This is a genomic window from Streptomyces sp. NPDC048496, assembly GCF_043200055.1.
Lineage (GTDB): Bacteria > Actinomycetota > Actinomycetes > Streptomycetales > Streptomycetaceae > Streptomyces.
In genome coordinates this window covers 1-56,397 of record NZ_JBICXB010000031.1, presented here as the reverse complement: position 1 = coordinate 56,397, position 56,397 = coordinate 1, and the positions used below count along the sequence as shown (strand labels likewise).

Genomic DNA, 56,397 nt, shown 5'->3' with positions numbered 1-56,397 from the left:
TCGTCCCGGCGTCCGACGAGGCCTCCAGGAAGAGGGAGTCGGAGCCCGGCTCGGTGTCCCACCACACCGCGCAGCTCAGCGCGGCACGCGAGGACGCCGGACGCAGAGCGGGCAGCGTGAGCGTGGCGGAGGCGGCGCTCGCCATGCCCGAGAACCAGGCGGTACGGCCCTGGGCGGGGCGCACCGCCACCGCCCGCGCCATCTGGTTCGCGGTGGCGACCCGAGGCGCGCTTCCGGAGCGCCATGTGCGCACCGGATGAACGGAGTTGCCGAGCACGATCAAAAACGAGTCGGTCGTCGGATCGAGGACCAGGCTCGTCCCGGTGAAGCCGGTATGGCCCGCTGTGCTCGGGGTGGCCATCGCCCCCATGTACCAGTGCTGGTAGAGCTCGAAGCCGAGCCCGTGGGCATCTCCGGGGAACGCGGTGTTGAAGTCGGTGAACAGGAGGTCGACCGACTCCTCGGAGAGGATCCTCGCGCGTCCGTAGACGCCGCCGTTGAGCAGCGTACGGGCGAGGACCGCGAGGTCCCAGGCGCAGGAGAACACTCCGGCGTGGCCCGCCACCCCGTCCAGGCTGTACGCGTTCTCGTCGTGCACCTCGCCCCAGACCAGCCCGCGGTCCAGGCCGGACCAGGGCAGCCGGGCGTCCTCGGTGGCCGCGATCTTCGGCTTCCAGGCGGCGGGCGGGTTGTAACGAGTGCGGTGCATCCCGAGCGGCGCGGTGATCTCCTCGCGGAGCAGCACATCCTGGGTGCGTCCGGTGATTTTCTCCAGGACCAGCTGCAGCGAGATGAGATTGAGGTCGGAGTAGAGATACACCGTGCCAGGCGGATTGGCCGGTACCTCGTTCCACAGCAGCCGCAGCTTCCCCTCCCGGGTCGGCTCCTTGTAGAGCGGGATCCAGGCACGGAATCCCGAGGTGTGCGTGAGCAGCTGACGGATCGTGACGTCCTGCTTGCCGCCTCCCGCGAAGTCGGGCAGATACGAGGCGACCTTCGCCTCCAGTTCCAGTGCCCCGCGCTCGATCTGCTGCACGGCCAGGATCGAAGTGAACAGCTTCGACACCGACGCCAGGTCGAAGACCGTGTCCTCGGCCATCGCGATCTGCTGGTCCGCCGGGAACTCCACCCCGGTGTCGGTCTTCTCGTCGTAGGCCGCGTACCGCACGGCCTTGCCGATCGGCCGGTGCAGCGCCACCGTGCCACCGCGCCCGGCGAGCAGCACCGCGCCCGCGTACCACGGGTGTTTGGGGGATGCGGAGAGGAACCGTTCCGCCTCTGCGACCAGTTGGTCCAGCGGTCCCTGCAACAGTCCGGCGCGGGCGGCGGAACCGCGCCGCAGCGTCGGCCGCCCGTCGGCAGTCGCATCCGAAGCGTCCACGGCGCCTGCCCCCGACGTCCCCGACGTTCCCGCCCCCGATTCCATGGCCGATGCCGTCTCCGCGAAGGGAATCGGTGCCAGGGCGAGTGCTCCGCCCAGTGCGAGCATCCCACCGCTCAGCCTGCGTCGGCTGATCCCTCTGCCGGTCGCGTCCTCGGTCATCCGGAACCCCTTCCTACCGGTTGAAAGTAACTTTCGTCATTCATTCCTACGATGAAACTTCCTGCCGCCGCAGAGATTACTGTCACCCCTGCCGTCCCGGAGGCCCCCTGCGCCACAAAGAATCTGACACTGCATCAGAAAATCTCTTCCTTCGAGTGTCCGACTGCGGCATCCTGCCGCCCATGGAGACGGAGCTGAGCAAGAAACTGGGAGTGGAACACGCCATCTTCGGCTTCACGCCCTTCCCGGCGGTGGCCGCGGCGATCACCCGGGCCGGCGGATTCGGCGTACTCGGCGCGGTCCGCTACACGGCCCCCGACGACCTGGCACGTGACCTCGACTGGATGCAGGAGCACACCGACGGCAAGCCGTACGGCCTCGACGTCGTCATGCCCGCGAAGAAGGTGGAAGGGGTGACGGAGGCCGATGTGGAGGCGATGATCCCGGCCGGACACCGCCAGTTCGTCCAGGACACCCTCGCCACGTACGGCGTCCCCGAACTCGCCGAGGGCGAGGCATCCGGCTGGCGCATCACCGGTTGGATGGAGGAGGTCGCCCGCAACCAGCTCGACGTCGCCTTCGACTACCCCATCAGGCTCCTCGCCAACGCCCTCGGCTCGCCCCCGGCGGACGTCGTGCAACGTGCCCACGACCGGAACGTCCTCGTGGCCGCCCTCGCCGGAAGCGCCAAACACGCCCGGCACCATGCCGACGCGGGCATCGACATCGTCGTCGCCCAGGGATACGAAGCGGGCGGTCACACCGGAGAGATCGCCTTCATGGTCCTTGTCCCCGACGTCGTCGACGCCGTGGGACCTCTCCCCGTCCTCGCCGCCGGAGGCATCAGCAGCGGACAGCAGATCGCCGCCGGACTCGCCCTCGGCGCCCAGGGCGTCTGGCTCGGCTCGCTCTGGCTGACCACCGAGGAGGCCGACCTCCACTCCCGCGCACTGACCCGCAAGCTCCTCGCCGCGGGCTCCGGCGACACCGTCCGCTCGCGCGCCCTCACCGGCAAACCCGCACGCCAGCTCCGTACCGAATGGACCGACGCCTGGGACGACCCGTCCGGCCCCGGCCCCCTGCCCATGCCGCTCCAGGGACTGCTGGTCGCCGAGGCCGTCTCCCGTATCCAGAAGTACGAGACCGGCGCACTGCTGGGCACCCCCGTCGGCCAGATCGTCGGAAGGATGAACACCGAACGCAGCGTGCAGGCCGTCGTCGACGACCTGATCCGCGGCTTCGAACGCGCCGTGGACCGGATCAACCGCATCGCCGGACGGAGCGCCGCATGAACCAGCCGCCCAACGGCTTCTGGGCCCAGGCCACCGCCGACCCCGACCGTAGGATCCTCGTCGCCCCCGACGGCGAGGCCTGGACCGCGGGACGGCTGCACGCCGCGGCCAACCGCCTGGTCCACGGGCTGCGCGCGGCCGGTCTCCGGCAGGGCGACGCGTTCGCCGTGGTCCTCCCCAACGGCGTCGAATTCTTCACCGCGTACCTCGCCGCCTCCCAGGCCGGGTTCTATCTCGTCCCCGTCAACCACCACCTCGTCGGCCCCGAGATCGCCTGGATCGTCTCCGACTCCGGCGCCAAGGTGCTGATCACGCACGAGCGGTTCACCGACGCGGCGACCTCCGCCGCCGACGAGGCGGAACTGCCCGTGAGCCACCGCTACGCCGTCGGCGCGGTCGACGGCTTCCGCCCGTACGCGGAACTGCTCGCGGAGCAGTCCGACGCACCGCCCGAGGACCGCAGCCTCGGCTGGGTCATGAACTACACCTCGGGCACCACAGGACGACCGCGCGGCCTTCGCCGCCCGCTCTCCGGCAAGCTCCCCGAGGAAAGCCATCTCGGCGGGTTCCTCGGCATCTTCGGCATCAAGCCGTTCGACGACAACGTTCATCTGGTCTGCTCGCCGCTCTACCACACCGCCGTGCTCCAGTTCGCGGTCGCCGCCCTCCACATCGGGCACCGCCTCGTCCTGATGGACAAGTGGGTGCCGCAGGAGATGCTGCGGGTCATCGACGCGCACCGCTGCACCCACACGCACATGGTCCCCACCCAGTTCCACCGCCTCCTCGCCCTGCCCGACGAGGTGAAGGAGCGGTACGACGTCACCTCGATGCGGCATGCCATCCATGGCGCGGCTCCCTGCCCCGACCACGTCAAACGCGCCATGATCGACTGGTGGGGCCGGTGCGTCGAGGAGTACTACGCGGCCAGCGAGGGCGGCGGCGCGTTCGCCACCGCCGAGGACTGGCTGAAGAAGCCCGGCACGGTCGGGAAGGCCTGGCCGATCAGTGAACTCGCCGTCTTCGACGACGACGGCAACCGCCTCCCGCCAGGTGAGCTCGGCACCGTCTACATGAAGATGAGTACCGGCGGCTTCAGCTACCACAAGGACCGGACCAAGACGGAGAAGAACCGCATCGGGGACTTCTTCACCGTCGGCGACCTGGGCGTCCTCGACGAGGACGGCTATCTCTTCCTGCGCGACCGCAAGATCGACATGATCATCTCGGGAGGGGTGAACATCTACCCCGCCGAGATCGAGGCCGCGCTCCTCAGCCACCCCGCGGTCACCGATGCCGCCGTCTTCGGCGTCCCGCACGCCGACTGGGGCGAGGAGGTCAAGGCGGTCGTCGAACCGGCCGAAGGACACCCCCCGGGCGACGGGTTTGCCGCCGAGATCCTCACCCACTGCGCCGAGCGGCTGGCCGGGTACAAACGCCCCAAGAGCGTCGACTTCATCGACACGATGCCGCGCGACCCCAACGGCAAGCTGTACAAGCGGCGACTGCGCGACCCGTACTGGGAGGGGCACCACAGGGCCCTCTGAACGTCGGGGGCCCCGCACCGTCCGCCGAGCGCGCCCCGGCCACTTCTGGCAGCGTGTGGCTCATGAACACGAGCGCGACGGTCCGGTCCCTGGCTACCCAGTGGACCGTGGTCGTGCCGATCGTCGCGGCGGTGGCGCTGGTGTTCAGCTGGGGGCGGGTGCTGCCGGCCTTCGCCGTCGGCGTCGTCGCGCTCTGTCTCGCGGGCGCCGTGCTCGCCGCCGTCCACCACGCCGAGGTGATCGCCCACCGGGTCGGCGAACCGTTCGGCTCGCTCGTCCTGGCCGTCGCCGTGACCGTCATCGAGGTGGCCCTGATCGTCACCCTGATGGTGGACGGCGGCCCCAAGACGTCCGCGCTCGCCCGCGACACCGTCTTCGCCGCCGTGATGATCACCTGCAACGGAATCGTCGGACTGTCTCTGCTGGTGGGCGCGGTCCGTTCCCGCGTCGCCGTCTTCAACGCTGAAGGTTCCGGCGCCGCCCTCGCCACCGTCGCGACCCTCGCCACCCTCAGTCTGGTGCTGCCGACCTTCACCATCGGCAGACCGGGCCCCGAGTTCTCCACCGCACAGCTCACCTTCGCCGCCGTCGCGTCCCTCTCCCTCTACGGGCTGTTCGTCGCCGTACAGACCGTCCGGCACCGCGAGTACTTCCTGCCGCTCGCCCCGGACGGCCGGCTCAAGGACGAAGAGCAGCACGCGGCGCTGCCCGGCCGGGGCGCCACCGCGCTCAGCGTCGCCATGCTGCTGATCGCGCTGGTCGCCGTCGTCGGCGACGCCAAGTCCGTCTCGCCCACGATCGAGTCCGGCGTGAAGGCCGCCGGGCTGCCGCAGGCGGTCGTCGGTGTCGTCATCGCCCTGCTGGTGCTGCTGCCCGAGACCCTCGCCGCGGTCCGGGCCGCCCACCGCGAACGCGTGCAGACCAGCCTCAACCTCGCCCTCGGGTCGGCCATGGCCAGCATCGGGCTGACCATCCCGGCCATCGCCCTGGCCTCCATCTGGCTGCCCGGACCGCTCCTGCTCGGCCTCGGCGCCACCCATATGGTGCTGCTCGCGCTGACCGTGGTGGTCGGCACGCTGACCGTCGTACCAGGGCGGGCCACGTTGCTCCAGGGCGGCGTCCACCTGGCGATCTTCGCAGCGTTCGTCGTCCTCGCGATCAACCCCTGACCGCACGCGATGGCCGGCCCCTGACCGCCCGGAAACGGTCAGGGGCCGGATTTGACTCCGGAGCGTGCTACCGGTGCTCGCGCACCCGCACCACCCGCAGCGCCGGCGAGCGCGCGATGTCCTTCTCGCAGAACCGGGATGTCACCCAGCGCTCACCCGAGAAGAGCTCGGTCTGGTCGCTGTAGTGCGGTGAGTTCGGGTTCGAGGACTGGGAGTACGTGAGCAGGGTGCGGGCCACCGGGCACGAGGAGCCGTCCCAGCCGACCGCCTGTATGTAGCTGGAGCCGGCCGAGACCTCCGTGTACCCGCCGCCCGCGGCGCCCCACACCGGTTCGGTCTTGTTCCAGACGCCCAGGGACTCCGTACCACCGCCGACCGGGATGCGCTTCCCGTTCCGCACGACCGCCTGGTTCGCGCCCAGCGGCGCGTCCGGAGCGATCCCGGCCGCCCGCAGTTCGGCCACCGCGTCGGCGAGCGCCGCGGTGACGCGCGGCGCCGCGGTGTTCAGCGTGTGCGGGGTGCCGACCGGGTCGGTGGGGGAGAAGGGCACCTTCCACAGCTCGGCCGCCGGCACGGCGGTGGCCCTGCGCCAGAACCGGTCGAAGAGCAGTGCACCCCGGCTGCCGGTGTCGACCTTCCGGTCCCAGCGTGCAAGCACGTCGCACGCCGCCGACACATCGACCGCCCTGCCGTCGCTGCCGGCCGCGGCTGCGTCGGGCAGCGACGCGCAGGCGCGCGCCAGGTCGGCCGCCGCCCGGTCACCGGCAGGGGCGCGGTTCGCGTACTGCTGTTCCTGCAGGTCGCCGACTGTCAGCCGGCCCTTCGCCGCCATCGCCGACACATCCTCGATCGCGCCGCGCGTCCGCATCGAGCGAGGTGTGCCGATGGTGCCGAAGACCCGTTCGTAGCCGGTCAGCGGTGCCTCGGCGTTGGTCAGCCAGGCGCTGTCGTTGGAGTTCTCGACGTACGGAGCGTCCTTGACGGTCGGCATCCGGCCCGGCCCGAAGATACCCGGCTGCACCGCGTCCGGGTCCGAACCGAGCGCGCAGTCGCTCCTCGAACCGTCCAGCACCGCGAGCCCCGACGACGGATAGGTCGCTCTGCCCAGCGGGGTGGAGCACCGCTGCGCGAGATCGTCCGTGATCCGCGGCAGCACCTGCGACTGCGAGAAGAACGAATGGCCCGCGGAGTCGGCGGCGACGGTGTTCACCCACGGCAGCCCCTGGGTACGACGCAACGCGGCCTGGATGTCCGCGGTGCTGCGTGCCTTGCTGAACCCGAGACCCGTGTCCGAGGACCGCAGGTTCGTGGCGTTCGGGTCGTTCAGCGCATACGCGGTCGTCGCCGTCCAGGGCAGCGGCAGCCCGGCACCGAGGGAGGTGACGACCGGACCGTACCGGGTCCACCACTGGGTCCGGGTCACCGCGGCGCCGCCCTTCACCGCGACCGAGACCGTGCGTTTCACCATTCGCTCCGGCCTGCCGTCCACCAGATACCCGGTCGGATCGGCCGGATCGAGGGTCAGTTGATGCAGATTGAGGGTGACACCCGTGGCGACGGTGTGGCTCCAGGCGATGTTCGCGTTGTGCCCGATCGACACGGTCGCCGAGCCGAGCAGCGAACCGCCCGCCACGTTCAGCTCCCCGGGGATGGTCTGCTGCGACTGCCAGAACCGCCGCCCGCCCTGCCACGGGTAGTGCGGATTGCCGAGCAGCAGCCCTCGCCCGTTCGCCGTCGTACTGCCCCGGAACGCGACCGCGTTGGAGCCCATGTCGGCGTTCTGCGTGGACAGCAGCCGCTGCGCCGCCTTCGCCGCCTCACCCGGCGCAACACCGGGCGAAGCCGGTGCGCCCGTGGGCGGCTGCGCCGCCGTGATGCCGTCGATCCCACGGCCCTGACCGCCCAGCACGGAGAGAGCGAAGGCACGGGTCGCGACATCCAGCATCGTCACCGGCCGTACCCAGTCGGCGCCCCGGCAGGCCGGATCGCTGATCCGGTTCTGCTTGAGCCAGGCGTTGTAGCCGGCCGCCCAGCCGCGCTCCAGCTCCTTCACGTCATGGCTCTGACCGGCCGGGGCGGGCACTGCCAGCAGTTTCTCCACGGTGCCGCTGTCCTGGACCCCCCGGAAGTAGAGATCGCTGGAGAGATTGTTCGTCGCGGAGGACAGCGAACCGTCCGGAGCCGCGTCCGGACCGAAGTACCGTGACCGTTCGCCGCGCAGCGTCACGAAGCCGTCGGCGAGCGTGCACACCTGGTCGGCGGCCTGTGCCCAGCCGTTGCCGAAACCGAGATCCGCGTAGTCCTTCGCCATGATGTGCGGGATGCCGTACTCGGTGTAGCGGATCACGGCGGACAGCCCGCCGCCCGACGGATGCCGGGTGTGCGAGGCGTCGGCCACGGCCGGAGGCAGGGACGCCGAGACGGTGAACAGTGCGAGACCGGATACCGCGAGAAGTCTCAGACGGTTACGAAGGGGCAAGGGTCCTCCCAACTGTGCGGGTGAGAAAGGCGGTTGCTCGGATGCCCCGAGACACCACGCGCAACTCAGCCAGCACGCCCGTAGCCCTGTCAACAACTCGGCAGTAACAGAACCCTTGACCGCCCGGTCCCGGCCGCCCAGGATCACGCCATGACAGGTGTACGCAGCTCCACAGTCGACGGCGTCGTGACCCGCAGCGCACGGCGCACCCCCGAGCGCACCGCCGTGCGGTACGCCGACCGGTCCTGGACCTACCGGACGCTGGACACGGCGGTCAGCACCGCGGCGGCCGTCCTCCTCGCCGACCACGGCCTGCACCCCGGCGACCGGGTCGCCTCCTACGCGCACAACTCCGACGCGTACCTGATCGCGTACCTCGCCTGCGCCCGCGCCGGGCTGGTCCATGTGCCGGTCAACCAGAACCTCACCGGCGACGACCTTGCCTACATCCTGCAGCAGTCGAGCAGCGCCCTCGTCCTCACCGACCCGGCACTCAGCGACCGCATCCCGGCCGGATTCGCCGTACGGCCGCTGCGCGACGCACCCGGCTCCCTGCTCGGCGCGCTCGCCACCCCGCGTCCCTTCGCCCCCGAGCGCGAACCCGCCGCCGGTGACCTCGTGCAACTGCTGTACACCTCGGGTACCACCGCGCTCCCCAAGGGCGCGATGATGACGCACGGCGCCCTCGTCCACGAATACGTCAGTGCGATCACCGCCCTCGACCTGCGCCCCACCGACCGGCCCGTCCACTCGCTGCCGCTCTACCACTCCGCGCAGATGCATGTGTTCCTGCTGCCCTACCTCGCGGTCGGGGCGGAGAACACCATCCTCGACGCGCCCGAAGCGGGCCGGATATTCGACCTCGTCGAGGCCGGGCAGGCGGACAGCCTGTTCGCCCCGCCCACCGTCTGGATCGGGCTCGCCAACCACCCGGAGTTCGCGACCCGCGAGCTCGGCGGGCTGCGCAAGGCTTACTACGGTGCGTCGATCATGCCGGTCCCGGTGCTGGAACGGCTCCGCGAGCGGTTGCCCGCGCTGGCCTTCTACAACTGCTTCGGACAGAGCGAGATCGGCCCGCTCGCCACCGTTCTCGGGCCCGAGGAGCACGAGGGCCGGATGGACTCCTGTGGCCGACCGGTGCTCTTTGTCGAAGCACGGGTTGTCGACGAGCACGGCAAGGAGGTCCCCGACGGCACGGCGGGCGAAGTCGTCTACCGGTCACCCCAGCTGTGCGAAGGCTACTGGAACAAGCCCGAGGAGACCGCCGAGGCGTTCCGCGACGGCTGGTTCCACTCCGGCGACCTCGCCGTCCGTGACCCGGAAGGCTTCTTCACGGTCGTCGACCGGGTGAAGGACGTCATCAACTCCGGCGGTGTCCTGGTCGCCTCCCGCCAGGTCGAGGACGCCCTCTACACCCACCCCGCCGTCGCCGAGACAGCCGTCGTGGGGCTGCCCGACGAACGCTGGATCGAGGCCGTCACCGCCGTCGTCGTGCTGCGCGAGGACGCCACCGAGCAGCAGCTTCTCGACCATGTTCGGGAACGGCTCGCGCACTTCAAGGCCCCGAAGAAGATCCTCTTCGTGGACGAGCTCCCCCGCAACGCGAGCGGAAAGGTCCTCAAGCGCGAGCTCAGGGACCGGTTCGCGCAGCCGTGACCCCTGAGGGCCTTTCTCTCGGATCATGCCGGTCTCTCGGATCATGCCGGGCTGATCCGAAAGAAGGGCCCATACGGCCTCCCCCGCGACAGGGAGTGGGCTCCCGACGCCCTGCGACTGCGCTTGCGGCGTGTGCCTGGATGGCCCGGCAGATCCCCGACTGCCGCCTGGTCACCATCGACGCCGGACATCTCGTCCACACCGCCCGGCCGGCAGAGTTCCTTGCGGCGCTGCGGTCGTTCGGCATGGACCGAGACATCGACGAATCGTTGGCCGGCGGCGTCAGCCCCGGCTGAGCAGGGAGGACAGCACCTCGTACAACGTGGCCTCCGGATCGGTGACGGAACCTTCCGACCGCCAGGCCACGAAGGCGTCGGGGCGCACCAGCACCGCACCCTCGGCGCTCGTACCGTGCGCCTGCGCCCAGTCCGCCCCGTTCTCCGGCTCCAGGTCGGAGCCGGCGCCGATACCGAACGCGTCGAGCCGCACCGAAAGCCGGTCGGCCACGCGCGCGGCCGCCCGGCGCCACGCCACATCCGCGCCGTCGCTCAGCAAGACGAACGACCGCTCGTACAGGTCCAGTGTCGACTTGCGCTCGCCTGCCTGACGGACCCACAGATGTGGTGCCCGGGAGCCGGGGGCACCGTTCAGCCGCAGCCCTTGCGGCACCACCGGCTGTTCGGCGTCCACACCCACCACGGCGCCACGGACATAGCGATACCCCAGCGCCACCGGCAGCAGGCCGCCCTTCTTCCCGCCGCCCACACCGGGAGCCGGGGCATATCCGGGATGGCTGTGCTCCGCGGAACGGGACGAGGCCCGCTCGCTCGTTGCCCGCGCCACAGGCAGCCGCTCCGCCTCGTACGTGTCCAGCAGCCCCGGACCGGCCTCGCCGCGCAGCACGGCGGCGAGCTTCCAGGCCAGGTTGTGCGCGTCCTGGATACCGGTGTTGGAGCCGAACGCCCCGGTCGGCGACATCTCATGGGCGGAGTCCCCGGCGAGGAAGACTCTGTCCCGGCCGTACCGTTCGGCGACCCGCTCCGCGGCGTGCCACGGGGCCTTCCCAGTGATCTCCACGTCGATGTCCGGCGCACCGGTCGCCCGGCGGATGTGTTCCGCGCACCGCTCGTCGGTGAAGTCCTCCAGCGTCTCGCCCCGTTCGGGCTGCCACGGCGCGTGGAACACCCACTCCTTCTTGTTGTCCACCGGCAACAGAGCACCGTCCGCCGCGGGGTTGGTCAGGTAGCACACGATGAAACGCCGGTCGCCCACCACGTCGGCGAGCTTCCGCGAGCGGAAGGTGATGCTCACGTTGTGGAACAGGTCGCCGGGTCCCGACTGACCGATCCGCAGCTGCTCCCGGATGGGGCTGCGCGGACCGTCGGCCGCGATCAGGTAGTCCGCACGGACGCTGGTGTGCACACCGGTCTCCCGGTTCTTCAGTGCGGCGTCCACCCCTGAGCCATCCGCGTCGAACGTCATCATTTCGGTGGAGAACCGGATGTCGCCGCCCTGCTCACGGGCCTGCGCCAGCAGCACCGGCTCCAGATCGTTCTGACTGCACAGGCACCAGCCACTCGGGCTGAACCGCGCCAGTCCGCCGCCTGGGTCGATCTCCCTGAACAGCCACTCCTGGTCGTCGCCGGTCAGCGAACCCGCCTGCAGAATCCCGTGATTTTCCGCGAGCACCGAAGCGGCCTCCCGGATCCGCTGTTCGGCTCCCGCCGTGCGGAACACCTCCATTGTTCGTACGTTGTTGCCGCGGCCACGCGGGTGTGTGGAGGTGGCCGCGTGCTTCTCGACCAGCAGATGCTCGATGCCGAGCCGGCCGAGGAAAAGTGATGCGGACAGACCCACCAGGGAGCCGCCCACGATGAGGACGGGTACACGGAGGTCGACGTTCTCGTTCATCAGTTGCTCCAGCTCCGACGCCGTACAGATGCATTGTTCATGCCCCTGCGGGACCCGTTCGGACGCCCCCCGGACGGCTGCTCACCTGAACGGTTCATAAATCTCGCGTCGGCCGGACCAGCGTTTCACGATCGGTCACGGAGACGCAGCCCGCGGCGCGGGGGCGGACGGTACTCATCCGCCGGGAGATTTCCCGCTCCGATTCCATTCGACAACCGACGGCGTGCCATTCACGTGGACGCCACGCCGTCTCGAAGGAGAACGACACATGACCACCCTTTCGGAACGGATCTCGCAGTCCGCCTTCGACGGCTCCAGGCTGCGGGTCGTTCTGCTGCTGGATCTGCACGACGGAGCCCAGAACCAATTCCTTGAGGCGTACGAGCACCTGCGCAATCAGGTGGCATCCGTACCCGGGCACATCAGCGACCAGCTGTGCCAGTCGATCGAGAACCCCTCGCAGTGGCTCATCACCAGCGAATGGGAGAGCGCACCGCCCTTCCTCGCCTGGGTCAACAGCGAGGAGCACGTCCAGACCGTCCAGCCCCTGCACGGCTGCGTACGCGACACCCGGTCGCTGCGCTTCTCCGTGCTGCGGGAGACCGGGAGCGCCTTCGAGAGCACCCCCGATGCCGCCAAGGGCAACCTGCAGTCCGCCCCCCGGCTGGGCGACGGCGTGGTCCGCCACGCCCTCACCTTCACCGTGAAGCCCGGCAGTGAGGACGTCGTCGCGAAGATCCTCGCCGACTACGACTCCCCGAAGGCCCGGGTCGACGAGCACACGCGGTTGCGCCGTACCTCGCTCTTCATGCACGGAAACCGGGTCGTCCGGGCCGTCGAGGTCGAGGGGGACCTCCTTGCGGCGCTGCGCCATGTGTCCCGTCAGCCCGAGGTCAGGGCCGTCGAGGAGGCCATCAACCCGTACCTGGAGCAGGACCGGGACCTCAGCGACGAGAACTCCGCCCGGGTGTTCTTCACCCGGGCGGCTCTGCCCACGGTCCACCACGTCACCGCCGGCCGGCACAACGCCGCGGACATCCGCCGGTACGCGCTGTTCTACCAGGCCAAGGAGGGGTGTGGGATGGCGCTCGCCCGGCTGCTCGCCGGCAACGACGAGGAGGCGGCCGAGGACCGGAACAGCCCGATCGACAGCAGCACCATCTTCCAGCGCGACGACATCGTCGTGCGGCTCCTCGAAATGGTCGGCCCGCTGGACGCGCAGCCCGCTCAGGCTCTGGGCATCGACGACCCCGCCAAGGTGGCCAGGCTCGGACGGCTCCTCGACGGCGGCGTCAACGCCGTTCCGACCAACGACCAGGAGATCTCGCGCTTCCTCAAGAAGTCCGAGATGACCCTGATCACCGATCGGCGGGCCGCGGATTCCTGAACCGCGCGTCAGCGCCCTGGGGGGTTCTCGCTCGACCCGTCAACACTACGCGCACTGCGCCAGGAGGAAAGCAGTCATGACCACGCACCCGCCACGCATCGTGGACCTCAGTGAGACCCAGCCCAACCGCAGGCGCGGAGGCGACCTGCGCGCCATGCTCACGCCGACCGCGGTGGGTGCCACCAGCGGCTTCATGGGGCTGGCCATCGTGCAGCCCGGCGACCGCATCGGCGAGCACTACCACCCGTACTCGGAGGAGTTCGTGTACGTCGTGAACGGTCTCCTGGAGGTGGACCTGGACGGGGAACCATACGCCATGCGGCCCGACCAGGGCCTGCTGATCCCTCCGTATGTACGTCACCGGTTCCGTAACGTGGGAGATGTGGAAGCGCGCATGGTCTTCCACCTCGGTCCGCTCGCCCCGCGTCCGGAGCTCGGGCACGTCGACACCGAGCACACCGAGACCGTCGGCCGGGCCGCGCCGCCAGAACGAACCGAGGCGGCTTCATGACCCGGCGCGTGGCGGTCACCGGAGTCGGTGTCGTCGCTCCGGGCGGAATCGGCGCGCCGGCCTTCTGGGACCTCCTCGCCAACGGACGCACCGCGACGCGCGGCATCACCCTGTTCGACCCGGTGGGATTCCGCTCCCGGATCGCCGCCGAGTGCGACTTCGACCCCGCGGCCCACGGCCTCGACGAGGACGAGATCGCCCGCTCGGACCGGTACGTCCAGTTCGCGCTCGTCGCCACCAGGGAAGCCCTCGGCGACGCGGGCCTCGACCCGGAGAAGGAGGACCCCTGGCGCATCGGGGTGTCCCTCGGCACCGCCGTCGGCGGCACCACCCGGCTGGAGCACGACTACGTCGCCGTCAGTGGCAGCGGCGCCCGCTGGGACGTCGACCACCGCCCGGCCGGCCGGCATCTGGAGCGGGCCTTCTCACCCAGTTCCCTCGCCTCGGCGGTCGCCGAGCAAGTCGGCGCGCACGGCCCGGTGCAGACCGTCTCGACGGGCTGCACCTCCGGTCTCGACGCGATCGGGTACGCGTTCCACTCCATCGAGGAGGGGCGGGTCGACGTCTGCATCGCAGGGGCGTCCGACTCGCCGATCACCCCGATCACGGTGGCCTGCTTCGACGCGATCAAGGCGACCTCCGCGAACAACGACGACCCGGAGCACGCCTCCCGGCCGTTCGACGCCCGCCGGGACGGCTTCGTCATGGGCGAGGGCGGAGCCGTACTCGTCCTGGAGGAGCTGGAGCATGCCCGCGCCCGCGGTGCCACCGTGTACTGCGAGATCGCCGGCTATGCCACCTTCGGCAACGCCTATCACATGACCGGGCTGACCCCCGAGGGACTGGAGATGGCCGAGGCCATCAACCGGGCCCTCGGTCATGCCCGGATAGACAGCTCACAGATCGACTACGTCAACGCGCACGGATCCGGCACGAAGCAGAACGACCGCCACGAGACGGCCGCAGTGAAGAGGGCCCTGGGCACGCACGCCTACGAGGTGCCCATGAGCTCCATCAAGTCCATGGTCGGTCACTCGCTCGGCGCCATCGGCGCCATCGAGATCGCCGCCTGCGTACTGTCCCTGGTCAACCAGACGGTGCCGCCGACAGCGAACTACGAAACCCCGGACCCGGAGTGCGACCTCGACTACGTGCCGCGTGACGCGCGGCCCCGGAAGCTGCGCAGCGTCCTGTCGGTCGGCAGCGGATTCGGTGGTTTCCAGTCCGCCGTGGCCCTGACCAGAACAGGTGGGAGGACACCATGAGCACCCGAAAGACCAGGCGCACCGTCGTCACCGGCATCGGTGTCGTCGCCCCCAACGGCACGACCACGGAGTCGTTCTGGAAGAGGACGCAGGAAGGGACGAGCGTCCTCGACCGCGTCACCCGCGAGGGCTGCGAGCATTTGCCGCTGCGGGTCGCAGGCGAGATCAGGGGCTTCGACCCGGTGGACCTGATCGAGGAACGCTACCTCGTGCAGACCGACCGGTTCACGCACTTCGCGATGGCCGCAGCGGATCTCGCCCTCGACGACGCCCGGATCGGCCGGGCCGACTACGAGGGCGACCCGTTCGCCGTGGGAGTGGTGACCGCCGCCGGCTCCGGCGGCGGCGAGTTCGGCCAGCGCGAACTGCAACGGCTGTGGGGACAGGGGTCCAATTACGTCGGCCCTTACCAGTCCATCGCCTGGTTCTACGCGGCCAGCACCGGCCAGATCTCCATCCGGGGCGGATTCAAGGGGCCGTGCGCCGTCGTGGCCAGCGACGAAGCGGGCGGCCTGGACGCATTGGCGCATGCCGCCCGGTCCATCCGCGGCGGCGCCGAAGCAGTGGTCGTCGGCGCCGCCGAGGCACCTCTGGCCCCGTACTCGGTCGTCTGCCAGCTCGGGTACGAGGACCTCAGCGTCTGTGAGGACCCCGCCCGGGCCTATCGCCCCTTCACCTCGGACGCGTGCGGTTTCGTACCCGCCGAGGGCGGCGCCATGCTCGTGGTCGAGGAAGAGGACGCGGCGAACCGCCGCGGGGCCCGGATCAGGGCCGAACTGGCGGGCCACTCCGCGACGTTCACCGGGGCGTCCCGGTGGGAGGAGTCCCGGGAGGGGCTCGCCCGGGCGATCAGCGGCGCCCTGCGGGAGGCCGGCTGTGCGCCGGAGGAGATCGACGTGGTCTTCGCCGACGCCCTCGGCGTACCCTCCGCCGACCGCGCCGAAGCACAGGCCATCGCCGACGCGCTCGGCGTGCACGGCAAGCGGGTACCCGTGACGGCGCCCAAGGCCGGGATCGGCCGGGCCTATTGCGGGGCGCCGGTGCTGGACGCGGCAGCCGCCGTACTGGCCATGGAATTCGGCCTGATACCTCCGACCCCGAACGTCGTCGACGTGTGTCACGAACTCGATGTCGTCACCGGGCGGGCGCGCCCCGCCGAACTGCGGACGGCGCTCGTGCTGAGCCGCGGCCTCATGGGTTCGAACGCGGCCATCGTGCTGCGGCGCCCCACCGCTATCCACGCGTGAGAAGGAGAAGTCCTCATGAACGGTCCACTGACCTACCAGGAGCTGGCTGCGCTGATGAAGAAGGGCGCGGGAGTCAGCGTCGACCCGCAGGAGATGGAGAGCCGGCCCGCGTCCGGCTTCGACGAGTACGGCCTGGACTCGCTCGGCCTCCTCGGCATCGTGGGCGTGCTGGAGAACCGGCACGGCAGGCCGCTCCCGGCCGACGCCGACCGGTGCAAGACGCCCCGTGAATTCCTCGACCTCGTCAACCACACCCTCATGACAGGAGCCTGAAGTGTCCGGACACACCGAGAACGAGATCACCATCGCCGCCCCCCTCGACCTGGTCTGGGACGTGACGAACGATCTGGAGAACTGGCCGCGGCTGTTCAGTGAGTACGCGGCGGTCGAGGTGATCGAACGGGACGGCGAGAGGACGAGGTTCCGTCTGACCATGCACCCCGACGAGAACGGCAAGGTGTGGAGCTGGGTCTCGGAGCGCACGACCGACCGCGCCGGGCGCAAGGTCGTCGCGCGCCGCGTCGAGCCGGGCCCGTTCGAGCACATGAACATCCGCTGGGAGTACTCGGAGGTCCCCGGTGGCACGAAGCTGCACTGGGCGCAGGACTTCGCGATGCGGCCCGACGCGCCCGTCGACGACGCGTGGATGACCGACAACATCAACCGGAACTCGCGCGTCCAGATGGAACTCATCCGGGACAAGATCGAGCAGCGCGACCGCGAGCGCCGTACCGCCCCGGTCAACGCCCGCTGACCCCCCGCCCGCCCGCGTCCGGCCGGTACCCCGCCGCCCCGGCGGGGTACCGGCCGGGTATCAGAAAGGCATCCCGCCCATGCACCACGCTCTGATCGTCGCCCGGATGGCGCCGGAGTCGGCACCGGACATCGCCGAACTGTTCGCCGCCTCCGACCGCAGCGAACTGCCGCACCTCGTCGGAGTCAACCGGCGCAAGCTGTTCCAGTTCGGCGACGTCTATCTGCACCTGATCGAGTCCGACCGCCCGCCGGGCCCGGAGATTGCCAAGGTGCACCAGCACCCGGAGTTCCAGGACCTCAGCCAGAAGCTCACCGCCTTCATCAGCCCGTACGACCCGCAGACCTGGCGTGGTCCGAAGGACGCGATGGCCCACGAGTTCTACCAGTGGGAGCGCGACTCCAGCGCCTGAGACACACGACGGTCGCCCCGGGTACGGCTGAAGAGCCGGACCCGGGGCGATTGCGTGAGGCGAAACGGTTCAGCTGGGCACGACGCACTCGAACGCGTGCAGATATCCGTTCACCGGACTGATGTCGCCGACGATCAGCCCCGCTTCCTCCATCCGTCCGATCAGGCTCTCCTTGGTGTGCTTCGCACCGCCGACATTGAGGAGCAGCAGCAGGTCCATGGCGGTGGTGAACCGCATCGACGGGGTGTCGTCGACCAGGTTCTCGATGATCACGACCCGGGCACCCGGGCGGGCCGACGCCATGACATTGCGCAGCGTCCTGCGCGTGCTCTCGTCGTCCCATTCCAGGATGTTCTTGATGATGTAGAGATCCGCCTCGACGGGGATCGCCTCGCGGCAGTCCCCGGCGACGATGCTCGTCCGTCCGGCGAGCGCTCCGCCGTCCCGCAGCCGGGCATCGGCGCGCGCGACCACGCCCGGCAGATCCATCAGCGTGCCGCGGACCTTCGGGTGCTTCTCCAGCAGGCTGGCGAGCACGTGCCCCTGACCGCCGCCGATATCGGCGACCTCGGACACCCCTGCGAGGTCGAGGAGTTCGGCGACATCCAGCGCGGACTGCATGCTGGAGGTGGTCATGGCCCGGTTGAAGATGTGCGCCGACTCGTGCGCGTCGTCGTGGAGGTAGTCGAAGAACCCCTTCCCGTACACGTCGGGGAAGACGCTCGTGCCGGAGCGCACCGCGTCGTCCAGCCGCGGCCAGACCTCCCAGGTCCAGGGCTCGGTGCACCACAGGGAGATGTACCGCAGGCTGTTCGGGTCGTCCTCGCGCAGCAGCCGGGACATGTCGGTGTGGACAAAGCTTCCGTCGGCGGTCTCGGCGAAGATTCCGTAGCAGGACAGGGCGCGCAGCAGCCGGCGAAGCGGCGCCGGCTCGGCGTTCACCTCCGCCGCGAGCTCGGCCGCGGTGGCCGGCGTCTCACCGAGCGCGTCGGCGACGCCCAGCCGGGCCGCCGCGCGCACGGCCGCGGCACAGGCCGCGCCGAAGACGATCTCGCGCAGCCGCATTCCCGGCTGCGGGGTGTGCAGGGGAGTGGTGGGGATGGGGGTGGTGGTGCTCACGGTGGTCATACCGTCTCGCTTCTTTTCGTGCGGGGGGTCACGGTCGGCACAGGCCGGCCGGTGCGGACGTCGCGCATGTGTTGCCGACAAAGGTGTTGCTCGGTCCGGCTTCCTGGTTGGCCAGGTCCGCGGGCCGGTTGCCCAGCACCACATTGCGGCTGATGGTGTTGCCGGTGCTGTGGGCGCCCACGAAGCTCTTGAACAGCACGAGGCCGCCGGAGAGCGGGGTGGCGCCCACGTTGTTCCGGATCGTGTTGTCGCGCACCTTGGTGTCCACGGTGCCGGTGAGGACGATGCCGGAGCCCTGAATGGCGGGCAGCCGGGGGGTCGCCGGGCAGAACTTGTTGTTGTCGGTGACCCGGTTGTTGTGGATGGTCATCACCCCGGCCTGCGGCTTGTTTTCGTCGCCGACGACGAACATGCCGCTGCAGTTGCCGGTGAGGATGTTGTCCCGGAGGGTGAGGTTGCGGACGCGGCGGGCGGTGATGCCGATCCGGTTGTCCGTCAGCGTGTTGCCGCGTACCTGCGTCCCGTGGGTGTCGGTGGCTCCGCCCTCCTCGGCCACGGTGTTCGCGACGAAGATGCCGGCGTCGCCGTTGCGGTGGGCGGTGTTGCTCCGGAGCTCGGAGCGGGTCGACCTCTCCTGGGCGATGCCCCAGACACCGTTGGCCTCGGAGGTCACCTGCCCGACCTTCAGACCGTCGGTCCAGGACGCCCAGATGCCGTTCTTCTTGAATCCGGAGACGGTGAGGGAGCGGATGCTCACACCGTCGACGGGGTGAGCGGACGTGCCGAGCACGCAGATGCCGTTGCCGGCTTTCGCGCAGGCGTTGCCGGCCTTGGTCCCGGTCGCGCTCGGCTTGATGACGGTCCGGGCCCCGGAGCCGCGCAGGGTCAGACCCTGCTTCTTGACCAGGACGCTCTCGTGGTAGGTGCCGGGCTGGACGACGATGGTGTCACCCGTCCGGGCGGCGTCCACGGCGGCCTGGATCGACTGGCCCGGATGGACCGTGCGCACGGCCGGGGTAGCGGCGGAGACGGACGGTTCGGCGCAGGCCACCGCGGTGGCCGAGACGACTGCCATGCACACGAGGGTGGTGATGTGTCGTTTCCTCATGAGCCGACGCTATGGGCGATCGCCGCCCATTGCCACGCAGGGTGAGCGGACGAGCGTATCCCGTGCCCGAATGGCTTACGGCCGGACGGCCGCGTCGCACGTCCGGGGGTTGCTCGCGGGGTGAGGCAGTCGGGTGACTCGGCGCGTCTCAGCCCTGAGAGCCTGTCGGGTGACCTTCGATCGGAAAGCGGACGCGGTCTGGTGCGTGCGATTCCAAGGCGCTGGAAGGTCCTCGTAGCGGAGCTACTAGGGCATTTCGGCAACGCGGGAAGCGTGCGTGCCAGGGCGTGGCCGCCCGATCAGAGGTCACCCGACAGGCTCTGAGCCCCGTTGCCGGGTGCCACGACGGAGCGGGCCCACCGGTAGTCGGCCTTGCCACTCGGTGAGCGCTGGATCTGCGGAGAGATCACCAGCTGCCGGGGGATCTTGTATCCGGCGAGACGGGTCCGGCAGTGCGCCTGGACGTCGTCGAGCGAGGGCTCGGCCGCGCCTTCCCGCAGCTGCACGACCGCTGCCACGCGATTGCCCCACCGTGCGTCGGGCACCCCCGCCACCAGTGCGTCGTACACGTCCGGATGGGACTTGAGCGCCTGCTCGACCTCCTCCGGGTACACCTTCTCGCCGCCGGTGTTGATGCACTGGGAGCCGCGTCCGAGGACGGTGACGATGCCGTCCGCGTCGACGGTCGCCATGTCGCCGAGCAGCACCCACCGCTCCTCGCCCTTGCGGAAGAACGTCTCCGCGGTCTTCTTCGGGTCGTTGTAGTAGCCGAGCGGCACATGTCCCCGTTGGGCGATCCGCCCCGGCTCGCCCGGAGCCACGGGTTCGTACGTCGATGGATCGACCACCGCGGTACGGGAGTTGACCTGGAGGCGGAATCCGTTCTGCGGACCGGAGTCGGCCGTCGCCGTGCCGTTGAAGCCGGACTCGGACGAGCCGAAGTTGTTCAGCATCATCACGGTGGGCACCAGTGACTGGAACTCCGCGCGCACCGAGTCCGACATGATCGCGCCCGAGCTGGAGACGGAGAACATGGACGAACAGGCGGTGCCTTTCAGCGGTCCCTTCAGTGCGTCGATCAGCGGCTGCAGCATCGCGTCGCCGACCAGCGACACGCTGGTGACCTTCTCCTTCTCGATCGTTCGGAGCACCTCCTCGGGGACGAACTTGCGGTGGATGACGACCCGCTGCCCGAAGTTGAACCCGATGAACGCGGTGAGCGTCGAGGTGCCGTGCATCAGCGGGGGAGTGGGGAAGTACGTGATGCCGTCACCGCCCGCGGCCACCCGCTCGGCCAGCTCCTGCGGCGCCTTCACCGGCTCGCCGGTCGGGGCGCCGCCCCCGAGGCCGGAGAAGAAGAGGTCCTCCTGGCGCCACATCACACCCTTGGGCATGCCCGTGGTCCCACCGGTGTAGATGATGAACTGGTCGTCGGCCGAGCGCGGGGCGAAACCGCGCCGGGGATTCCCGGCCGCCTCGGCGCCGGCGAACGCCACGGCATCCGGACCGGGCGTGCCCGCCACCGGCGTGCCCACCCGTACGAGGTGGCGGAGCCTGCGGGCCATCGGCGCAGCGGCCGCGACCCGCTCGTCGAACTCGGCGTCGAAGACCAGCGCCGCCAGATCCGCATCACGGTAGAGGTAGGCCAACTCTTCTTCCATGTAACGGTAGTTGACATTGACCGGTACCAGGCGTGCCTTGAGGCAGGCCAGTACCGTCTGGAGGTACTCGATGCCGTTGTAGAGGTGGAGGCCGAGCGCGCCTTCGCCGAGAAACGCCCGCCCGTGTACCGGCGCGCCTGAGCCAAGGAGACAACCGTGCCCGACGTCCTCAGCGCACCGCTGGTGGTCGAGTTCCCCTTCACCCGCTCCCTCGGCCCCGTCCAGAGTGCCTTCCTCACCGGGCTGCGCGAGCGGACCGTCCTGGGCGTGCGGACCGCCGGCGGAAGAGTCCTCGTCCCGCCCGTCGAGTACGACCCCGTCACCGCCGAAGAACTCCGCGAACTGACCGAGGTCGCCGCCACGGGCACCGTCATCACCTGGGCCTGGAACCCCGCCCCGCGCCGCGACCAGCCGCTGGCCACCCCGTTCGCCTGGGTGCTGGTCAAGCTGGACGGGGCCGACACCGCACTGCTGCACGTCCTCGACGCACCGGGACCCGGAGCAGCGCACACCGGCATGCGCGTCCGCATCCGCTGGTCCGCGGAGCGTACCGGTGCCATCACGGACATCGCCTGCTTCGAACCGTACGAGGGTGAGGTCGGCCAACCGTCCCCGCACAGCGGTGAGTTCGCGGACCCTGTCACCGGCATCGTCACCCCGGCCCGCCTCGACTACACGTACACCCCCGGCCGCGCCCAGAACGCGTACCTCAACGCCCTCTCCGAACAACGCACCGTCGGCGAGCGCTGCCCGTCCTGCCGCAAGGTGTATGTACCGCCCCGCGGTGCCTGCCCCAGCTGCGGCGTCGCCACCGCCGAACAGGTCGAGGTCGGCCCGCGCGGCACCGTCACCACCTACTGCATCGTCAACATCAAGGCTGCGCACACGGCGAATCTCGACATCGAAGTGCCGTACGTCTACGCCCACATCGCGCTCGACGGCGCCGACCTCGCCCTGCACGGACGGATCGGCGGCATCCCGTACGACCAGGTGCGGATGGGGCTGCGGGTCGAACCCGTCTGGACCGAGGACGGCCGCCACCCCGACCACTACCGGCCCACCGGAGAGCCGGACGCCGACTACGACGTGTACAAGGAGCTGCTGTAGATGCGAGACGTAGCGATCGTCGCCTTCGCGCAGACGGATCACCTGCGGCGCACCGACGAACTCTCCGAAGTCGACATGCTGATGCCGGTCCTCCACCAGGTCCTCGACGCCACCGGTCTGAAGGCGCGCGACATCGGATTCACCTGCTCGGGATCCAGCGACTACCTCGCCGGCCGAGCCTTCTCCTTCACCATGGCGCTCGACGGCGTCGGCGCCCACCCGCCGATCTCCGAGTCCCATGTGGAGATGGACGGCGCCTGGGCGCTGTACGAGGCATGGGTGAAACTCCAGACCGGCGAGGCCGACACCGCCCTCGTCTACGCGTACGGGAAGTCCTCTCCCGGCAACGTGCGCGACGTACTCACCCGCCAACTGGACCCGTATTACGTCGGCCCGCTCTGGCCCGACTCCGTCGCCCTCGCCGCACTCCAGGCCCAGGCGCTGATCGACGCGGGCCACACCGACGAGGCCGCCCTCGCCGCGATCGCCGACCGCAGCCGCACCGCTGCCGCGGACAACCCGCACGCACAGCTTTCGGGTTCGGTTCCGGCCGGTGACTATCTCGTACAGCCGCTCCGCACCGGCGACTGCCCGCCGGTCGGCGACGGCGCCGCCGCCGTGATCCTCGCCGCCGGTGACACCGCACGCGCCCTGTGCACCCGCCCCGCCTGGATCCGTGGCATCGACCACCGCATCGAGGCCCACAGTCTCGGGGTGCGCGACCTGACCGACTCGCCGTCGACCCGACTCGCCGCCGAACGCGCGGGGGCCTTCGAAGGACCGGTGGACACCGTGGAGCTGCATGCTCCGTTCACGTCGCAGGAGGTCGTGCTGCGCAGGGCGCTCGGACTCGACACCGGCGTCAGCGTCAACCCGTCCGGAGGAGCGCTCGCGGCCAACCCCGTCATGGCTGCCGGGCTGATCCGGCTCGGCGAGGCCGCGGCCCGCATCCAGCGCGGCGAGTCGGACCGGGCGCTCGCTCATGCCACCTCCGGGCCCTGCCTGCAACAGAATCTGGTCGCCGTCCTCGAAGGGGAGGCCACTCATGCCTAAGGAGCCCGTGGCCGTCGTCGGCATCGGCCAGACCAGGCATGTCGCCGCCCGCCGGGACGTCTCCCTTGCCGGTCTGGTCCGCGAGGCCGCCGTCCGCGCGCTGCAGGACGCCGCACTGACCTGGGCGGACATCGACGCCGTCGTGATCGGGAAGGCGCCGGACTTCTTCGAGGGCCTGATGATGCCGGAGCTCTATCTGGCCGACGCCCTCGGCGCGGTCGGCAAACCGATGCTGCGGGTGCACACCGCGGGCTCGGTCGGCGGCTCCACCGCACTCGTCGCCGCGAATCTGGTCTCCGCACGCGTGCATCGCACCGTCCTCACCCTGGCCTTCGAGAAGCAGTCCGAGTCCAACGCCATGTGGGGCCTGTCGCTGCCCATCCCGTTCCAGCAGCCGTTGCTCGCGGGCGCGGGCGGCTTCTTCGCCCCGCACGTGCGCGCGTACATGCGCCGCACGGGAGCGCCCGACACAGTCGGCTCGCTCGTCGCGTACAAGGACCGGCGCAACGCGCTCAAGAACCCGTACGCGCACATCCACGACCCGGACATCACTCTGGAGAAGGTCCAGGCGGCACCGATGCTCTGGGATCCGATCCGCTACTCCGAGACCTGCCCGTCCTCGGACGGCGCGTGCGCGATGATCCTCACCGACCGGGCCGGCGCGGACCGTTCACCGTATCCGGCCGCCTGGGTGCACGGCGGGGCGATGCGCAGCGAACCGACCCTCTTCGCGGGCAAGGACTTCGTGTCACCGCAAGCGGGCAAGGACTGCGCCGCCGATGTGTACCGTCAGGCCGGGATCGCCGACCCGCGCAGGGAGATCGACGCCGTGGAGATGTACGTCCCGTTCTCCTGGTACGAGCCGATGTGGCTGGAGAACCTCGGCTTCGCCGACGAGGGGGAGGGCTGGAAGCTCACCGAGTCCGGCGTCACCGAACTCGACGGCGATCTGCCGGTGAACCCCTCGGGCGGAGTGCTTTCCACCAACCCCATCGGTGCCTCCGGCATGATCCGCTTCGCCGAGGCAGCCCTGCAGGTACGTGGACAGGCGGGCGAGCACCAGGTGCCGGACGCCCGCAAGGCGCTCGGCCACGCCTACGGCGGCGGGGCGCAGTTCTTCTCCATGTGGCTGGTCGGAGCCGAACCACCCACCGGCTGACCCGGCTGCCGTCCCGGACCGGCCGAACCACCCTTGGCCGCGGCCTGTCCGGGACCGCCGACGGTGGCTAGGCTTTGGCCGGGACGACGAGCGGGAGGAGCCGACGTGGCGGAGAGCACCACCCAGCAGCCCTTTGCCGGCTGGGACAAGCCGGACCTCGATCTCAGCAACGCGAACTGGCGGCCGGGCACTCAGGGGGCCGGGGATGTCCAGATCGCCTTCGTCGAGGGATTCATCGCGATGCGCAACGCCGGCAGACCCGGCAGCCCTTCGCTGATCTTCACCCCGGCCGAATGGCGGGCCTTCGTGGTGAACGCCCGCGACGGCGAGTTCGACCTCACCTGACGGACGGCGGCGCCCCCCTCGCCTCCCATCACCCGACCGGAGGTACGCCGCGGCGGAGCGCCCTGCCCGCTGCCCTGGCCCGCGCCGCGATCGGCTTCCTCGCCGGACCGGACCGTGCCGCACTGTGCGCCTGCCACGCCCCACGGTGCGTCCGCTACTTCGTCAAGGAGCACCCCCGCCAGGAGTCGTGCACGCCGTCCTGCGGCAACCGCGCCCGAGTGGTCCGCCACCACGAGCGGCGCCGCACCCCGCCCTCCCGGGGCGTGCCGCAGTAGCGTGGCGTTCATGACTGGCGAGCGTGATCTTCGAACCCTGCTGAGCGGCCTGCGACCGGAGCTGAATCCCGGCCGGTACGTCTTCACCACGCTGCCCGGCGCCGCGGTCCCCGCTGGCGTCACCCCCGTGGTGACGGTCGCCGAGCCCGAAGGCCTGACTCTCGTGATCCCGGAATCGGAAGCCCTCGTCGCAGGGCTTGCGTACGACTATGTGGCGGCCTGGATCACCCTTCGCGTCCACTCCGCCCTGGACGCAGTCGGACTCACCGCCGCCGTGGCGCTCGCCCTCACGGACGCGGAGGTCAGCTGCAATGTGGTGGCGGGCTACCACCACGACCACCTGTTCGTCCCCCACGGGCGTGGCGCCGAGGCGGTGAGTGTGCTGCAGGCCCTTGCCGCGGAGTCCGACGGGAGGGTCTCCGGGCCCGGCTCCGCAAGATGAGCCGGGACACGTAACATGTCTGCATGTCCTTCCTCCGCCGCCGTAGCGCCGCCACACCCGCGGGCCCGGATTTCGACGTCCTGGCCATGGACCCGGGCGACTGGCCCGGAAATCTCGGTGCCGGTCTGCTGCCCGCCCCCGACGGGAGCTGTCAGGGCGTCTTCCTGCGGTACGACCTGTTCGGCGGCCGCGGACCGGCGATGATCATCGGCAATCTCCCGGAGGGCTCGCCCGCCCGCGAGACCGAGGAGGGCCAGGTCCCCTTCGAGGTCGCGCAGCTACTGCTCGCGCTGGAGAACGACGAGCCGGTCGAGGTGACCGGCACCGATGACATGCCGGTGATGCAGGGTGACAACCTGCTGATCGTCCGGCGCGTCAAGCTCTCCGAGACCCGGATCTCCTGCGTCCAGTTCGACCGCAGCGACGGGGTGCTCGTCACCATCGCCAGCTGGGACCGGCCGATCACCGATGATCTGTACACCCTCCTGAAGCCGCTGCCGGCCGAGCTGTTCCAACAGGGCTGAAACGTCCCTGCTTCTCCGACCCCGGCATCCCACAAGGGCCGTCCGTACTGATCGGGCGGCCGCGGGGTCACTTCTGTCCACGTGTTCGCACCCTCTGCCCAAGAGGCTGCTTTTTCATGCATCTGTCCGGATAATCATCGGATCTTTAGCGCCATACGGAAGGGCGCCTGGGATCACGCGTCGCACGACCGTCAAGACAGCTCTCGGCACAAAGGGCGCCATGGCGCTGGGAATTCCTGCTTTTACCGGAACGACTGCCGCCGACAGTACCTCCGATGAATCGCGAGGATCGCAGGAGCCGAAGGGAATCAAGACACCGGTGGACCCGGTGCTCTGGTACCGCGCCCCGGCCGCGGGCTGGAAGCGTGAATCACTGCCCACCGGTGGCGGAGCCCTCGGCGCGAGCGTCTACGGCACGCTCGCCACCTCTGGGACACCCACCCGCCGTTCCAGATCGACGGCAACTTCGGTGCCACCTCGGGCATTGCCGAGACGCTGCTGCAGAGCCAGTACGGCGAGGCCGAGATCCTCCCCGCCCTCCCGGACGGCTGGCCGGAAGGATCAGTCCGCGGACTGCGCGCCCGGGGAGGCTTCACCGTCGACATCGAATGGTCCGCGGGGCAGGCCCGCCGTGTGGTGATCACGGCGAGCCGCAGCCGCGAAGTGACCGTCCGCAGCTCACTGTTCGCGAGCGGCAAGAAGGTCTTCAAGGCCCGTGCGGGCGGCCGCTACACGCTGGTCGCCGAGGGCTGAGCGAACAGCGCGGTCACCCGCGCCGCCGAGATGCCGAGCCCCTTGGGACCACCGAGGTGCCACGGGGCGCCGGTACCGCGCCGGAGATCCTCCTCGCGGTAGCGTCGGCAGCCCCGGTGCCAGATCAGGATGCCCGCGATCCAGTGCTTGAGCTCCTGGACGTAGCCCGCCAGGATCTCCCTCGCCTCGACATCGAGCCCGAAGTCGTCGTACAGGACCGGGAGTTCCTGCTCGGCGACATGGAGGAACTGGCGGAGCCGGGAGTTCATCAGGTCGTGCACGATCGCCACCCCGGTCGGATAGTCGACCCCGAAGAAGTTCTGCACGACCAGGACGCCGTTGTGGACCTCACCCTCGTACTCGATCTCCTTCTGGTACGAGAAGAGGTCGTTGAGCAGGCATGCGTAGTCGGCGGCGGCGTTCTCGAGGGAGCGCAGCGGTCCGCTGCGGTAGATCTCTTCCGGCACCTTCCTGCCGTGACCGAGCCGGGACAGACTCATCGTGAGATCCGAACCGAACGTCAGCCGCCGCATCTCGATGTAGTCCACCGGATCCGGGATCCGGTTCTGCGCCTGATTGGCCAGTTCCCACAGCCAGCTCGAGGTCATCGACTCGATGGCCGTACGGAACGCGCGCCGTGCGCTGTCGTCCATGGGGGCCGAGGTCCGTTCCCAGAGATCGGCGAGACCGCGCTCCAGCGCGTTCACGGGTTCGGGCACCGCGGAACCGTCCAAGGGCATGAACAGCGACAGCCGCTCGTTGGCCAGCCGCGCCCCGGCCAGGTCACGGGGCCGCCCGTGCACCACCGGGAACCAGTCGTCGCCGTACGTCCCCCAGGCCAGCCACTGCGAGGAGAGGTCCAGTTCGTCGGGCGTCGCGTCCGGATGCAGGCCCGCCGCGCACAGCGGCAGATCGATCGCGACGAGCCGCTCCTCGTCCCAGATGTGCGAGCCCGGCACGCCCGGCTGTGCCTCCAGGATCCCCATCCGGCGCGACCAGTCGACGATCCGGACCCGGGCCCCGTCCAGATGCGGACTGAGCGTCGTGCCGAACGGCAGGTCGAAGTCGGGCAGCAGCGACGGACCGACCCGCTGGTACGGCATATGGGTGTGGCCGCGCAGCCGGGCCGACTCCGAACGCGGAGTGAACCGGATCGACGCCGCGGACATACCGAAGCCGAGGGCGGCCTCGCCGGCCCCGCCGTTGTTCATGTAGCGGCTGGAACGCATGTGCCACTCATGGCCGCCGGATTGCCAGTCCTGCAACCCTTTGACATAGGCGAGCACCGCGGCAGTCTCCTCCGGATCGAGCCCCTTCTCCGCGCACAGCGGCCCGAGTTCGGTGAGCGCGGTGTTCTCGAACTGCTGGAGCCGCGAGGTCAGCAGGTCGTTGACCGCCTCGGCCGCCTCCTGTGTGGAGCAGCCCAGGAACGTCTCCAGTACCAGCACACCGTTGCTGTTCTCGCCCTCGTCCTCGACCTCCCGCTGGTACGAGAAGAGGTCGTTGCGCAGATGCACTCCGTCGGAGAAGGCATCCCGCAGCACCCGCAGTGCCCGCTCGTCGGCCACCGACTCGGGCACCTCTGCGCCCGCCGCGTACTCCACCAGACCCGCAGACCAGGGGGCTCCGCCCACCTTGCGACGCATCTCGATGTACTCGACGGGATTGGCGATGCGCCCCTCGTTGATATTGGCGAGCTCCCACAGCGACTCGTAAAGCAGATTCTTTGTCGCCTCCGCGAACCGGGCCCGCCAGGCGTCGGACATGCCCGGCACCGTCCGCGTCCACAGGTCGGCCAGCCCCGCCTCGACCGGATTCGTCGGTTCCGGTGTCGGCGCCCCACGCTCCATCGGCATGAAGGCGGGCAGTCGGTCCAGATACTTCTTCCCGCCTTCCCGGTCCGGGGTGCGCTTGAAAAGCTCCAGGAAGTGGTCGTCGAAGAAGAACACCCACACGTACCAGTCGGTGACCAGCGACAGGGCCTCCGCCGAGCAGTCGGGATGCGTGTACGCGCAGAGGAGCGCGTAGTCATGGGAGTCGAGGTCCTTCTCCTCCCAGATGCCGGACCTCTCCAGCATCCCTATGCTGCGCGCCCAGGTCCTGGTGTGCTGTCGGGCCTCCTCGACATGGGAGTTGAGCCGCGCCGGATACGGAACATAGAAGTCCGGCAGGGTGAAGGGCTGAGCCATGTGCGTCCGGCCTTTCCGGGTGTCTCCGCGCTGGGCCGCGCGTACCTGTCGTGTCCGCGCGAGCACTACCCCTGGGCCGTCCGGGGCACGCACATCCGGAATTAGTCACACAAAAAGTGCGCCCCGACGGGAGGCGCCGACACACTCCGGCGCCCGGTCGCCACTCCGTAAAACCCAGGTAACAGCCCACCGCCAGAAACCCGTTGCCTCTTTCCCGCCGCAGGTCAGAGGCCCTGCCAGTGGTCTGGTCCAGTGGCTCGACCGACAACCCTCCTTGCGCTCTTGACGCGCCATCACCTCAGGTCACAGAGTGTGCGCCCATAGCGGAACAGTGAGATCGGACCACGTACGACTTTCCATGCGCACAGCTCCAAGAAGGGTTGTCATGACGTCCAAGCAGAGGACCAGACTCACGCTCGCCCTGACCGCCGTCGGCGCCCTGAGCCTCGCGCTGCTCACCCCCGCGGCGCAGGCCGGCGCGGACGGGGTGCGGCCCGAGTGTCCGCGCGGCCTCGACTGCGACTGGGTCCCGGCGGCCTACCGGCAGACCGGCGATCCGGCCGACAAAGAGACGTACGGCAACTACGACACCGCGGACCGGCCGCACAGCAACAAGATCAAATTCATAGTTCTGCATGACACCGAGGAAGACTTCGACACCACCCTGAAGATCTTCCAGAACCCGCTGAAGCAGACCTCCGCCCACTACGTGGTGCGCTCGGGCGACGGACATGTCACCCAGATGGTCAAGGGCAAGGACGTCGCCTGGCAGGCGGGCAACTGGTATGTCAACACCCACTCCATCGGCATCGAGCAGGAGGGGGTCGCCGTCGAGGGCGCCACGTGGTACACCCCCGAGATGTACAACTCGACGGCGAAGCTGGTGCGTTACCTCGCCGAAAAGTACGACATCCCGCTCGACCGGCAGCACATCATCGGCCACGACGGCGTGCCGCCCACCAGTGCGGCCGGTACCAGGAACATGCACTGGGACCCGGGTCCCTACTGGGACTGGAACCGCTTCATGGCACTGCTCGGCAAGCCGACGACCGTGCCGAGCGCCCCGAAGAGCAGTCCGCTCGTCACCGTCAGCCCCCGGTTCAAGGACAACCAGCAGGCCTTCCGCGACTGCGAGAAGGGCGTCGACCTGCCGGTCCAGGGCAGCAGTGCCGTCCCGCTCCACACCGAACCCTCCACCGACGCACCGCTCTTCTCCGACCCCGGACTGCACACCGACGGCTCGCCCGGCACGAACTGCGCGGCCGACTGGGGCAGCAAGATCAGCGCGACCCACCAGGCGGTCGTCGCGGACCATGCGCCCGGATGGACGGCGATCTGGTGGTACGGCAAGAAGGCCTGGTTCCAGACCCCGGCGCACACCCGGACCACCGTCCCGACCGCCGGCTACGTCGTACGCCCGAAGGAGGGCCGGACCGAGGTGCCGGTGTACGGGGTGGCCTACCCGGAGAAGTCCGAGTACCCCGCGGACTTCGCGGACAAGCGGGCCGGGACGGCGCTGCCGTACACGATCAAGGCCGGGCAGTCGTACCCCGGCGGCGGCGAGGCACCGACCGGCTTCTTCTACGCCCCCACGATCGATGCGTCGTACCCGCTGGACCACTCGTACTTCCAGGGCCAGGAGAAGTATGTGACGGTGCAGATCGGGCACCGGGTGGCTTTCGTGAAGGCGTCCGACGTGGACATCGTGCGGGTCCGATGACGGCCGACGGGTGGGGCGAGCCCCGCGGTGCTCGCCCCACCTGCGCCTTCCCAGGAGCCCTCGGCCCGTTCAGCCTGTGAGGACGGACCGGGTTCCGGGGCGGCGCCCGCATGCCGCGGGCCCGGTGTGTCGGCACCGGACCCGCGGCAGATATCTCCCGGAGAGCGCAGCGTCAGCGAGTGCCGACCGCTGCACGCACCGCCCGTCGGGCGATCGCGCAGTCGTCATGCAGCCGGCGCAGCAGCAACCGCTGCTCCTCGCCCGACGACAGCGCACCCGGCCGGTCCTGAACCCCGCCCGTGGGCACGCCGTCCCGCATGGCCCGCTGCACCGCCGTCTCGTACGTACGGATCTCCCGTGTCAGTACGAGCATCAGGTTCACCAGGAACGCATCCCGCGCCGCAGGCCCTGCCGCCTGCGCCAGTTGACTGATCTGCCGCCGCGCCACCGGCGCGTCACCCAGCACCGTCCACAGCGTTGCCAGGTCGTACCCCGGCAGATACCAGCCCGCGTGCTCCCAGTCCACCAGCACCGGACCCGTGGGCGACAGCAGGATGTTGGAGAGAAGGGCGTCACCGTGGCAGAACTGCCTCGTGCCCTGGCGGCCGCCCGCATGCGCCAGACCGTGCAGCAGCTTCTGCAGGTCACCCAGATCACGGTCGGTGAAGAGCCCCAGCTCGTGATAACGGGCAATGCGGGATGCGTAGTCCAGCGGGGCGTCGAAGAGCCCAGCGGCCGGTCGCCACGCGTTGACCCGGCTGATCGCGCCGAGCGCGGCCCGTACATCGGCGCGGGGCGGAGCCTCCGTCGGGTGCCTCGTGAGCGCCGCCACCCGTCCCGGCAGTCGCTCGATGACCAGGGTGCAGTTCTCGGGATCCGCCGCGATGAGCCGCGGTACCCGGACCGGCGGGCGGTGCCGGACGAACGCCCGGTATGCCGCTATCTCGTGGCGGAACCGCTCGGTCCATGCGAGGGAGTGGTCCAGTAAACACTTGGCGACCGCCGTCGTGCGTCCGGTTGTGCCGACGATGAGCACCGAACGCCCGCTGCGCCGCAGCACTTGCACCGGATTGAACTCCGGGCAGATCCGGTGCACGGAGGCGATCGCCATCCTCAGCTGTGCGCCCTGCGGGCCTGACAGGTCCAGCCGCCCGCTGAGCGGGCCGGCACCCGGTCCGGCCGGCCGCCGGGGCCGGACCGTGCCGGGAGCCGACGGTGCGGTGCGGGGGTCGAGGTACGGTCCGCCGCCCGCCCCCAGGGGACGCAGCGGCCGGGGCGGGGCGGACACGGAGGACGATGCTGTGTACATGGGCGAGACAGATCCCTTCGTGCGCCGACAAGTAGCGTGCACCGCCCCGGCCGGCGGCCGTTCGGCACCCTGGGGAGTACCTAGGGCTGCCGGACGGGGTGGCGCTTTCCTACCTGACACCGGACCGCGGGTTGCGGACCATCTGGCGGACCCTGGCGAACCCTGGCGAATAGTCGCAACGCAACTGACAGAGGGTTAGTGTCAACACAGCCGAGAACCTGGGGGCTTGACGTGACCGGAGAACCCAACACCCGCCTGTCTGACCTGTTCGGCCTTGCCGGCTGGTCCAAGGGCGAACTCGCGAGAATGGTGAACCGGCAGGCGGCGGCCATGGGCCACCCGCAGCTGGCCACCGACACCTCGCGGGTGAGGCGTTGGATCGACATGGGGGAGTCCCCACGCGATCCCGTGCCCAAAGTGCTGGCTGCCCTGTTCACCGAGCGGCTCGGTCGTGTCGTGACCATCGAGGACCTCGGGTTCGGCCGGCGCGGGCGTGTGGGGAAGCGGCAAGAGGTCGGGACGCAGGACAATCCCGACGGACTGCCGTGGGCGCCCGAACGGACGGCAGCGGTCCTCACCGAATTCACGGGAATGGACCTCATGCTCAACCGACGCGGCTTGGTGAGCGCGGGCGCCGCGCTCGCCGCAGTATCGACCATCACCGGCCCCATGCACGACTGGCTGCACACCGACCCCGTTCTGGCGGCCGACGCCCCACGGATCGACGATCCCCTCTACGCGGACCAGGCCGGTTTCGACCGGTACGAGGCCGCCCCCATCGGATCGGAGGAGATCGAGGCACTGGAGCGGTCCGTCGAGGTGTTCCGCGCCTGGGACGCCTCCCGAGGCGGCGGACTGCAGCGCAAGGCCGTCGTGGGCCAGCTCAACGAGGTGGGAGGCATGCTCGCCTACCGCCACCCCGAGCACCTGCAGCGCCGCCTCTGGGGTGTCGCCGCCAACCTCGCCGTTCTCGCGGGGTGGATGTCCCACGACATCGGTCTGGAACCCGCCGCCCAGAAGTACTTCGTCATCGCCGCCCATGCGGCGCGTGAGGGAGGCGACCGTCCGCGCGCGGGCGAGGCGCTTTCCCGAGCGGCCCGTCAGATGGTCCACCTGGGCCGTCCCGACGACGCCCTGGACCTGATGAAGCTGGCCAAGTCCGGCTCAGGAGACATGGTGCTGCCACGCACCCAGGCGATGCTGCACACTATCGAGGCGTGGGCACAGGCATCCATGGGCCGGGGTCAGGCCATGCGCCGGACGCTCGGCAGGGCCGAGGAGCTCTTCGTGTCCGACAAGGGTGATGTGCCGCCGCCCAGTTGGATGCAGATGTTCGACGAAGCGGATCTGCACGGCATGCAGGCCCTGGCGTTCCGTACGCTCGCCGAGCATGAACCGGCGGTGGCGATCATCGCCCAGCGCCATGCCAAGCAGGCTCTGGAGCTGCGCGTCAACGGGCGCCAGCGCTCCAAGATCTTCGACTACATCTCGCTCGCCTCGGCGTGCTTCATCGCCGACGACCCGGAGCAGGCCGACCGTTACGCACGGCTCGCCCTGGTGACGATGGGGGAGACCTCCTCGCACCGGACCTGGGACCGGCTGCGCGAAATGTACCGGCTCACCGGTCAGTTCGCGGGATACGCGAAGATCCAGGATCTGCGCGAGGAGATCGAGCTCGCCATGCCACCGAGCTCGGTCATCAAGCGGCCCAGACGTTCGGAGATCTGATCGGCCGGCACCGCCAAGAAGAGGTGCGCCGACAACCCACCGCCCGAGCACCGCACGCGTAGGGGTCTCGTCCGTCTGCGTTCCTGTGCCGTGCCGTGATTCGCTCTGCTGTCGTGCTCAGGCGGCCTACTGGGCGCTCACGCCCCGATACGCGCGACCAGCACGCATGCGTCGTCCAGGCGCTCGGTCCCACCGAACTCCTCGACGACGGTACGTACGCACTCCTGTGCCGTACGGGCCTCGGCGAAGCGCGGTGCGAGATCGAGCAGTGTCTCCGGGCCCGCACCCCGGTCACTGCGGCGGGTCAGTCCGTCGGTGTGCAGAACCAGCACATCACCGGGCAGCAGGTGCACTTCGTCCTGCTCGTACGCGACCCCGGACGCGGCCCCCAGCAGGACCCCGTCCGGCGGGGGCAGCGGGCGTCCCGCTCCGTGGCGGAAGAGCAGTGGCGCGGGGTGGCCGGCCTGCGACCAGGCGAGGGTGCCGGTCGCCGGGTCGAAACGGCAGCACACCGCGCTGCCGAGAGCAGGCTGGGCCGACGATTGGAGTAACTGGTTGAGATGGCCCATCAGAGCGCCCGGCTCGATGCCGGCGACGGCCATGCCGCGCAGTGCGCCCAGCAGCATCGCCATGGCCGTGGTGGCGGGGATGCCATGACCGGTCAGATCGCCGACCGTGAGGAGCGTCCTGCCGTCGGGCAGTTCCAGCGCGTCGTACCAGTCGCCGCCGATCAACGCGCTGGAATCCGACGGCAGATAGTGCGCCGCGACATCCAGTGCGCCGGGTCCCTGTTGCGGGAGGCGCAACGAGCCGCGCCACGGGGGCAGCACGGTCTCCTGCAGCTCGACCGCCATCCGTCGTTCGGTCTGCGCCATGTGCTGCTGACGCCGGATCGATTCACGGGTCCGGCTCACTACGCGCTGGCTGCGGCGTAGTTCGCTCACATCGCGCAGGACCGCCCACATGGAGGCGGTGAAGCCGTCCGCGTCGAGGACGGGCTCGCCCATCATGTGCAGGGTGCGCATCCGGCCGTCGGCCCGCAGAATGCGGAACTCGCCGTCTATCGGCTTCCCGTCGACCAGGCAGGCCGTCACCAGAGAGGTGAGCAACGGCTGATCTTCGGGAAGCAGCACAGACGGAAGCTCGTCCAGCGACAGCGGTCCCGCCTGTGGGGACCGGCCGAAGATCTGGAAGAGCTCCTCCGACCAGCTGACCTCGTCGGTCAGCAGATTCCACTCGGCGCTGCCCACACGGCTCAGCAGTGAACCGGGCCGCGGCTCGTCGAACGGTTTCTCCTGGGCGGGCTCCGGCTCCTCGGCGAGCTGATCCGCATCCCCCGGCGGCAGGCACTCCTTCAGTTGTCCCAGATGCGTGCCGAGATCATCGAGATGATGGACCGCCAGTTCGCAGAGTGCACGCTGCCAGCGCAGTTGCGGATCGTCTTCGTCGATCAGGACGGCATCGCGCCGCACCGCGTCCACGTCTCCGCGCAGCCGAAGGGTCCGGTCGATCAGCACATCGACGGCATCGCGTTCGGGCGGCTGCGGGGCGGGGCGGTCCCCGGACAGATGGGGCGGCATCTCGTACTCCGATACAGGCACGGCACAACCAGGTCTGGGGGGTGACCGATGACGACTGTGGCACAGGCTGAGGAAGCTCGTAAGTGATTTGGCACCACTCGATGCGTTGTTGCATCTGGCATATGCCATAGGCTGCTCGGGCCGCAGGTTCTTCGAACGGCCTTGCTGCTGACGGGTGTTGACGCAAGTCGGCCGTTGTGTGCGAAGCCGCGCGCGCCGGAGTGCGCCGCTCCCGCGGGTCGCGCCGCACCCGATCGGGGCATATGCGAGAGCCCCCGCGGACGCGCAGGGGCTCCGGGGGCCGGGGGCGGCCTCGGCCAACAGACGGCGATGCGCCCGTACGAGCCGACCTTCCACTTCCATTCCAGGGTCTCGCCCGGAAACGTGGTCCAGCACTGCTTGTCCGGACCGTTGTTGATGACCAGCTGGGTGTGCATGTTCTTGCCGCAGTTGTTGGTCGTCCAGGCCCTCTTGTTCTGCTTGACGACCTCACGCGCGATACAGGCGGGCGCGGCGGCCGCCGGGCCCGCCGCGGTCAGCGTGGCCGGGGCGATCGACGCCGTGGCGGCCGCGGTCGTCAGGGTGTTCTTGAAGCGCATGGCTGTCGTTCCTCCGGCAGTCGTCGATGTGCTGGGCACAGCGATCAACGAGCGTCGTCGCTCTTCGTGGCGCCGCTCGGGGCGGGAATGCCGCCGGACCCACCCGCGTTACAGCACCAGAACGAAAACGACACCCATTCCCACAAGCCTGGAATGGGGTCGCTGGAAGCGACCGGAGGTGCCCATGGCACGCAGTGAAGCCCGCCCCGTCGTCACTCTGAGGTCGACGGCCGGTACCGGACAGGCCTATGTGACCCGCAAGAGCCGCCGCAACAACCCCGACCGGCTGGTGCTGCGCAAGTACGACCCCGCCGCGGGGAAGCACGTCCTCTTCCGCGAGGAACGCTGACCCGTCGGGCCCGACCGGCAGTAGCGGCCCGTCCCCACAGCAACAAGGAAGGAACACGCATGAAGCCCCGCATCCACCCCGTCTCCCGTCCGGTCGTCTTCCGCGACCGCGCCGCGGGGGTCGCCTTCCTGACCCGCTCGACCGCCGACTCCGACCGGCGCGTGGAGTGGGAGGACGGCACCAGCTACCCGGTCATCGACGTGGAGACCTCCTCGGCGAGCCACCCCTTCTACACCGGCACCCATCGGGTGCTGGACACGGCGGGCCGGATCGAGCAGTTCCGGCGCCGCTACGGGACCACGGCGCCCGTCGGGCGCTGAGGCTCGTGTGCCGCGTCACAGTGGGCGGTGCGGATTCGAGGGAACAGAATCCAATGGTTTATCGTTCACCTATATGTGGATGACGCGCACATATATGTGGATGACGCGCACAGCGCCCACCCCCTGACTGCCCCGGCTGGATTCCCCCGATCCGGCCGGGGCTTCTCTTTGCTCGCCCGCCCCGTTGGGTGTCAGGAGTGCTCTGTTCCTCGTCGGAACGTACGGTGGCGTCGTGGTGTTCGCCCTCGTGGAGAGCGACGACAAGCACCGGGCGCGGCTGAACATGATGGCTCACCTGCTCGGCTCCGTTCCGTACCGCGAGGTGCCACCGCCGGTGCTGGAGCTTCCGGAGCGGCCGCCGTCGACCGGTTACGGGCGCCCGCCGCGCGATCTGCAGACGTACGTCCCCGATCGCGCGGCGGGCCTCTGAGCCGGTCATGGCGTTCACGCCCGCTCGGGCACCACGGCGACCGGGCAGGCGGCGTGATGCAGTACCGCGTGGGCGACGCGGCCGAGTTGGAGCCCGAAGTGCCCGTCGCGACGCTTGGCCCCGACGACCAGGAGATCGGCGTCGTGCGAGGCATCGACCAGCGCCGTGCGGGCGTGGCCCTCGACGGTGCGTCGGTGCACATCGGCGTCGGCCGGGACGTCCCGCAGGGCCGCCGCCAGCGCCTCAACTGCCCGCTCCTTGTGCAGCCGGGCGGGTTCTCCGGCCAGCAGAGGGTGGTCGGTGCTCTCGTGCGCGGGGCGGCGCCAGGCGCATACGGCCTCCAGCGGTGCTCCGCGCAGCCGCGCCTCGTCGAGAGCGAAGCGCACCGCGGCCGAGTGCTCCGGCTCCTCTCCCACGCCGACCACGACGCGTCCGCGCATTCCCGGCTTCGCCTGGTTGTCGTGGCTGCCGCGTAGCACGATCACCGGGCAGTGCGCGTGGCCGGCGACGGTCAGGCTGACGGAGCCGAGGAGCGCCTCGGCCATGCCGCTGCGTCCACGGGTGCCCAGGATCACCGCGGAAGCGGTGCGGCTCTCCCGTACCAGTGCGTACTCCGGTTCCTCGGGCAGCACGTCGGTGGAGACCTTCACATCGGGCCGGCGGCGCCGGGCGCGCCGCTCGGCGGTCGCGACGACGTCCTCGGCCATGACCTGTTCGGACGGCTTACCGAGATCCTGCGCGAGTGCGGCGCCTTCGTACCGCTCCCACAGCGATGCGTACACCAGCCGCAGCGGCAGCCCGCGCAGGGCGGCCTCGTCGGCCGCCCAGTCGACGGCGCGCAGGCTCGGCTCGGAGCCGTCGACGCCGACGACGAGGGGGAGCCCCATCGGCCTCACCTTCCTGCGCCGAGGTCGAAGACGATGCGGGCCTTGACCTGGCCGCTCTCAGGGTCGGGGTGCTCCTCGATGACCAGAGGTTCACCGAAGGCTCGTACGACTGCTGCCTTCATGATCATTGCTCCTCAGGGGTGGTGTGCGTTCAGTCGTGCGGGACGACGGCGACGGGGGCGGTGGCGTGGTGCAGGACCGCGTGGGTGACGGGTCCGATGCGGGTGCCGACGGAGGAGCGGCGGATGCGTCGGCCCACGACGACCAGGGAGGCCTCGCGGGAGGCGTCCACCAGGTGGTTGGCGGCTGTGCCGTAGCGCGACTCCTCCACGACCTCGACGTCCGGGTACTTCTGCCGCCACGGGCGCAGGATCTCGGTCAGAGCGCCGGCCTCCTGCCGGGACAGCTCGCCGCAGAGTTCGAAGTCGACGGAGAGGCCGTAAGCGTAGTAGGGCGGCGGGTTCCAGCCGTGGACGACCCGCAGGGAGGTGGCGCGGCGGGCGGCCGCGTCGAAGGCGAACTCGACGAGCGAGTTGTCCGGGATGCCGGTGGCCAGGCCCAGGACGACGGGCCGGTACGGGGCCGCGACGGACGGGACGCCGGCCGAGTCCATGGCGTGCTCGTCGGCGGCCTGCTCTCCGGCGCGGACCAGGACCACGGGCCGATCGGCGTGCGCCAGGACGGCCTGGCCGACCGAGCCCACCAGGAAGCCGCCGACTCCGCTCAGGCCGCGGGAGCCCAGCACGAGCAGCGCACTGTCCTGTGCGACACGTGAGAGGACCTCGCCGGGCCGGCCGGACAGCTGTTCCGTGGTGACCTTGACGCCGGGGTTCCGCAGCCGCAGCCCCTCGGCGGATTCACGGGGGATCCTCTCGCTCCAGTGCTGTTGGGTCTCGGCGCCGAGGAGCGGGGCCTGCGCCATGGGCGCGGGTACGGGCTCCCAGATGTGGACGAGCTTCACCGGCAGTCCGCGCAGCTTGGCCTCGCGGGCAGCCCATTCGGCGGCGGCCCGGCTCTCGGGCGAGCCGTCCAGGCCCACGGTGATGGTGCGGGGCATGATCTTCACCTCCTGAATCGGGTGGCCACCCGATTCCAGCGTCGTGTTCAGGGGGTTGTGCGGGGCAGGGCCGCTGGTCCTCCAGCGGGACCGTCCGGCCCCATGCACGGGGCGGTGCGACGGGTCCCGGGGCGTGGGCCCGTCGCAGCACGGGCGGTTCAGCGAAGCCAGGCGTGGTCGCGGACGATCGGGAGCCGGGCCCAAACCCTGTGCAGCCCCCAGGTGGCACCCGCACCCGCGGCAGCCAAGGCGATCAGCGCGAAGGCGTAGATCACGTGGTAGTCGGCGAACGGGTTCGTCGACATGGTCGGTGCCCCGTCCGACAGGTGCTTCGCGGGCGGCCACTCGGCGAGCCACATCAGCGCCATCATCGCCGTGCCCGCCACCGCCGCGAGGCGCAGCGCGACACCGCTCATCACGGCCACGCCGATGCCGAGCAGACCGAGCATGAACAGCCAGTCCGCCCACGGGTCACCGGCCCAGGAGTGGAACGTCGATTCCATCGGTCCGGCGGCGACGGAGCTGAGGAAGCCGTTCGTCGGCGACCCGCCGTCGATCCAGCCCTTGCCGGAATCCGTCGCGTAGCCGAAGCCGAAGGTCTTGTCCAGGAACGCCCACAGGAAGACGAACCCGGTCAGGATGCGCAGGGACGCGAGGGTGTAGGCCTGCGCGGTGTGCGTGTCGAGGTGTGCCGACACGACGGACTCGGAGGTGGCCGACAGATGGACGCCCGGGCTCCGGTGAGGGTGCTCGTGCACGGCCATGGTGGTGATCCCTTCGGGGATGTTCGGGTCGTTGTTGTCGTGACGCCCCTCACTCTCGTCGGGGATGCGGGGTCGCGCCGGATACCGAAGGGCTCCACTTGGTGGGCTGAACGTCCCTGTCTGCAGGGGGCCCGTTGGTCCGGAGGTGGAGAACCCGCCGGTTGGGACGCCGGAGCAGCCTCGCGGATGATCGCGCTCCGGTGGATGCTGAACTCACACGGAGAGAGGCGGCACATGACTCAGGGCTCGGGCGGACGGTTTGCGTGGTGGCGTCGGCTGGTGCCCGGCCTCGACGCGCTGCTGGGTTACCGGCGCTCGTGGTGGAAGGGCGACCTGCTGGCCGGCATGACCGTGGCGGCCTATCTCGTGCCGCAGGTGATGGCGTACGCGGGCGTGGCCGGGTTGCCGCCGGTCGCCGGACTGTGGGCAATCCTGCCCGCCCTCGCGCTGTACACGCTGTTCGGCTCGTCCCGGCTGCTGTCGGTCGGTCCCGAGTCGACGACCGCCCTGATGACGGCCACCGTTGTGGGCCCGCTCGCCGGCGGGGACGCGGGGCGCTACGCGTCGCTGGCGGCGGCCCTCGCGGTCACGGTCGGTCTGCTGTGCCTGGTGGCACGGGTGGTGCGGCTGGGCTTCCTGGCGGACCTGCTCTCCCGCCCGGTCCTGATCGGTTATCTCGCCGGCGTGGCCCTGATCATGATGGTGGACCAGCTGCCCAGGCTCACCGGCGTGCGGACGACCGGTTCGGAGTTCTTCCCCCAACTGTGGTCGTTCGTCCGGCATCTGACCGACACCGATCCGGCCACGGCCGTCTTCTCCGCCGCCGCGCTGGTGTTCCTGTTCACAGTGAAGCGGTACGTCCCGGCGCTGCCGGGACCGCTGCTCGCCGTGGTCCTCGGTACCGCGGCCGTGGCCGTCTTCGACCTCGACGGCCGTCACGGCATCAAGGTCATCGGCGACGTTCCGTCGGGGCTGCCGTCCGTCGCCCTGCCGGACCTGGGCGAGCTGCCGCGTCTGGTTCTGCCCGCGCTCGGGGTGCTGATCGTCGCGTACACGGACTTCATCCTCACCGCGCGCGCCTTCACCGGCCGTGATCAAGTAGGACCCGGGCTCGACGCCAACCAGGAGTTCCTTGCCCTGGGCACGGCCAACCTCGGCGCCGGTGTCCTGCACGGATTCCCCGTCAGCAGTAGCGCCAGCCGCACAGCGCTCGCCTCCTCGGCGGGCGCCCGCAGCCAGGCGTACTCGCTGGTGGCCGGTGCGGCGGTGCTGGCCGTGCTGATGTTCCTGAGCCCGCTGCTGAGCCGTACACCCTCAGCCGTGCTGGGCGCGCTCGTCGTCTACGCCGCGGTCCGCATGATCGACCTTGCGGGCTTCCGCAGGCTGGCGTCCTTCCGGCGCCGCGAGCTGCTGCTCGCGGTGGGCTGCCTGGCGGGCGTGCTCGCCCTGGACATCCTGTACGGGGTGATCGTGGCCGTCGGTCTGTCGGTGGCCGAGCTGCTCACCCGGGTGGCGCGACCGCATGACGCGGTCGAGGGGCTGGTTCCCGGGGTGGCGGGCATGCACGACGTCGACGACTACCCTCAGGCACGCACGATCCCGGGCCTGGTGGTCTACCGCTACGACTCGCCGCTCTTCTTCGCCAACGCGGAGAACTTCCGGCGCCGGGCCCTGGCCGCCGTCGACCAACAGGCCGGCCCGGTGCGCTGGTTCGTCCTCAACACCGAGGCCAACATGGAGGTCGACATCACCGCCCTCGACGCAGTTGACGAGCTGCGCCGCGAACTCACCCACCGTGGCATCGTGTTCGCCCTCGCCCGGGTCAAGCAGGATCTCGTGAACGACCTGAAGGCGTACGGCCTGGTGGATTCCGTCGGCACGGACCTGATCTTCCCGACCCTGCCGACGGCCGTGGCGGCATACCGGAAGTGGTGTGCAGAACGGTAGGCCGCCGACCCGGCGCTGCGCGTTGACCGATGGGCCGCCCAACTGCCCTCAGAGCCTGTCGGGTGACCTCTGATCGGGCGGCCACGGCGTGGCACGCACGCTTCCGGCGTTGTCGAAATGCCCTGGTAGCTCCTTCCCCAAGCTCTCAGCTTCGTTCGAGCAGGGGAGACCCCGTCCAAGGACGTCCGGCCGCCTTGCGATCGCACGCACTGGACGACGCTCCTCACGGGGCAAACATTGCCGGTCACGGCACTAGCCCACCTGTATGGGCACACTCCATGCCAGCGTGGTGCCGTCGTCGGCCTGGCTGGCCAACTCCAGCTTTCCACCCAGTTGTTCAGCCCGTTCAGCCATGTTGCGCAGGCCGCTGCGACGGCCGTCGGGCGGGATACCCACACCGTTGTCGGAGACGGTGAGCCGCACCTCGCGCCCGTCGGTCTCGAGCACGACCTCGGCGCGGACGGCGCGTGCGTGCCGGGCGATGTTGGTCAGTGACTCGGACAGGACGGCCACCACATGGTCGGCGATCTCCTTCGGCACATGCGTGTCCAGCAGGCCATCCATACGCAGGCTGGGCGCGAAGCCCAGCACCGGTGCCGCCTCGCCGGCCACGCGTACCGCCCGCGCCCGCAGACCGGGGCTGTCGGCGCCCTCACGCGACCGCAGACCGAAGATCGTCGACCTGATGATCCTGATGGTCTCGTCCAGGTCGTCCACCGCCCGCAGTACGCGCTCCGTGGCCTCGGTGTGCTCAATGAAACGGCCCGCGCTCTGCAGGGTCATGCCGGTGGCGAACAGCCGCTGGATCGCCAGGTCGTGCAGATCCCGGGCTATGCGGTCACGGTCCTGGAGCACCGCGATCTCCTCGGCGTCCCTGCGGCGCTCCGCCAACTCCATGGCGACCGCGGCCTGCGCGGCGAACCCCCGCAGCGGCTCGGTCTCCTTGTCGGAGAACACCGTCTGGCCCGCCGCACGAACCAGCAACACCACACCTCGTACACCGTCACCGGTGCCGATGGGGACCGCGACGGCCGGGCCGAGTCCGGTGAAGCGTGGCGGACCGGCCGAAACCCGCTGGTCGCGGGACACGTCCTGGCTGGCGACGGGCGCCGCTGCGGCGAAGGCCCGGCCGATCAGGCTGTCGTCCACGGGCAGCACGAGGCCGCGGTGGGCTTCCGCCTCCTGCCCGATGGCGAGCTCCACCGTGAGGGAGCCGGTGTCCTCCATCGGCACCGCGACCACGGCAAGCGCCGCTCCGGTGATCTCCCTGGCCCGTTCGGCGATCAGCGCGAGGACCTCGCCGCGGTCGCTGCCGGACATGAGGCTGTGGGTGATCTCCGCGCTCGCCTGCAGCCAGCGTTCACGCAGCCGGGACTCCTCGTACAGGCGGGCGTTGTCGATGGCCACGCCGGCCGCGACGGCCAGGGTGGACAGGACCGACTCGTCCTCCTCGTCGAACTGTGCCCCGCCCCGCTTCTCGGTCAGGTACAGGTTGCCGAAGACCTGGTCACGTACCCGGATCGGTACGCCGAGGAAGGTGTTCATCGGCGGGTGGTGGGGTGGGAAGCCGTACGAGGCGGGGTGCCCGGAGAGCTTGGCCAGCCGCAACGGCTCGGGGTGCCGGATCAGCTCTCCGAGGATGCCGTGGCCCTCCGGGTAGGGGCCGATCTGGGCGATCTGCTCCTCGCTGACGCCGACAGTGAGGAAATCCGACAGCCGTTCTCCGTCCGGCCCGATCACGCCCAGGGCCGCGTACTCGGCCTCGACCAGGACCGCGGCGGCTTCCACGATGCTGCGCAGCGCCTGCTCCAGGTCGAGCTCACGGCCGACCGAGAGGACCGCTTCCAGCAGGCTGTGCACGCGGTCGCGGGTGCCACGGGCCGCGTCCAGGCGGGCCTGCAACTCCTCCAGCAGCTCATCCAGCCGTAGCTGCGGCAGTCGCACGCGGGCACCCTCGGAGCCTGCCACCAGTGATTCCTCCAAGCCCCTCACCCCGTCGACGGCCAACCGGTTCTGGCCCGAGGCCACCATATCGGCCCATGACAGGGGCCGATATGAGATACAGGGGCCGGTACGTGAGATGAGGATCACCGGCCGCGATCGGTGGGGGTGTGCGGTGCGCGAAGGGCCAGGCCAGGCGCTTCTCCCCGCGGCCGGGCGACGGCCCGCAGGCAAGGCGGCACCGCGTATGGATGCGACTGGTCGGTGCACTCGCCCGGACGTCGATTCGTACGCCGCCAGATGGGGTCCCAGTCGGCGGTTCGTTCTCGGCACCGCCGACTGGGACTTCAGCGCCTTACCTGCTTCTGCCGGTCCCGGGCCTGGGTGGCGATGACGGCGGCCTGGATGCGGCGCTCCACGCCGAGCTTGGCCAGCAGGCGGGAGATGTGGTTCTTCACCGTCTTCTCGGCCAGATACAGCCGCTGGCCGATTTGGCGGTTGGTCAGCCCCTCGCCGATCAGTGCGAGAATCTCGCGCTCCCGGTCGGTCAGGCCCGGCAGCCCGTCCGGCTCCTCCTCGTGTTGTTGACCGCCGCGCAGCCGGGCCATCAGCTTGGTGGTGGCGCTCGCGTCGAGCAGGGACTGGCCGCCGGCCACGGTACGTACGGCGGACACCAGGTCCGAGCCCTGGATCTGCTTCAGGACGTACCCGGACGCGCCCGCCATGATCGAGTCGAGCAGGGCCTCCTCGTCGTCGAAGGAGGTCAGCATCAGGCAGGCCAGCTCGGGCATGCTCGAGCGGAGCTCCCGGCACACGGTCACACCGTCGCCGTCGGGCAGGCGGACATCGAGCACCGCCACCTGAGGGCGCAACGCGGGGACGCGCACCAAGGCCTGCTCGACCGTGCCGGCCTCGCCGACCACACTGATGTCCGGCTCGTCGTTCAGCAGGTCGCGCACGCCGCGCCGTACCACCTCGTGGTCGTCCAGCAGGAAGACCCGGATCGGGCCGCCGGGGCGGGGCTGCTCGGTGTCCACCATCAATTGCTCCTTGGTTCCGCGTTCCGCGCCGATGTCCCCTCGTGGACGGGATCGGCCTCCGTGCCGAGATCTTTCCCGCATCCGGGCCGAGGGGCCAGGGCCTGTCGGCCCTGTTTACCCCGCGGTATCCCACTGCCGGGAGCAGTCGCTGCACCTCGGGGCACAAACCGGCGGGCCGCGTTCTCGTCGGCGTACCGGACCACGGCCCGCCCGGCGGCTGCCCGAGGACCGGGGAGGCCAAACGGCCGAGGACCGTGACCGGCGACCGCACATGGGCAGGCCCCATGGCCCTGCTTCCGGGGCCTGACAGCCCTGGGCCGGGGGCGGGGCTCGCAGCAGTCTGGAGCCGCTGCCCGACGATCAGAAGGAGCGGAGCACATGACTGCCAGGGAAACCGGCACCCACGACACCACCACCGTCGCCGTACAGGTGCGGGCGGAAGGCGTTGTGGACGAGGAAGCACTCGCGTACATCCGGGCCAAGGCCGACGCGGTGCTCAGCCGGCCGGGGCTTGCGGGCGTCACCGGTGAGGTGAGAGTCGCGAGGGCCGCGGCGCGCCACGTCGAGCAGCCGTGGTCCGCCGAGGCCGAGATCCGGGTGGGGACCACCCTCCTCGTCGCCCACGCGCGGGAGGCCAGCGCGCATGAACTCGCGGACCGGCTGCACGACCGGCTGCGCGGCCGGCTGGAGAGCACCGTTCACCGCAAGGACGCCGCCCGCCGGTCGGCCACTCCGCCTCCGTGGCGCGGCGGCCCAGCCGACCGCGGGCGGAATTGACGTCGCCTGGCCCTCCCGCGCGAGGAGGATCGGCCCTCCGCCGTGTACGCATGGGCCCTACGACACGGCACGGGGACCGGACGCGGCGCCGTGCAGGGTCGGCCGGACACGAACCAGGGCCGAACGGCCCTGGTGTGAGGAGTTCCGGTGCCGTTCCAATGATCCGATCGAGCCTGCCGTGGCTCCCGCCTCACCGGGTGCCACCGGCAGGCAACCGCCCGCGTCTCGAAGGGACGACGCACATGAACCGGCGAACCGGCCGTCTACCCGGCGACGGGCCGTGCAACAGCCTCGCCACGCCGGCCGGAGACACGCAGCAGTGAGCAATGAATCCGTACGGAAGCCCGCCATGACCATCGACAACGTCCAGATACTTCCTCCCGGGCCGCGCCGGAGCGTCGAGCTCGACAGCGACGAAGCATTGCGGCTGCTGGGCAGCGTGTCCTTGGGGAGGATCGTCTTCACCCGCCACGCACTGCCGACCGTCCGCCCGGTCAACCACATCCTGGACAACGGCGACATCGTCATCCGCACCCACGAGGGCGCGGCCCTGACCTCGCGCACCCGCCAGGCCGACAGCCTGGGCGTCGTGGTCGCCTACGAGGCCGACACCATCGGCCCGGACACACACCTCGGCTGGAGTGTGGTGGTCACCGGTTACGCCCACCTGGTGACCGACCCGTACGAACTCGCCCGCTATCAGGCCCTGCTCAACCCGTGGGTGAACCAGACCATGGACTACGCGGTCCGCATCCACCCCGACCTGATCACAGGCGTCCGTCTCACCGCCGTCGACGAACCAGGTGACGCCTGATCAACGTCCGCGAGCCGCAGGCCGCTGCGCCCCGGCACCGCACCCCGCACGGAAGCCGGTAAGCCCCTGACAAGGCCGCGAAGGGCTCCGCGTCATCAACGCGCGCATCCACGCACCGCCCAATGAGCGATCAATGGATCAGACCCGCTCACAGCGCCCGCAGGCCGTGCTCCCGGAACTGTTCCCGCACCCGCTCCACCAGCTCCGGATCGGGGACGGCGGTGTCGCGCAGCGGGAAGTCGATACCGAGGGCGTCGTACTTGTGGACGCCGAGCTTGTGGAACGGCAGGACGTCCACCTGCTCGACGTTGCCCAGTCCGGCCAGGAAGGCGCCGAGGCCGTCCACGGCGGATGGATCGTCGGTCCAGCCGGGTACGAGGACGTAGCGGATCCGCACCGGCACGCCCAGCCTGTCCAGGCGGGTCGCGAAGCTGAGCGTGGGGGCGAGGGCGCCGCCGGTCAGCCGCCGATACGTGCCGATGTCGAAGGACTTGATGTCGAGCAGCACCAGGTCGGCGCCGGCCAGGAGCGCGTCGTCGGCGCGGGCTCCCAGGAAGCCGGAGGTGTCCACGGCGGTGTGCAGGCCCAGCTCCTTGCAGCGGCGGAGTACCGCGCCGGTGAACGCGGGCTGGAGGAGCGGCTCCCCGCCCGTCAGCGTCACTCCGCCGCCTGCCGTGGTGACGAAGGCCCGGTACTTCGCGATCTCCGCCATCACCTCGTCGACGCTCGTCACCTTCCCGTCACGCAGATGCCAGGTGTCCGGATTGGCGCAGTACAGGCAGCGCAGCGGGCAGCCGCTGACGAACAGCACGAACCGGGTCCCGGGACCGTCCACGCCGGTGGACAGGTCCCAGGAGTGCACCCGGCCAGTGAGCCGTCCCGCCGCCGGGAGGACCTGCCGCGTCACCGGGTTCGCCGCGGTGTTCACAGCGATCCGTGGAAGGTGCGGCTGATCACGTCGAGCTGCTGCTCGCGCGTCAGGCGGACGAAGTTGACGGCGTACCCGGAGACCCGGATCGTCAGCTCCGGATACTTCTCCGGGTGTTCCATGGCGTCCTCGAGCGTCACCCGGCTCAGAACGTTCACGTTCATGTGGAAGCCGCCCGAGCTCATGTAGGCGTCGAGGATGCCGGCCAGGTTCGCGGCGCGCTCGGCCGGGTCGTGACCGAGTCCCTCGGGGGTGACGGTCGAGGTGAGGGAAATGCCGTCGCGGGCCGCCTCGTACGGGAGCTTGGCCACCGAGAGCGCGGAGGCGACCATGCCGTGCCGGTCGCGGCCGTTCATCGGGTTCGCCCCGGGCGCGAACGGGGCTCCCGTGCGGCGGCCGTCGGGCGTGTTGCCGGTGTGCTTGCCGTACACCACGTTGGAGGTGATGGTCAGCACCGACTGGGTGTGCTCGGCGTCGCGGTAGGTGGGGTGCTTGCGCACCTTGGCCATGAAGGACTTCACCAGACCGGCGGCGAGGGCGTCCGCGCGGTCGTCGTTGTTCCCGTACACCGGGTACTCGCCCTCGACCTCGTAGTCCACAGCCAGCCCGGTCGCGTCCCGGATCGCCTTCACCCGCGCGTGCTTGACGGCCGACAGGCTGTCGACGGCCACCGACATGCCCGCGATCCCGCAGGCCATGAAGCGGTGCACGGGGTGGTCGTGCAGGGCCATCTCGATGCGCTCGTAGGCGTACTTGTCGTGCATGTAGTGGATGACGTTGAGCGCGTTGACGTAGGTCTCCGCGAGCCAGTCCAGCATCCGGTCGTACGCCGCCGACAGCTCCTCGTAGTCCAGGTACTCTCCGGTCAGCGCGGGCATCTCGGGCGCGACCTGCTCGCCGGTCATCTCGTCCCGGCCGCCGTTGATCGCGTACAGCAGCGCCTTGACCAGGTTGACGCGGGCACCGAAGAACTGCATCTGCTTGCCCACCGCCATGGCGGAGACGCAGCAGGCGATCGCGGTGTCGTCGCCGGTGCGCGGACGCATCAGCTCATCAGACTCGTACTGGACGGCGCTGGTGTCGATCGAGACCTGGGCGCAGAACCGCTTGAAGCCCTCCGGCAGCCGCGGCGACCACAGCACGGTCAGGTTCGGCTCGGGGGCCGGTCCCAGGTTGTACAGGGTCTGCAGGAAGCGGAAGGAGGTGCGGGTGACCAGCGGCCGGCCGTCGATGCCGATGCCGCCGATGGATTCCGTCACCCAGGTCGGGTCGCCGGAGAACAGCGCGTCGTACTCGGGGGTGCGCAGGAACCGTACAATCCGCAGCTTGATCACGAAGTCGTCGATCAGCTCCTGGGCCCGGGTCTCGTTGATGCGCCCCTCGTCCAGGTCGCGCTGGAGGTAGACGTCCAGGAAGGTGGAGGTGCGGCCCAGAGACATCGCCGCGCCGTTCTGCTCCTTCACCGCGGCCAGGAAGCCCAGGTAGAGCCACTGCACGGCCTCGTGCGCGGTGGCGGCGGGGCGGGTGACGTCGCAGCCGTACGAGGCGGCCATCCGCGCCAGCTCGCCGAGCGCGCGGATCTGTTCGGCCAGCTCCTCCCGGTCGCGGATCGCGTCCGGGGTGGAGGGCCGCGCGTCCAGCAGGGCCCGCTCGGCACGCTTGGCCTCGGCCAGCCGGTCGGTGCCGTACAGCGCGACGCGCCGGTAGTCGCCGATGATCCGGCCGCGGCCGTACGCATCCGGCAGGCCGGTGATGACGCCCGCCCTGCGGGCGGCGCGCATCTCGGGGGTGTACGCGTCGAAGACGCCGTCGTTGTGGGTCTTGCGATAGGTGCCGAAGACCTTCGTGACGAACGGGTCGGGCTCGTATCCGTACGCCGCGAGCCCGTTTTCGACCATCCGCAGCCCGCCGTTCGGCATGATGGCCCGCTTCAGCGGGGCGTCGGTCTGCAGGCCGACGATCAGCTCGCGGTCCTGGTCGATGTAGCCGGGCGCGTGCGAGGTGATCGTGGACGGGGTGGCAGTGTCGACGTCGAGGACGCCCTTGCGCCGCTCCTCGGGGAACAGCGCGCTGACCTTGCGCCAGACAGTGAGCGTGCGCTCGGTAGGGCCGGCCAGGAACTCCGGACCGCCTTCGTGCGTCGTGTAGTTCGCCTGGATGAAGTCGCGTACGTCGATCCGGTCGCGCCAGCGTCGGCCCGCGAAGCCGCGCCAGGCCTCGGCCGGTGCGTCCACGTCTGGGCGGGTTGCCACGGTCATCACTGCCTCCACATCGTTCGCGACACCGCCCACGGAGGATCCCGCGGGCGGCTCCGGTGACGATGCTCGTCGCCTGCCGCCAGTCAGGGCAGGGTCTACGGGAACCCGTCGTCGCGCCGTCCGGCCCTCTCGCCATAGGGCCGTTCGGTCTGTGGCGCGGGCGGCTGTGCCAGGTGCTCAGGACCGCACGGCGGCCCGCGCAGCCGAGAAAGGGACCGTTGACCCATGTTCCGCAGGACCATCGGCCGCCGCGCCGACCACTGCCGTCGGTGGATGCTGACAGCCGACCGATCCCGGAGGTAACCCGTGTACGACCGTTCGGAGCGCTCGCCCGGCCGATTCCACCGCTGTCGCTCGCGGTGGGTGCCGCGCACGGTCCGGGCCGGTCACCGTCCGGCCGCCCGCCTCGTCCGCCCTGACTCCACGGCGGCCGGACACACCCTTCGCGGCCTGGGCAGGGCGGTGCGATGAGCGCCACCGCGCGGGGGATCCGCCGTCAGCGGCACGACGCCGCGGAGCGGCCGTTCATCGTCATCTGGGAGTCCACCCGGGCCTGCCCGCTGACCTGCCGCCACTGCCGCGCCGAGGCCGTGCCCGACCGCGACCCGCGGGAGCTGGGCACCGCCGCCGCGAAGGACCTGCTGGGCGTGCGCATGGCCGAGCGCACCACCCGGCTGGCGCGCTGGGTGCTGGCGCTGACCGGGGGAGGCCTGCTGACCGCGGTCGCCGGGCCGGCGGCCGGATGGCGCCCGGCTGTCGCACTCGGCAGCACCGCCCAGGTGACGAAGTTGCGTCAGGAAACCCCGGACGCCTGGGTGTTCAACGGCATCGCGGCCCAGTATGCCAAGCGGCCTCTGAAGGCCGCGGCCGGCGAGCGGGTCCGCTTCTGGGTGGTCGCCGCAGGTCCCAGCGACGGCATCGCCTTCCACCTTGTCGGCACCGTCTTCGACACTCTGTACAAGGAGGGCGCCCACCTGCTCAAGCCGGACAAGGCGGGCGGCGCACAGGTGCTGGACCTGGCCACGGCGCAGGGCGGCTTCGTCGAGACGACGTTCCCCGAGGCGGGCCACTACGCGTTCGTCGACCACGACACGCGCCACGCCGACGCCGGAGCCCACGGCATGGTGGAGGTGAGTGACTGATGGACACCGTCGGCTGGTGGTCCCTGGTGCGTTTCGCGCACGTGGCGGGCGCCGCCCTGTGGGTCGGCGGCCAACTGACCCTGACCCTGGTGATCCTGCCGCTGGCCCGCCACCTGCTCGCCCCGGAGGCCAAGGACCGCTTCACCGCCGCGGCGGGCCGCCGGTTCGGGGTGCTGACCGGAACGGTCTTCCTGCCGTTGCAACTGGGCACGGGCTGGGCCATGGCCTGGCACAAGGGCGTCACCTGGGCCTCGCTCGCCGAACCCGGTTACGGCCGCACCCTGGCGGCCAAACTCGCCCTGTTCGTCGTGGTGATGCTCGCTGCGGCGGGTCACGGCATCGCCCATGCCCAGGGCCGCGCAGACCTGGCCCGGGCCTTGGCGGTCGTCTCCCTCGCCGGTTCACTCGGCGTCGTCCTGCTGGCCACCGCCCTGCCCGCCACATGAGCCGCGCCCCCGCCGCCCCGGACCGACACGCCGCCAAGGCGGCCCTCTCCCGCGGCCCGAACGAAACAGGAGGCATCGTGCGTAGTACCCGTACCCGTACCCGCGCCCTGGACTCAGCCACCGTGGAGTCGCTGCTCGCGGCGGCCGTGGCAGCTCCGTCGATCCACAACACCCAGCCCTGGCGCTTCCACGTGGACCCCGACAGCCAGGTGCTGGAGGTCCGTTCGGCGCCGGAGCGAAGACTGCCGCTGACCGACCCGACGCATCGCGCCCAGCACCTCTCGGTGGGCGCGGCCGTCTTCAATTTCCGGGCGGCCGCGGTGCATCTGGGCTGGGACCCCATCGTCCGGCTGCGTCCCGCCGTCGACGATCCGGACCTGCTGGCCACGGTGCAACTGGCCGCGCCCACCACGGAGGCCGGCAGGCAGCTGCCCCTGCGCGATCTGTACCAGGCGGTCGAGCGGCGCCACACGAGCCGGATGCCCTTTACCGGCCGGCCGGTACCGGACACGATCGTGACCGAGATGATCAGCTCGGCCCGGGCCGAGGGCGCGTACCTGGACGTGCCCGACATCGTGGGGACCCGGCACCTGCTGCGCCTGACCCAGACGGCGGAGGCGCGCAACGCCGCCCACCCGGCCCGCACGGCCGAAGGACGCACCTGGATCACCGCTCCGGGAGCGGACGCCTCCTACGGCATTCCCCTTACCGCCCTGGGCCCGCGGGACGCGTCCGGGCGGATGCCGGTTCGGGACTTCACCGGCGCACTGCCCGTACCGCGGCTGCCCGCCCTGCGATTCGAACGCCACGCCCAGGTGGCCCTGCTGTGGACCACCCACGACCGGCCGGAGGACTGGCTGCGGGCAGGTCAGGCGCTGGAGCGCGTGTTGCTCACGGCGACCGTGCACGGGGTGCGCACCTCGATGCTGCACCAGACGATGGAGTGGCCGGACCTGCGGACGGCGATGGCCGGATCGAGGCGGCGGTGCTGCCCGCAGCTGCTGATCCGCTTCGGGTACGGCCCGGACGGCGGCAGTACGCCCCGTGCGTCCGCATACCCCGCGCCTGGTTCCGTCACGGGGCTGGAGTCGAAGGCTTCTCACACGAGGACCGACAGGAGGACCGAGCGCACGGACTGATTCCGCACCGTCGGCTCATGACCGGTCTGCTCGGCAGGAGTCAGAATCCAAGCGGCCGTTGGGGCGCGCCTCACTGCGTGCCGCGCGTTCCCCGGAGCTCGCGTCCGGTGACCGTCTCGGACTCGATCCGCACGAACACCGCCTCCCGCAGAGGCATCCAGGAGTGGGGGCCGGCCTGCGACAGCCGCTCACGCTCGGCAGGATCGGTCACCACGGCGGCCCGTCCGGTGACGACGACGCTCCATCCGGACCGGGTCGCCGCATCGAAGACCGACCGGCAAATGGGGGGCGGCGTCGCGGGGCTGGGCACGCACATCTGCCGCGTTGTCGTCAATCACCATGGCTCCGCCATGTCTCAATCCTCCGCCTTGCAGCTGCACGCACCCAGCCCCGCTCCTTCTCCCACCCCCCATTTGCCGGTCGGTCGAACTCGTCCGCTTCGAAGGCGACCACGACACCATCGATGGCGCGTACGAGGTCCGGGCCCGGCGAGGTGCACAGCAGGACGCAGGAGGCCGTGTCCAGGGAGAAGTTGATGGGGAGGACCGCTGGCAGTGCCTGCCGGGTGCAGACCACGCGGCCGACCGGCACCTTGGCGAGCAGGCGCAGGCACTCCTGGTGGTCGAGTGCGCGAAAGGCGTCGTTCTTGAGCATCAGCCCATCGTCCCCAGGGGGTGGCGCGGGGATAGGGACGACCTGCCCGCCTCAGCGCATCCCGACGCGGACGCCGGCCGCGGCCGCGGATTCGCGGAGGCCGCGCGGGCAACCCGGTGTGCGAGGTGGTGAGGGTGGTGGAAAGGGACGGCCGGACCCGAACCCGGGGCCTGTCTGTCCGTCAGTAGGGACTCATGGCCCATGCCGTCGGCGAGTCCGGATGCGGACACGCGGTGGTGCAGTCGTTCACCCCGGCCCTGGCGCCGGTGGGAACCATCGCCTTCCTGGCCATGGCCGCCGCGCTCGGCGCGGCCAGCGGGGCGACCTTCGCCCTGGTGGCACTGCTGACCCCGGTCAACCGGGTCGGCTCGGTCACCGGCGTGGTCGGCGCCGCCGGCGGACTGGGCGGCTTCCTGCCGCCGCTGGTGATGGGCTCGCTGTACGGCGAGTACGGGACGTACGCGGCCGGCCTCGCCCTGCTCGCGATCGTGGCCGCCGCCGCGCTGGCCTACACCCTCACCGGTGTCCGCGCCGCAGCCGAAGGCAGCGAGCGCAAGCCGCGCACCGACCGCCGGCGCGGGCACCGCACCACAGGCACCACCCTGTAAGGACGAGTGGACGAGAACGACAGATCGAGCAACAAGGAGAGGTCCGGCGCGCTGCTCTCGCTCGGCGGCGTGATGCTGTCCTTCTGCGGCTGGTACGCCGACTACGGCGGTTACGCCGACCTGCCGGTGGCCGCACCACGCCCAAGCTGGTCACCGTCGAGCGCGACTACGGTGCCATCGCCGACAAGATGGGCGCGAGTGACGTGACCACATGACGACGGACCCGGTCATCGGGGGACGACCGATGGCCGGGTCCTGCCCGGTCCGGCGCGGCCCGTCAGGACACCCGATCGGCCCGTGGTCGATTGCGGGCCCGTATCGGCGGGCCGAGCGTGGGGTGACGTCGTAGGTGCCGATGGGGTATGCATCACCTGCCGAGGAGGAGCGACATGGCTGACGCCCAGTGGACGGGCCCCAGGGGGCCGGACGTGGGGGAGTGGCTCCCTGTGTTGGACCTCGTCGAGCCGGCGAGGCAGCGCCGGCTCACGGTGCTGGTGCGGCTGCTTCTGCTGATCCCGCACTTCATCGTGTTGTTCTTCCTCTACATCGCGGCCTTTTTCACCGCCATCGCGGGCTGGTTCGCCGCCCTGGTCCTGGGGCGGCTGCCCGAACCGGTCTTCCGCTTTCTCGCCGGATATCTCGGGTACCACACGCGGGTCGGCGCGAGCGCAATGCTGCTGATCGACCGCTATCCGCCGTTCGCCCTGACTCCGCCGCCGGACTATCCGGTCCAGATCGAGCTCCGGCCGACGGAACTCAACCGGCTGGCAGTCTTCTTCCGTCTGATCCTGATGATTCCGGCAGCGGTGGTGCAGGGACTCGCCACCTCCGGCTGGTGGGCGCTGTCCTTCATCTGGTGGCTGATCACACTGATCCTGGGACGCATGCCCCAGCCCCTCTTCGAGGCCTCGGCCGCGACACTCCGTTACGGAATGCGTTTCTACGCCTACTTCATGATGCTCACCCCGGCCTACCCCAAGGGGTTCTTCGGCGAAGAAGCCCTTTCCGTACCCGATCAGCAGCCCCGTTCCGCCACCCGGCCGCTGATCATGAGCGGAGCGGGGAAGGCTCTGCTGATCCTCTTCCTGGTGGTGGGTGTGGCCGCGAACATCACCACCTCCGCCACGACCGACTGGTCCTCGGACAGCACTGACAGGTGGTGAAAGGCCTGGCAGTATCCGGGGGCCGACGGGCATGATCTGGCGATGACATGGACAGCACCAGACGCAACACGCACGCCCGGATCCCTCGTCGCCGGTGAGCGGGAGATGCTCACGGGATATCTCGGATGGTTCCGCAGCACCCTGCTGCAGAAGTGCGCCGGCCTGACCGGTGAGCAGCTTGCCGAACAGACCGTACCGCCGTCCAACCTCACCCTTCTCGGGCTGCTCCGCCATATGGCGAAGGTCGAACGCACCTGGTTCCGGGAGCGTTTCGCCGGCCAGTCGCTGGACCCGATGTACGACCCCGCCAGGGGCAAGGACGCGGACTTCGAGGACCTGGACCCGGCGTGCGCCGCCGACGACTACGCGCGCCTGGTCGAGGAGTGCCGGCTGGCGGACGCCGCCATCGCCGACGTATCGCTCGACGACACTTTTGTCCACGGCGGCGAGGTCTTCTCGCTGCGCCTCGTGCACATCCACATGATCGGGGAGTACGCGCGCCACATCGGCCACGCCGATCTGGTGCGGGAGCGGCTGGACGGGGTGACGGGGGCCTGAGCGGCGCCGAATGGCCACTGTTCAGTTGGCTCGGGGCGGCGTGCGGCGCCGCCCGGCGGAATGGAGGTCGCCCCCACCTGCCGCCAGCAGGGCCGCAGTTGTCGCGGTGAGGAGCATGGTGTTGGCCGCCCGGGTGTCGGCGAGGCCGCCTCCGGCGAGCCGGGTGCCCGTGCCGGTGCGCGGCAGCCAGGGCAAGCAGCGCGGCGAGCCGACCGCGCCGGCTCCACCCCGCAGGGCACGCAGGCCCGCAGCGGCGATTCTCATGGACGGATCCTCTGTATGAGGCGTGGGTGAACCGGGCGGCCCCTGCAGGAGAACGGCTGCGCGTCATGAGACCGACAAAATGGCGTAAGGGTTGTACGGCGGTGTCGGTGGACCGGCGGATCACCGGCGGAGTAGCCTTCCCGGCGTGCGCGGAGTCCGGCAACCGTGAGTCCGTCACTCGGAGTTGCTCAAGCGGCCGTTCCGCGTCCGCATCCGGGAACCTCGGCGGACACCGCCGACCGCGACGGTACTGGCGACGCCCGAACTCGCCAGCACTGGAGGTTCCGTTGACCGCGCAATCTCTGTCCCGGAGGCATCTGCTCGGCTTCGGCGGCGCCGGAGCGGCGGCTCTGGCGCTGGGGACGGGGCTCTGGCAGGCCGATCTGGCGTTTGCCGCCCCGCCGCTGAGCGGCAACCCCTTCACCCTGGGCGTGGCCTCGGGGGACCCCCGGTCCGATGGTGTCGTGCTGTGGACCCGCCTCGCCCCCGATCCGTTCGCCGCCGACGGGCTGGGCGGCATGCCGGGCCGCACGGTCCGGGTGGAGTACGAGGTGGCCGCGGACGAACGCTTCCGCCGCCCCGTGCAGAGGGGTAGCGTGATCGCCTCTTCCGAACTCGCACACTCCGTGCACCCCGAGATCCACGGCCTGCACCCGAACCGTGAGTACTACTACCGCTTCCGGGTGGGGGACTACGTGTCCCGGACGGGCCGTACTCGTACCACCCCTGCCATCTGGGCTTCTCCCCGCGAGCTGAACTTCGCCTTCGCTTCCTGTCAGGCATGGCAGGACGGCTACTTCACGGCCTACCGGCACCTGGCGGAGGAGAATCTGGATCTGGTCGTTCATCTTGGCGACTATGTCTACGAGTCCGGTGTCGGCACCAACAAGCGCGGAGTGACGACCGACGCGAAGTTCCACACCGAGTCGAAGGATCTCGCCCGCTACCGCCTCCAGTACGGCCTCTACCTCTGATCTTGGCCAGTGCTCCGCCCTTCAGGGCGGGGGTGAAGGCCATCCTTGGCCCGGAGGCGCGCAGCGCCGGAGTGCTCTTCGTCT

The 56,397-nt window shown here is 70.2% G+C and carries 47 protein-coding genes and 7 pseudogenes (1 of these 54 only partly in view); 36 read left to right on the top strand and 18 right to left on the bottom strand.

Annotated elements, in window-relative coordinates:
• On the bottom strand, positions 1-1,543 hold the 5' portion of the coding sequence (locus ACGFSA_RS24550) for a serine hydrolase (protein ID WP_393307592.1). 317 nt of this gene lie to the left of the window's left edge; the window shows 1,543 of its 1,860 coding nt (coding positions 1-1,543); its start codon is at positions 1,541-1,543; the stop codon falls past the left edge of the window.
• A 182-nt stretch (positions 1,544-1,725) separates the two neighbouring features.
• Between ACGFSA_RS24550 and ACGFSA_RS24545 the strand changes: the two genes are divergently transcribed.
• The 3 genes from ACGFSA_RS24545 (at position 1,726) to ACGFSA_RS24535 (ending at position 5,551) form a co-directional block, all read left to right on the top strand.
• On the top strand, positions 1,726-2,835 hold the full coding sequence (locus ACGFSA_RS24545) for an NAD(P)H-dependent flavin oxidoreductase (RefSeq protein ID WP_393307590.1): 1,110 nt from the start codon (positions 1,726-1,728) through the stop codon (positions 2,833-2,835).
• Positions 2,832-4,382 (top strand): acyl-CoA synthetase, encoded by a 1,551-nt coding sequence (locus ACGFSA_RS24540; RefSeq protein ID WP_393307588.1) that lies wholly within the window; start codon positions 2,832-2,834, stop codon positions 4,380-4,382. Before ACGFSA_RS24545 ends, ACGFSA_RS24540 begins: the two co-directional genes overlap by 4 nt.
• A 62-nt stretch (positions 4,383-4,444) precedes the next feature.
• A complete protein-coding gene (locus ACGFSA_RS24535) occupies positions 4,445-5,551 on the top strand; it encodes a calcium:proton antiporter (RefSeq protein WP_393307586.1) in 1,107 nt (368 codons plus the stop codon).
• Between the two features lie 67 nt (positions 5,552-5,618).
• Here the strand turns inward: ACGFSA_RS24535 and ACGFSA_RS24530 are convergent, their stop codons facing one another.
• On the bottom strand, positions 5,619-8,030 hold the full coding sequence (locus tag ACGFSA_RS24530) for a penicillin acylase family protein (RefSeq protein WP_393307584.1): 2,412 nt from the start codon (positions 8,028-8,030) through the stop codon (positions 5,619-5,621).
• Between the two features lie 150 nt (positions 8,031-8,180).
• Between ACGFSA_RS24530 and ACGFSA_RS24525 the strand changes: the two genes are divergently transcribed.
• Both ACGFSA_RS24525 and ACGFSA_RS24520 read left to right on the top strand, forming a co-directional pair.
• Entirely contained in the window at positions 8,181-9,686 is a 1,506-nt protein-coding gene (locus ACGFSA_RS24525; protein ID WP_393307582.1) for an acyl-CoA synthetase, read from the top strand.
• A 134-nt stretch (positions 9,687-9,820) separates the two neighbouring features.
• Positions 9,821-9,982, top strand: a pseudogene (locus ACGFSA_RS24520) (alpha/beta fold hydrolase); the annotation flags it as partial.
• On the opposite strand, the gene ACGFSA_RS24515 reads toward ACGFSA_RS24520, so the two are convergent.
• Entirely contained in the window at positions 9,969-11,597 is a 1,629-nt protein-coding gene (locus tag ACGFSA_RS24515) for an FAD-dependent oxidoreductase (RefSeq protein WP_393307580.1), read from the bottom strand. The pseudogene ACGFSA_RS24520 and the gene ACGFSA_RS24515 overlap by 14 nt on opposite strands.
• A 268-nt stretch (positions 11,598-11,865) precedes the next feature.
• On the opposite strand from ACGFSA_RS24515, the gene ACGFSA_RS24510 reads away from it, so the two are divergent.
• The 7 genes from ACGFSA_RS24510 (at position 11,866) to ACGFSA_RS24480 (ending at position 17,173) form a co-directional block, all read left to right on the top strand.
• On the top strand, positions 11,866-12,984 hold the full coding sequence (locus tag ACGFSA_RS24510) for a SchA/CurD-like domain-containing protein (RefSeq protein ID WP_393307578.1): 1,119 nt from the start codon (positions 11,866-11,868) through the stop codon (positions 12,982-12,984).
• Positions 12,985-13,060: 76 nt separating this feature from the next.
• Positions 13,061-13,495, top strand: a complete 435-nt coding sequence (locus ACGFSA_RS24505) for a cupin domain-containing protein (RefSeq protein WP_393307576.1) — start codon at positions 13,061-13,063, stop codon at positions 13,493-13,495.
• Positions 13,492-14,760, top strand: coding sequence for a beta-ketoacyl-[acyl-carrier-protein] synthase family protein (locus ACGFSA_RS24500; protein WP_393307574.1), 1,269 nt, complete (start codon positions 13,492-13,494; stop codon positions 14,758-14,760). Before ACGFSA_RS24505 ends, ACGFSA_RS24500 begins: the two co-directional genes overlap by 4 nt.
• Complete coding sequence (locus ACGFSA_RS24495) at positions 14,757-16,007, top strand: beta-ketoacyl synthase N-terminal-like domain-containing protein (protein ID WP_393307572.1); 1,251 nt, start codon at positions 14,757-14,759, stop codon at positions 16,005-16,007. Before ACGFSA_RS24500 ends, ACGFSA_RS24495 begins: the two co-directional genes overlap by 4 nt.
• Positions 16,008-16,022: 15 nt before the next feature.
• Complete coding sequence (locus ACGFSA_RS24490) at positions 16,023-16,280, top strand: acyl carrier protein (protein WP_358862486.1); 258 nt, start codon at positions 16,023-16,025, stop codon at positions 16,278-16,280.
• Position 16,281: 1 nt separating this feature from the next.
• Positions 16,282-16,761, top strand: coding sequence for an SRPBCC family protein (locus tag ACGFSA_RS24485; RefSeq protein ID WP_393307570.1), 480 nt, complete (start codon positions 16,282-16,284; stop codon positions 16,759-16,761).
• Between the two features lie 79 nt (positions 16,762-16,840).
• Positions 16,841-17,173, top strand: coding sequence for a TcmI family type II polyketide cyclase (locus tag ACGFSA_RS24480; RefSeq protein WP_393307568.1), 333 nt, complete (start codon positions 16,841-16,843; stop codon positions 17,171-17,173).
• Between the two features lie 69 nt (positions 17,174-17,242).
• Here the strand turns inward: ACGFSA_RS24480 and ACGFSA_RS24475 are convergent, their stop codons facing one another.
• From ACGFSA_RS24475 to ACGFSA_RS24465, 3 genes and pseudogenes are all read right to left on the bottom strand, one after another.
• Positions 17,243-18,301 (bottom strand): methyltransferase, encoded by a 1,059-nt coding sequence (locus tag ACGFSA_RS24475; protein ID WP_393307566.1) that lies wholly within the window; start codon positions 18,299-18,301, stop codon positions 17,243-17,245.
• Positions 18,302-18,329: 28 nt separating this feature from the next.
• Positions 18,330-19,409 (bottom strand): nitrous oxide reductase family maturation protein NosD, encoded by a 1,080-nt coding sequence (locus ACGFSA_RS24470; RefSeq protein WP_393307564.1) that lies wholly within the window; start codon positions 19,407-19,409, stop codon positions 18,330-18,332.
• 299 nt (positions 19,410-19,708) lie between these two features.
• Positions 19,709-21,166 (bottom strand): annotated as a pseudogene (locus tag ACGFSA_RS24465) (acyl-CoA synthetase); the annotation flags it as partial.
• Between the two features lie 60 nt (positions 21,167-21,226).
• On the opposite strand from ACGFSA_RS24465, the gene ACGFSA_RS24460 reads away from it, so the two are divergent.
• The 8 genes and pseudogenes from ACGFSA_RS24460 to ACGFSA_RS24425 all read left to right on the top strand — a co-directional run.
• Complete coding sequence (locus tag ACGFSA_RS24460) at positions 21,227-22,177, top strand: Zn-ribbon domain-containing OB-fold protein (protein ID WP_393307562.1); 951 nt, start codon at positions 21,227-21,229, stop codon at positions 22,175-22,177.
• The gene (locus ACGFSA_RS24455) at positions 22,178-23,230 is read left to right on the top strand and encodes a thiolase domain-containing protein (RefSeq protein ID WP_393307560.1); all 1,053 of its coding nucleotides are present in this window, start codon (positions 22,178-22,180) and stop codon (positions 23,228-23,230) included.
• The gene (locus ACGFSA_RS24450) at positions 23,223-24,389 is read left to right on the top strand and encodes a thiolase domain-containing protein (RefSeq protein WP_393307558.1); all 1,167 of its coding nucleotides are present in this window, start codon (positions 23,223-23,225) and stop codon (positions 24,387-24,389) included. Before ACGFSA_RS24455 ends, ACGFSA_RS24450 begins: the two co-directional genes overlap by 8 nt.
• A 105-nt stretch (positions 24,390-24,494) precedes the next feature.
• Positions 24,495-24,734 carry a DUF397 domain-containing protein gene (locus ACGFSA_RS24445; RefSeq protein ID WP_393307556.1) on the top strand — a complete coding sequence of 80 codons (240 nt, stop codon included), beginning with the start codon at positions 24,495-24,497 and terminating at the stop codon, positions 24,732-24,734.
• Between the two features lie 59 nt (positions 24,735-24,793).
• A pseudogene (locus ACGFSA_RS24440) lies at positions 24,794-25,009 on the top strand (CGNR zinc finger domain-containing protein); the annotation flags it as partial.
• A gap of 10 nt (positions 25,010-25,019) precedes the next feature.
• Positions 25,020-25,451 carry an ACT domain-containing protein gene (locus tag ACGFSA_RS24435; protein ID WP_393307554.1) on the top strand — a complete coding sequence of 144 codons (432 nt, stop codon included), beginning with the start codon at positions 25,020-25,022 and terminating at the stop codon, positions 25,449-25,451.
• A 23-nt stretch (positions 25,452-25,474) separates the two neighbouring features.
• The gene (locus tag ACGFSA_RS24430; protein ID WP_030928952.1) at positions 25,475-25,975 is read left to right on the top strand and encodes a hypothetical protein; all 501 of its coding nucleotides are present in this window, start codon (positions 25,475-25,477) and stop codon (positions 25,973-25,975) included.
• A gap of 423 nt (positions 25,976-26,398) precedes the next feature.
• Positions 26,399-26,728, top strand: a pseudogene (locus ACGFSA_RS24425) (glycoside hydrolase family 95-like protein); the annotation flags it as partial.
• On the opposite strand, the gene ACGFSA_RS24420 reads toward ACGFSA_RS24425, so the two are convergent.
• Positions 26,704-28,917: a germacradienol/geosmin synthase gene (locus tag ACGFSA_RS24420; protein WP_393307552.1), complete on the bottom strand. Its 2,214-nt coding sequence runs from the start codon at positions 28,915-28,917 to the stop codon at positions 26,704-26,706. The pseudogene ACGFSA_RS24425 and the gene ACGFSA_RS24420 overlap by 25 nt on opposite strands.
• A gap of 385 nt (positions 28,918-29,302) precedes the next feature.
• Between ACGFSA_RS24420 and ACGFSA_RS24415 the strand changes: the two genes are divergently transcribed.
• Positions 29,303-30,637: an N-acetylmuramoyl-L-alanine amidase gene (locus ACGFSA_RS24415; RefSeq protein WP_393307550.1), complete on the top strand. Its 1,335-nt coding sequence runs from the start codon at positions 29,303-29,305 to the stop codon at positions 30,635-30,637.
• 172 nt (positions 30,638-30,809) lie between these two features.
• Here ACGFSA_RS24415 and ACGFSA_RS24410 read toward each other — a convergent pair whose 3' ends face one another.
• A complete protein-coding gene (locus tag ACGFSA_RS24410) occupies positions 30,810-31,946 on the bottom strand; it encodes an aminoglycoside phosphotransferase family protein (protein WP_393307548.1) in 1,137 nt (378 codons plus the stop codon).
• A 231-nt stretch (positions 31,947-32,177) separates the two neighbouring features.
• Here ACGFSA_RS24410 and ACGFSA_RS24405 point away from each other — a divergent pair, with 231 nt between their 5' ends.
• Positions 32,178-33,674, top strand: a complete 1,497-nt coding sequence (locus ACGFSA_RS24405; protein WP_393307546.1) for a hypothetical protein — start codon at positions 32,178-32,180, stop codon at positions 33,672-33,674.
• Positions 33,675-33,811: 137 nt separating this feature from the next.
• Here the strand turns inward: ACGFSA_RS24405 and ACGFSA_RS24400 are convergent, their stop codons facing one another.
• Positions 33,812-35,254, bottom strand: a complete 1,443-nt coding sequence (locus ACGFSA_RS24400) for a PP2C family protein-serine/threonine phosphatase (protein WP_393307637.1) — start codon at positions 35,252-35,254, stop codon at positions 33,812-33,814.
• A 783-nt stretch (positions 35,255-36,037) separates the two neighbouring features.
• On the opposite strand from ACGFSA_RS24400, the gene rpmG reads away from it, so the two are divergent.
• The 3 genes and pseudogenes from rpmG to ACGFSA_RS24385 all read left to right on the top strand — a co-directional run.
• Positions 36,038-36,202, top strand: a complete 165-nt coding sequence (rpmG, locus tag ACGFSA_RS24395) for a 50S ribosomal protein L33 (RefSeq protein ID WP_393307544.1) — start codon at positions 36,038-36,040, stop codon at positions 36,200-36,202.
• A 59-nt stretch (positions 36,203-36,261) separates the two neighbouring features.
• Entirely contained in the window at positions 36,262-36,522 is a 261-nt protein-coding gene (locus ACGFSA_RS24390; protein WP_358861120.1) for a type B 50S ribosomal protein L31, read from the top strand.
• A gap of 244 nt (positions 36,523-36,766) precedes the next feature.
• Positions 36,767-36,952, top strand: a pseudogene (locus ACGFSA_RS24385) (polyphosphate kinase 2); the annotation flags it as partial.
• A gap of 14 nt (positions 36,953-36,966) precedes the next feature.
• Here the strand turns inward: ACGFSA_RS24385 and ACGFSA_RS24380 are convergent.
• The 3 genes from ACGFSA_RS24380 to ACGFSA_RS24370 all read right to left on the bottom strand — a co-directional run bounded on the left by ACGFSA_RS24380 (position 36,967) and on the right by ACGFSA_RS24370 (position 39,660).
• Positions 36,967-37,839 (bottom strand): universal stress protein, encoded by an 873-nt coding sequence (locus ACGFSA_RS24380; RefSeq protein WP_393307541.1) that lies wholly within the window; start codon positions 37,837-37,839, stop codon positions 36,967-36,969.
• A 151-nt stretch (positions 37,840-37,990) separates the two neighbouring features.
• Complete coding sequence (locus tag ACGFSA_RS24375; RefSeq protein ID WP_393307539.1) at positions 37,991-38,896, bottom strand: universal stress protein; 906 nt, start codon at positions 38,894-38,896, stop codon at positions 37,991-37,993.
• Between the two features lie 158 nt (positions 38,897-39,054).
• Positions 39,055-39,660, bottom strand: a complete 606-nt coding sequence (locus tag ACGFSA_RS24370) for a hypothetical protein (RefSeq protein WP_393307537.1) — start codon at positions 39,658-39,660, stop codon at positions 39,055-39,057.
• A 234-nt stretch (positions 39,661-39,894) separates the two neighbouring features.
• On the opposite strand from ACGFSA_RS24370, the gene ACGFSA_RS24365 reads away from it, so the two are divergent.
• On the top strand, positions 39,895-41,607 hold the full coding sequence (locus tag ACGFSA_RS24365; RefSeq protein ID WP_393307535.1) for a SulP family inorganic anion transporter: 1,713 nt from the start codon (positions 39,895-39,897) through the stop codon (positions 41,605-41,607).
• A gap of 252 nt (positions 41,608-41,859) precedes the next feature.
• Here the strand turns inward: ACGFSA_RS24365 and ACGFSA_RS24360 are convergent, their stop codons facing one another.
• Positions 41,860-43,575 (bottom strand): GAF domain-containing protein, encoded by a 1,716-nt coding sequence (locus ACGFSA_RS24360; RefSeq protein ID WP_393307533.1) that lies wholly within the window; start codon positions 43,573-43,575, stop codon positions 41,860-41,862.
• 320 nt (positions 43,576-43,895) lie between these two features.
• Complete coding sequence (locus tag ACGFSA_RS24355) at positions 43,896-44,588, bottom strand: response regulator (RefSeq protein ID WP_393307531.1); 693 nt, start codon at positions 44,586-44,588, stop codon at positions 43,896-43,898.
• Positions 44,589-44,966: 378 nt separating this feature from the next.
• On the opposite strand from ACGFSA_RS24355, the gene ACGFSA_RS24350 reads away from it, so the two are divergent.
• Together ACGFSA_RS24350 and ACGFSA_RS24345 are read left to right on the top strand one after the other, a co-directional pair.
• Positions 44,967-45,365 carry a hypothetical protein gene (locus ACGFSA_RS24350; RefSeq protein ID WP_393307529.1) on the top strand — a complete coding sequence of 133 codons (399 nt, stop codon included), beginning with the start codon at positions 44,967-44,969 and terminating at the stop codon, positions 45,363-45,365.
• A 349-nt stretch (positions 45,366-45,714) separates the two neighbouring features.
• Positions 45,715-46,179 (top strand): pyridoxamine 5'-phosphate oxidase family protein, encoded by a 465-nt coding sequence (locus tag ACGFSA_RS24345; protein ID WP_393307527.1) that lies wholly within the window; start codon positions 45,715-45,717, stop codon positions 46,177-46,179.
• A 148-nt stretch (positions 46,180-46,327) separates the two neighbouring features.
• Here the strand turns inward: ACGFSA_RS24345 and pflA are convergent, their stop codons facing one another.
• Positions 46,328-47,107 (bottom strand): pyruvate formate-lyase-activating protein, encoded by a 780-nt coding sequence (gene pflA, locus ACGFSA_RS24340; protein ID WP_393307525.1) that lies wholly within the window; start codon positions 47,105-47,107, stop codon positions 46,328-46,330.
• The gene (pflB, locus tag ACGFSA_RS24335) at positions 47,104-49,365 is read right to left on the bottom strand and encodes a formate C-acetyltransferase (protein ID WP_393307523.1); all 2,262 of its coding nucleotides are present in this window, start codon (positions 49,363-49,365) and stop codon (positions 47,104-47,106) included. Before pflB ends, pflA begins: the two co-directional genes overlap by 4 nt.
• A gap of 467 nt (positions 49,366-49,832) precedes the next feature.
• On the opposite strand from pflB, the gene ACGFSA_RS24330 reads away from it, so the two are divergent.
• From ACGFSA_RS24330 to ACGFSA_RS24320, 3 genes are all read left to right on the top strand, one after another.
• Entirely contained in the window at positions 49,833-50,507 is a 675-nt protein-coding gene (locus tag ACGFSA_RS24330; protein WP_393307521.1) for a hypothetical protein, read from the top strand.
• Positions 50,507-50,953 (top strand): hypothetical protein, encoded by a 447-nt coding sequence (locus ACGFSA_RS24325; RefSeq protein ID WP_393307519.1) that lies wholly within the window; start codon positions 50,507-50,509, stop codon positions 50,951-50,953. The genes ACGFSA_RS24330 and ACGFSA_RS24325 overlap by 1 nt, the downstream gene beginning before the upstream one ends.
• Positions 50,954-51,030: 77 nt before the next feature.
• Positions 51,031-52,092: an Acg family FMN-binding oxidoreductase gene (locus tag ACGFSA_RS24320; RefSeq protein ID WP_393307517.1), complete on the top strand. Its 1,062-nt coding sequence runs from the start codon at positions 51,031-51,033 to the stop codon at positions 52,090-52,092.
• 70 nt (positions 52,093-52,162) lie between these two features.
• On the opposite strand, the pseudogene ACGFSA_RS24315 reads toward ACGFSA_RS24320, so the two are convergent.
• Positions 52,163-52,746 (bottom strand): annotated as a pseudogene (locus tag ACGFSA_RS24315) (pyridoxamine 5'-phosphate oxidase family protein).
• A gap of 230 nt (positions 52,747-52,976) precedes the next feature.
• Here ACGFSA_RS24315 and ACGFSA_RS24310 point away from each other — a divergent pair.
• From ACGFSA_RS24310 to ACGFSA_RS24295, 4 genes and pseudogenes are all read left to right on the top strand, one after another.
• Positions 52,977-53,354 (top strand): annotated as a pseudogene (locus tag ACGFSA_RS24310) (MFS transporter); the annotation flags it as partial.
• 6 nt (positions 53,355-53,360) lie between these two features.
• A complete protein-coding gene (locus ACGFSA_RS24305) occupies positions 53,361-53,561 on the top strand; it encodes a hypothetical protein (RefSeq protein ID WP_393307515.1) in 201 nt (66 codons plus the stop codon).
• Between the two features lie 182 nt (positions 53,562-53,743).
• Positions 53,744-54,517 carry a DUF4389 domain-containing protein gene (locus tag ACGFSA_RS24300; protein ID WP_393307513.1) on the top strand — a complete coding sequence of 258 codons (774 nt, stop codon included), beginning with the start codon at positions 53,744-53,746 and terminating at the stop codon, positions 54,515-54,517.
• Positions 54,518-54,559: 42 nt separating this feature from the next.
• Entirely contained in the window at positions 54,560-55,075 is a 516-nt protein-coding gene (locus ACGFSA_RS24295; protein ID WP_393307511.1) for a DinB family protein, read from the top strand.
• A 21-nt stretch (positions 55,076-55,096) separates the two neighbouring features.
• Here the strand turns inward: ACGFSA_RS24295 and ACGFSA_RS24290 are convergent, their stop codons facing one another.
• A complete protein-coding gene (locus ACGFSA_RS24290) occupies positions 55,097-55,339 on the bottom strand; it encodes a hypothetical protein (RefSeq protein WP_393307509.1) in 243 nt (80 codons plus the stop codon).
• A gap of 287 nt (positions 55,340-55,626) precedes the next feature.
• Here ACGFSA_RS24290 and ACGFSA_RS24285 point away from each other — a divergent pair, with 287 nt between their 5' ends.
• Positions 55,627-56,313, top strand: a complete 687-nt coding sequence (locus tag ACGFSA_RS24285) for an alkaline phosphatase D family protein (protein WP_393307507.1) — start codon at positions 55,627-55,629, stop codon at positions 56,311-56,313.
• Positions 56,314-56,397 lie beyond the last annotated feature (84 nt).

Excerpts from the sequence above, each read along its gene's own strand:
- ACGFSA_RS24545 (WP_393307590.1), top strand. The coding sequence starts at position 1,726 with ATGGAGACGGAGCTGAGCAAGAAACTGGGAGTGGAACACGCCATCTTC.
- ACGFSA_RS24540 (WP_393307588.1), top strand. The coding sequence starts at position 2,832 with ATGAACCAGCCGCCCAACGGCTTCTGGGCCCAGGCCACCGCCGACCCC.
- ACGFSA_RS24535 (WP_393307586.1), top strand. The coding sequence starts at position 4,445 with ATGAACACGAGCGCGACGGTCCGGTCCCTGGCTACCCAGTGGACCGTG.
- ACGFSA_RS24525 (WP_393307582.1), top strand. The coding sequence starts at position 8,181 with ATGACAGGTGTACGCAGCTCCACAGTCGACGGCGTCGTGACCCGCAGC.
- ACGFSA_RS24515 (WP_393307580.1), bottom strand. The coding sequence starts at position 11,597 with ATGAACGAGAACGTCGACCTCCGTGTACCCGTCCTCATCGTGGGCGGC.
- ACGFSA_RS24510 (WP_393307578.1), top strand. The coding sequence starts at position 11,866 with ATGACCACCCTTTCGGAACGGATCTCGCAGTCCGCCTTCGACGGCTCC.
- ACGFSA_RS24505 (WP_393307576.1), top strand. The coding sequence starts at position 13,061 with ATGACCACGCACCCGCCACGCATCGTGGACCTCAGTGAGACCCAGCCC.
- ACGFSA_RS24500 (WP_393307574.1), top strand. The coding sequence starts at position 13,492 with ATGACCCGGCGCGTGGCGGTCACCGGAGTCGGTGTCGTCGCTCCGGGC.
- ACGFSA_RS24495 (WP_393307572.1), top strand. The coding sequence starts at position 14,757 with ATGAGCACCCGAAAGACCAGGCGCACCGTCGTCACCGGCATCGGTGTC.
- ACGFSA_RS24490 (WP_358862486.1), top strand. The coding sequence starts at position 16,023 with ATGAACGGTCCACTGACCTACCAGGAGCTGGCTGCGCTGATGAAGAAG.
- ACGFSA_RS24480 (WP_393307568.1), top strand. The coding sequence starts at position 16,841 with ATGCACCACGCTCTGATCGTCGCCCGGATGGCGCCGGAGTCGGCACCG.
- ACGFSA_RS24475 (WP_393307566.1), bottom strand. The coding sequence starts at position 18,301 with ATGACCACCGTGAGCACCACCACCCCCATCCCCACCACTCCCCTGCAC.
- ACGFSA_RS24470 (WP_393307564.1), bottom strand. The coding sequence starts at position 19,409 with ATGAGGAAACGACACATCACCACCCTCGTGTGCATGGCAGTCGTCTCG.
- ACGFSA_RS24455 (WP_393307560.1), top strand. The coding sequence starts at position 22,178 with ATGCGAGACGTAGCGATCGTCGCCTTCGCGCAGACGGATCACCTGCGG.
- ACGFSA_RS24450 (WP_393307558.1), top strand. The coding sequence starts at position 23,223 with ATGCCTAAGGAGCCCGTGGCCGTCGTCGGCATCGGCCAGACCAGGCAT.
- ACGFSA_RS24435 (WP_393307554.1), top strand. The coding sequence starts at position 25,020 with ATGACTGGCGAGCGTGATCTTCGAACCCTGCTGAGCGGCCTGCGACCG.
- ACGFSA_RS24430 (WP_030928952.1), top strand. The coding sequence starts at position 25,475 with ATGTCCTTCCTCCGCCGCCGTAGCGCCGCCACACCCGCGGGCCCGGAT.
- ACGFSA_RS24420 (WP_393307552.1), bottom strand. The coding sequence starts at position 28,917 with ATGGCTCAGCCCTTCACCCTGCCGGACTTCTATGTTCCGTATCCGGCG.
- ACGFSA_RS24415 (WP_393307550.1), top strand. The coding sequence starts at position 29,303 with ATGACGTCCAAGCAGAGGACCAGACTCACGCTCGCCCTGACCGCCGTC.
- ACGFSA_RS24410 (WP_393307548.1), bottom strand. The coding sequence starts at position 31,946 with ATGTACACAGCATCGTCCTCCGTGTCCGCCCCGCCCCGGCCGCTGCGT.
- ACGFSA_RS24400 (WP_393307637.1), bottom strand. The coding sequence starts at position 35,254 with ATGCCGCCCCATCTGTCCGGGGACCGCCCCGCCCCGCAGCCGCCCGAA.
- rpmG (WP_393307544.1), top strand. The coding sequence starts at position 36,038 with ATGGCACGCAGTGAAGCCCGCCCCGTCGTCACTCTGAGGTCGACGGCC.
- ACGFSA_RS24390 (WP_358861120.1), top strand. The coding sequence starts at position 36,262 with ATGAAGCCCCGCATCCACCCCGTCTCCCGTCCGGTCGTCTTCCGCGAC.
- ACGFSA_RS24380 (WP_393307541.1), bottom strand. The coding sequence starts at position 37,839 with ATGGGGCTCCCCCTCGTCGTCGGCGTCGACGGCTCCGAGCCGAGCCTG.
- ACGFSA_RS24375 (WP_393307539.1), bottom strand. The coding sequence starts at position 38,896 with ATGCCCCGCACCATCACCGTGGGCCTGGACGGCTCGCCCGAGAGCCGG.
- ACGFSA_RS24370 (WP_393307537.1), bottom strand. The coding sequence starts at position 39,660 with ATGGCCGTGCACGAGCACCCTCACCGGAGCCCGGGCGTCCATCTGTCG.
- ACGFSA_RS24365 (WP_393307535.1), top strand. The coding sequence starts at position 39,895 with ATGACTCAGGGCTCGGGCGGACGGTTTGCGTGGTGGCGTCGGCTGGTG.
- ACGFSA_RS24355 (WP_393307531.1), bottom strand. The coding sequence starts at position 44,588 with ATGGTGGACACCGAGCAGCCCCGCCCCGGCGGCCCGATCCGGGTCTTC.
- ACGFSA_RS24350 (WP_393307529.1), top strand. The coding sequence starts at position 44,967 with ATGACTGCCAGGGAAACCGGCACCCACGACACCACCACCGTCGCCGTA.
- ACGFSA_RS24345 (WP_393307527.1), top strand. The coding sequence starts at position 45,715 with ATGACCATCGACAACGTCCAGATACTTCCTCCCGGGCCGCGCCGGAGC.
- pflB (WP_393307523.1), bottom strand. The coding sequence starts at position 49,365 with ATGACCGTGGCAACCCGCCCAGACGTGGACGCACCGGCCGAGGCCTGG.
- ACGFSA_RS24330 (WP_393307521.1), top strand. The coding sequence starts at position 49,833 with ATGAGCGCCACCGCGCGGGGGATCCGCCGTCAGCGGCACGACGCCGCG.
- ACGFSA_RS24325 (WP_393307519.1), top strand. The coding sequence starts at position 50,507 with ATGGACACCGTCGGCTGGTGGTCCCTGGTGCGTTTCGCGCACGTGGCG.
- ACGFSA_RS24300 (WP_393307513.1), top strand. The coding sequence starts at position 53,744 with ATGGCTGACGCCCAGTGGACGGGCCCCAGGGGGCCGGACGTGGGGGAG.
- ACGFSA_RS24295 (WP_393307511.1), top strand. The coding sequence starts at position 54,560 with ATGACATGGACAGCACCAGACGCAACACGCACGCCCGGATCCCTCGTC.
- ACGFSA_RS24290 (WP_393307509.1), bottom strand. The coding sequence starts at position 55,339 with ATGAGAATCGCCGCTGCGGGCCTGCGTGCCCTGCGGGGTGGAGCCGGC.